The sequence below is a fragment of the Saccharopolyspora tripterygii genome (assembly GCF_054778355.1).
This window is the reverse complement of sequence record NZ_BAAGZP010000008.1, coordinates 220,220-276,569: the sequence shown is the minus strand read 5'-3', so window position 1 is coordinate 276,569 and position 56,350 is coordinate 220,220. Positions and strand designations below refer to the sequence as shown.

General features: G+C 68.5%; 55 protein-coding genes and 1 tRNA gene (2 of these 56 cut by a window edge). 20 read left to right on the top strand and 36 right to left on the bottom strand.

The features are described from left to right. A protein-coding gene (locus ACYVF3_RS06700) for a DedA family protein (RefSeq protein ID WP_461153314.1) crosses the window boundary here: on the top strand, positions 1-269 show its 3' portion. Its footprint begins 403 nt before the window's first position; only the last 269 of its 672 coding nucleotides appear in the window; its start codon lies beyond the left edge, outside the window; it ends in the stop codon at positions 267-269. A 180-nt stretch (positions 270-449) separates the two neighbouring features. On the opposite strand, the gene ACYVF3_RS06695 is transcribed toward ACYVF3_RS06700, so the two are convergent. From ACYVF3_RS06695 to ACYVF3_RS06675, 5 genes are all read right to left on the bottom strand, one after another. Continuing rightward, entirely contained in the window at positions 450-1,094 is a 645-nt protein-coding gene (locus ACYVF3_RS06695; protein WP_461153313.1) for a TrmH family RNA methyltransferase, read from the bottom strand. Continuing rightward, a complete protein-coding gene (gene pyrE / locus ACYVF3_RS06690) occupies positions 1,091-1,633 on the bottom strand; it encodes an orotate phosphoribosyltransferase (protein WP_461153312.1) in 543 nt (180 codons plus the stop codon). Before pyrE ends, ACYVF3_RS06695 begins: the two co-directional genes overlap by 4 nt. Positions 1,634-1,651: 18 nt before the next feature. Then, complete coding sequence (locus ACYVF3_RS06685) at positions 1,652-2,425, bottom strand: SDR family NAD(P)-dependent oxidoreductase (RefSeq protein ID WP_461153311.1); 774 nt, start codon at positions 2,423-2,425, stop codon at positions 1,652-1,654. A gap of 33 nt (positions 2,426-2,458) precedes the next feature. Beyond that, entirely contained in the window at positions 2,459-3,157 is a 699-nt protein-coding gene (locus ACYVF3_RS06680; protein WP_461153310.1) for a type III secretion system chaperone family protein, read from the bottom strand. Between the two features lie 109 nt (positions 3,158-3,266). Next, positions 3,267-3,887: a TetR/AcrR family transcriptional regulator gene (locus ACYVF3_RS06675; RefSeq protein ID WP_461153309.1), complete on the bottom strand. Its 621-nt coding sequence runs from the start codon at positions 3,885-3,887 to the stop codon at positions 3,267-3,269. Between the two features lie 94 nt (positions 3,888-3,981). Between ACYVF3_RS06675 and ACYVF3_RS06670 the strand changes: the two genes are divergently transcribed. Next, a complete protein-coding gene (locus tag ACYVF3_RS06670) occupies positions 3,982-5,187 on the top strand; it encodes an MFS transporter (protein ID WP_461153308.1) in 1,206 nt (401 codons plus the stop codon). 93 nt (positions 5,188-5,280) lie between these two features. Here the strand turns inward: ACYVF3_RS06670 and clpB are convergent, their stop codons facing one another. Next, positions 5,281-7,866, bottom strand: coding sequence for an ATP-dependent chaperone ClpB (gene clpB / locus ACYVF3_RS06665; RefSeq protein WP_461153307.1), 2,586 nt, complete (start codon positions 7,864-7,866; stop codon positions 5,281-5,283). 225 nt (positions 7,867-8,091) lie between these two features. Here clpB and ACYVF3_RS06660 point away from each other — a divergent pair, with 225 nt between their 5' ends. Next, the gene (locus ACYVF3_RS06660) at positions 8,092-9,669 is read left to right on the top strand and encodes an alanine/glycine:cation symporter family protein (RefSeq protein ID WP_461153306.1); all 1,578 of its coding nucleotides are present in this window, start codon (positions 8,092-8,094) and stop codon (positions 9,667-9,669) included. 100 nt (positions 9,670-9,769) lie between these two features. Here the strand turns inward: ACYVF3_RS06660 and ACYVF3_RS06655 are convergent, their stop codons facing one another. The 5 genes from ACYVF3_RS06655 to ACYVF3_RS06635 form a co-directional block, all read right to left on the bottom strand. Further along, positions 9,770-10,636 carry a YceI family protein gene (locus tag ACYVF3_RS06655; protein WP_461153305.1) on the bottom strand — a complete coding sequence of 289 codons (867 nt, stop codon included), beginning with the start codon at positions 10,634-10,636 and terminating at the stop codon, positions 9,770-9,772. 116 nt (positions 10,637-10,752) lie between these two features. Continuing rightward, positions 10,753-13,269, bottom strand: coding sequence for an MFS transporter (locus tag ACYVF3_RS06650; RefSeq protein ID WP_461153304.1), 2,517 nt, complete (start codon positions 13,267-13,269; stop codon positions 10,753-10,755). Then, positions 13,266-13,757, bottom strand: coding sequence for a MarR family winged helix-turn-helix transcriptional regulator (locus ACYVF3_RS06645; protein WP_461153303.1), 492 nt, complete (start codon positions 13,755-13,757; stop codon positions 13,266-13,268). The genes ACYVF3_RS06650 and ACYVF3_RS06645 overlap by 4 nt, the downstream gene beginning before the upstream one ends. A gap of 122 nt (positions 13,758-13,879) precedes the next feature. Beyond that, complete coding sequence (locus tag ACYVF3_RS06640) at positions 13,880-14,344, bottom strand: MarR family winged helix-turn-helix transcriptional regulator (protein WP_461153302.1); 465 nt, start codon at positions 14,342-14,344, stop codon at positions 13,880-13,882. A 390-nt stretch (positions 14,345-14,734) separates the two neighbouring features. Then, on the bottom strand, positions 14,735-15,499 hold the full coding sequence (locus ACYVF3_RS06635) for a pyridoxamine 5'-phosphate oxidase family protein (RefSeq protein ID WP_461153301.1): 765 nt from the start codon (positions 15,497-15,499) through the stop codon (positions 14,735-14,737). A 238-nt stretch (positions 15,500-15,737) separates the two neighbouring features. Between ACYVF3_RS06635 and ACYVF3_RS06630 the strand changes: the two genes are divergently transcribed. Next, positions 15,738-16,910, top strand: coding sequence for an FAD-binding oxidoreductase (locus ACYVF3_RS06630; RefSeq protein ID WP_461153300.1), 1,173 nt, complete (start codon positions 15,738-15,740; stop codon positions 16,908-16,910). A 141-nt stretch (positions 16,911-17,051) separates the two neighbouring features. Here ACYVF3_RS06630 and ACYVF3_RS06625 read toward each other — a convergent pair whose 3' ends face one another. The 7 genes from ACYVF3_RS06625 to ACYVF3_RS06595 form a co-directional block, all read right to left on the bottom strand. Next, complete coding sequence (locus ACYVF3_RS06625) at positions 17,052-17,480, bottom strand: heat shock protein transcriptional repressor HspR (protein WP_461153817.1); 429 nt, start codon at positions 17,478-17,480, stop codon at positions 17,052-17,054. A 44-nt stretch (positions 17,481-17,524) separates the two neighbouring features. Next, positions 17,525-18,733: a molecular chaperone DnaJ gene (gene dnaJ / locus ACYVF3_RS06620; RefSeq protein WP_461153299.1), complete on the bottom strand. Its 1,209-nt coding sequence runs from the start codon at positions 18,731-18,733 to the stop codon at positions 17,525-17,527. Positions 18,734-18,758: 25 nt separating this feature from the next. Beyond that, positions 18,759-19,466 carry a nucleotide exchange factor GrpE gene (grpE, locus tag ACYVF3_RS06615; protein WP_461153298.1) on the bottom strand — a complete coding sequence of 236 codons (708 nt, stop codon included), beginning with the start codon at positions 19,464-19,466 and terminating at the stop codon, positions 18,759-18,761. A gap of 17 nt (positions 19,467-19,483) precedes the next feature. Then, complete coding sequence (dnaK, locus tag ACYVF3_RS06610; protein ID WP_461153297.1) at positions 19,484-21,367, bottom strand: molecular chaperone DnaK; 1,884 nt, start codon at positions 21,365-21,367, stop codon at positions 19,484-19,486. A 230-nt stretch (positions 21,368-21,597) separates the two neighbouring features. Continuing rightward, on the bottom strand, positions 21,598-22,182 hold the full coding sequence (locus ACYVF3_RS06605; protein ID WP_461153816.1) for a TetR/AcrR family transcriptional regulator: 585 nt from the start codon (positions 22,180-22,182) through the stop codon (positions 21,598-21,600). A 5-nt stretch (positions 22,183-22,187) separates the two neighbouring features. Next, positions 22,188-22,511, bottom strand: coding sequence for a DMT family transporter (locus ACYVF3_RS06600; protein ID WP_461153296.1), 324 nt, complete (start codon positions 22,509-22,511; stop codon positions 22,188-22,190). Positions 22,512-22,588: 77 nt separating this feature from the next. Further along, positions 22,589-23,005 carry a DUF1707 SHOCT-like domain-containing protein gene (locus tag ACYVF3_RS06595; RefSeq protein ID WP_461153295.1) on the bottom strand — a complete coding sequence of 139 codons (417 nt, stop codon included), beginning with the start codon at positions 23,003-23,005 and terminating at the stop codon, positions 22,589-22,591. A 376-nt stretch (positions 23,006-23,381) separates the two neighbouring features. On the opposite strand from ACYVF3_RS06595, the gene ACYVF3_RS06590 reads away from it, so the two are divergent. Continuing rightward, positions 23,382-25,610 (top strand): (Fe-S)-binding protein, encoded by a 2,229-nt coding sequence (locus ACYVF3_RS06590; RefSeq protein WP_461153294.1) that lies wholly within the window; start codon positions 23,382-23,384, stop codon positions 25,608-25,610. A gap of 55 nt (positions 25,611-25,665) precedes the next feature. Here the strand turns inward: ACYVF3_RS06590 and ACYVF3_RS06585 are convergent, their stop codons facing one another. Then, positions 25,666-25,854, bottom strand: a complete 189-nt coding sequence (locus tag ACYVF3_RS06585) for a DUF397 domain-containing protein (protein WP_461153293.1) — start codon at positions 25,852-25,854, stop codon at positions 25,666-25,668. After that, positions 25,814-26,677, bottom strand: a complete 864-nt coding sequence (locus ACYVF3_RS06580; protein WP_461153292.1) for a helix-turn-helix domain-containing protein — start codon at positions 26,675-26,677, stop codon at positions 25,814-25,816. Before ACYVF3_RS06580 ends, ACYVF3_RS06585 begins: the two co-directional genes overlap by 41 nt. Before the next feature lie 79 nt (positions 26,678-26,756). Here ACYVF3_RS06580 and ACYVF3_RS06575 point away from each other — a divergent pair, with 79 nt between their 5' ends. After that, on the top strand, positions 26,757-26,966 hold the full coding sequence (locus tag ACYVF3_RS06575) for a hypothetical protein (RefSeq protein WP_461153291.1): 210 nt from the start codon (positions 26,757-26,759) through the stop codon (positions 26,964-26,966). A gap of 55 nt (positions 26,967-27,021) precedes the next feature. On the opposite strand, the gene ACYVF3_RS06570 is transcribed toward ACYVF3_RS06575, so the two are convergent. Next, positions 27,022-28,431, bottom strand: a complete 1,410-nt coding sequence (locus tag ACYVF3_RS06570; protein WP_461153290.1) for a sugar porter family MFS transporter — start codon at positions 28,429-28,431, stop codon at positions 27,022-27,024. Positions 28,432-28,756: 325 nt separating this feature from the next. Then, a complete protein-coding gene (gene dcd, locus ACYVF3_RS06565) occupies positions 28,757-29,338 on the bottom strand; it encodes a dCTP deaminase (protein WP_461153289.1) in 582 nt (193 codons plus the stop codon). A gap of 103 nt (positions 29,339-29,441) precedes the next feature. Here dcd and ACYVF3_RS06560 point away from each other — a divergent pair. Beyond that, positions 29,442-29,512, top strand: a tRNA-Gly gene (locus tag ACYVF3_RS06560). A gap of 36 nt (positions 29,513-29,548) precedes the next feature. On the opposite strand, the gene ACYVF3_RS06555 is transcribed toward ACYVF3_RS06560, so the two are convergent. The 3 genes from ACYVF3_RS06555 to ACYVF3_RS06545 form a co-directional block, all read right to left on the bottom strand. Then, positions 29,549-29,788, bottom strand: a complete 240-nt coding sequence (locus tag ACYVF3_RS06555) for an EamA family transporter (protein ID WP_461153288.1) — start codon at positions 29,786-29,788, stop codon at positions 29,549-29,551. A gap of 175 nt (positions 29,789-29,963) precedes the next feature. Further along, positions 29,964-30,614 carry a GNAT family N-acetyltransferase gene (locus ACYVF3_RS06550; RefSeq protein ID WP_461153287.1) on the bottom strand — a complete coding sequence of 217 codons (651 nt, stop codon included), beginning with the start codon at positions 30,612-30,614 and terminating at the stop codon, positions 29,964-29,966. 29 nt (positions 30,615-30,643) lie between these two features. After that, entirely contained in the window at positions 30,644-31,066 is a 423-nt protein-coding gene (locus tag ACYVF3_RS06545; RefSeq protein WP_461153286.1) for a GtrA family protein, read from the bottom strand. Between the two features lie 92 nt (positions 31,067-31,158). Between ACYVF3_RS06545 and ACYVF3_RS06540 the strand changes: the two genes are divergently transcribed. Further along, on the top strand, positions 31,159-31,632 hold the full coding sequence (locus ACYVF3_RS06540) for an OsmC family protein (protein WP_461153285.1): 474 nt from the start codon (positions 31,159-31,161) through the stop codon (positions 31,630-31,632). A gap of 113 nt (positions 31,633-31,745) precedes the next feature. On the opposite strand, the gene ACYVF3_RS06535 is transcribed toward ACYVF3_RS06540, so the two are convergent. After that, positions 31,746-32,126 (bottom strand): hypothetical protein, encoded by a 381-nt coding sequence (locus ACYVF3_RS06535; RefSeq protein WP_461153284.1) that lies wholly within the window; start codon positions 32,124-32,126, stop codon positions 31,746-31,748. A gap of 138 nt (positions 32,127-32,264) precedes the next feature. Further along, entirely contained in the window at positions 32,265-33,008 is a 744-nt protein-coding gene (locus ACYVF3_RS06530; protein WP_461153283.1) for an MBL fold metallo-hydrolase, read from the bottom strand. Between the two features lie 80 nt (positions 33,009-33,088). On the opposite strand from ACYVF3_RS06530, the gene ACYVF3_RS06525 reads away from it, so the two are divergent. Then, positions 33,089-33,742, top strand: a complete 654-nt coding sequence (locus ACYVF3_RS06525; protein ID WP_461153282.1) for a class I SAM-dependent methyltransferase — start codon at positions 33,089-33,091, stop codon at positions 33,740-33,742. Between the two features lie 45 nt (positions 33,743-33,787). On the opposite strand, the gene ACYVF3_RS06520 is transcribed toward ACYVF3_RS06525, so the two are convergent. After that, positions 33,788-34,159: an SSI family serine proteinase inhibitor gene (locus tag ACYVF3_RS06520; protein ID WP_461153281.1), complete on the bottom strand. Its 372-nt coding sequence runs from the start codon at positions 34,157-34,159 to the stop codon at positions 33,788-33,790. Between the two features lie 390 nt (positions 34,160-34,549). Here ACYVF3_RS06520 and ACYVF3_RS06515 point away from each other — a divergent pair, with 390 nt between their 5' ends. Together ACYVF3_RS06515 and ACYVF3_RS06510 are read left to right on the top strand one after the other, a co-directional pair. Next, positions 34,550-35,110 (top strand): DinB family protein, encoded by a 561-nt coding sequence (locus ACYVF3_RS06515; RefSeq protein WP_461153280.1) that lies wholly within the window; start codon positions 34,550-34,552, stop codon positions 35,108-35,110. A gap of 39 nt (positions 35,111-35,149) precedes the next feature. Continuing rightward, a complete protein-coding gene (locus tag ACYVF3_RS06510) occupies positions 35,150-35,590 on the top strand; it encodes an SRPBCC family protein (protein WP_461153279.1) in 441 nt (146 codons plus the stop codon). Positions 35,591-35,628: 38 nt separating this feature from the next. Here ACYVF3_RS06510 and ACYVF3_RS06505 read toward each other — a convergent pair whose 3' ends face one another. From ACYVF3_RS06505 to ACYVF3_RS06475, 7 genes are all read right to left on the bottom strand, one after another. Further along, positions 35,629-36,168: a GNAT family N-acetyltransferase gene (locus ACYVF3_RS06505; RefSeq protein WP_461153278.1), complete on the bottom strand. Its 540-nt coding sequence runs from the start codon at positions 36,166-36,168 to the stop codon at positions 35,629-35,631. A gap of 26 nt (positions 36,169-36,194) precedes the next feature. After that, entirely contained in the window at positions 36,195-37,979 is a 1,785-nt protein-coding gene (dnaB, locus tag ACYVF3_RS06500) for a replicative DNA helicase (protein ID WP_461153277.1), read from the bottom strand. A 494-nt stretch (positions 37,980-38,473) separates the two neighbouring features. Then, a complete protein-coding gene (gene rplI, locus ACYVF3_RS06495) occupies positions 38,474-38,926 on the bottom strand; it encodes a 50S ribosomal protein L9 (RefSeq protein WP_461153276.1) in 453 nt (150 codons plus the stop codon). Between the two features lie 20 nt (positions 38,927-38,946). After that, positions 38,947-39,183 carry a 30S ribosomal protein S18 gene (gene rpsR / locus ACYVF3_RS06490; protein ID WP_093419808.1) on the bottom strand — a complete coding sequence of 79 codons (237 nt, stop codon included), beginning with the start codon at positions 39,181-39,183 and terminating at the stop codon, positions 38,947-38,949. A 51-nt stretch (positions 39,184-39,234) separates the two neighbouring features. Further along, on the bottom strand, positions 39,235-39,726 hold the full coding sequence (locus ACYVF3_RS06485) for a single-stranded DNA-binding protein (protein ID WP_461153275.1): 492 nt from the start codon (positions 39,724-39,726) through the stop codon (positions 39,235-39,237). Positions 39,727-39,770: 44 nt separating this feature from the next. Further along, complete coding sequence (rpsF, locus tag ACYVF3_RS06480; RefSeq protein ID WP_461153274.1) at positions 39,771-40,121, bottom strand: 30S ribosomal protein S6; 351 nt, start codon at positions 40,119-40,121, stop codon at positions 39,771-39,773. Positions 40,122-40,449: 328 nt separating this feature from the next. Beyond that, on the bottom strand, positions 40,450-41,385 hold the full coding sequence (locus tag ACYVF3_RS06475; RefSeq protein ID WP_461153273.1) for a hypothetical protein: 936 nt from the start codon (positions 41,383-41,385) through the stop codon (positions 40,450-40,452). A gap of 178 nt (positions 41,386-41,563) precedes the next feature. Between ACYVF3_RS06475 and ACYVF3_RS06470 the strand changes: the two genes are divergently transcribed. Both ACYVF3_RS06470 and ACYVF3_RS06465 read left to right on the top strand, forming a co-directional pair. After that, on the top strand, positions 41,564-42,331 hold the full coding sequence (locus ACYVF3_RS06470) for a deoxyribonuclease IV (protein ID WP_461153272.1): 768 nt from the start codon (positions 41,564-41,566) through the stop codon (positions 42,329-42,331). A 64-nt stretch (positions 42,332-42,395) separates the two neighbouring features. After that, on the top strand, positions 42,396-43,703 hold the full coding sequence (locus tag ACYVF3_RS06465; protein WP_461153815.1) for a glycosyltransferase family 87 protein: 1,308 nt from the start codon (positions 42,396-42,398) through the stop codon (positions 43,701-43,703). A 138-nt stretch (positions 43,704-43,841) separates the two neighbouring features. Here ACYVF3_RS06465 and ACYVF3_RS06460 read toward each other — a convergent pair whose 3' ends face one another. Continuing rightward, positions 43,842-45,683, bottom strand: coding sequence for an acyl-CoA dehydrogenase (locus ACYVF3_RS06460; protein ID WP_461153271.1), 1,842 nt, complete (start codon positions 45,681-45,683; stop codon positions 43,842-43,844). A gap of 238 nt (positions 45,684-45,921) precedes the next feature. Between ACYVF3_RS06460 and ACYVF3_RS06455 the strand changes: the two genes are divergently transcribed. The 7 genes from ACYVF3_RS06455 to ACYVF3_RS06425 all read left to right on the top strand — a co-directional run. Further along, the gene (locus ACYVF3_RS06455; protein WP_461153270.1) at positions 45,922-46,872 is read left to right on the top strand and encodes an ATP-binding cassette domain-containing protein; all 951 of its coding nucleotides are present in this window, start codon (positions 45,922-45,924) and stop codon (positions 46,870-46,872) included. Beyond that, positions 46,869-47,669 carry an ABC transporter permease gene (locus ACYVF3_RS06450; protein ID WP_145740836.1) on the top strand — a complete coding sequence of 267 codons (801 nt, stop codon included), beginning with the start codon at positions 46,869-46,871 and terminating at the stop codon, positions 47,667-47,669. The genes ACYVF3_RS06455 and ACYVF3_RS06450 overlap by 4 nt, the downstream gene beginning before the upstream one ends. 288 nt (positions 47,670-47,957) lie before the next feature. Next, positions 47,958-48,476 carry an OmpA family protein gene (locus ACYVF3_RS06445; RefSeq protein ID WP_461153269.1) on the top strand — a complete coding sequence of 173 codons (519 nt, stop codon included), beginning with the start codon at positions 47,958-47,960 and terminating at the stop codon, positions 48,474-48,476. A gap of 364 nt (positions 48,477-48,840) precedes the next feature. Beyond that, positions 48,841-50,592: a HEAT repeat domain-containing protein gene (locus ACYVF3_RS06440; RefSeq protein ID WP_461153268.1), complete on the top strand. Its 1,752-nt coding sequence runs from the start codon at positions 48,841-48,843 to the stop codon at positions 50,590-50,592. A 124-nt stretch (positions 50,593-50,716) separates the two neighbouring features. Next, entirely contained in the window at positions 50,717-51,940 is a 1,224-nt protein-coding gene (locus ACYVF3_RS06435) for an MFS transporter (protein WP_461153267.1), read from the top strand. Between the two features lie 192 nt (positions 51,941-52,132). Beyond that, the gene (locus ACYVF3_RS06430) at positions 52,133-54,091 is read left to right on the top strand and encodes a PhoX family protein (protein WP_461153266.1); all 1,959 of its coding nucleotides are present in this window, start codon (positions 52,133-52,135) and stop codon (positions 54,089-54,091) included. Positions 54,092-55,046: 955 nt separating this feature from the next. Continuing rightward, on the top strand, positions 55,047-56,350 hold the 5' portion of the coding sequence (locus ACYVF3_RS06425; protein WP_461153265.1) for a PhoX family protein. The gene runs 754 nt beyond the window's last position; the window shows 1,304 of its 2,058 coding nt (coding positions 1-1,304); it begins with the start codon at positions 55,047-55,049; the stop codon falls past the right edge of the window.

The following is a 56,350-nucleotide window of genomic DNA, read 5'->3' as shown; positions in this document are numbered from 1 at the left end:
TGGCCCGCTTCGTGCCGATCGTCCGCACGTTCATCACGGCCGTGGCCGGCATCGGCCAGATGGATCAGAAGAAGTTCTTCAGCTACTCGGCCATCGGCGGTGTGGCCTGGACCCTGAGCATGACGCTGCTCGGGTTCTTCCTGGGCAACATCCCGTGGATCCGCAACAACATCGAGTCGATGGCGATCATCATCGTGGTGATCTCGATCGTGCCGATCATCATCGAGTACATCAAGGGACGCCGCGAGAAGGCCCGAGAAGCAGCCTGACGCAGCGCACCCAGACGCGAGACGCGCCCCTGAGGAACCTCAGACGCACCTCTCGAACAGAGCCGGGCATCCCCACCGCGGGTGCCCGGCTCCTTCGCGTGAAATCCCAGTTTTAGTCCAAACCGAGCCATGATCATGCCCGAAATGTCCGCTCAGTTTGGACTAAAGCTGGGAACGGTCTCACCAGGCTTGGGTGAGGTCGGCGTGTTGCTGGACCCAGGTGTGCATGACGACGCCTGCGGCGACGCCGGCGTTGATGGAGCGGGTCGAGCCGAACTGGGCGATGGACACCACCAGGTCCGCCTCCCGGCGGGACTCCTCGTGCAGGCCCGGGCCCTCCTGGCCGAACAGCAGCACGCAGCGGCGCGGCAGCTCGGCGCGCTCGACCGGGACCGCGCCCGGCGCGTTGTCCACCGCCACCACGGACAGCCCCTCGTCCCGCGCCCACGCGCTCAGCGACTCGGCGTCCGGGTGGTGGTGGACGTGCTGGTACCGGTCGGTGACCATCGCGCCGCGCCGGTTCCACCGGCGACGGCCCACGATGTGCACGGCCCTGGCCAGGAACGCGTTGGCGGTGCGCACCACGGTGCCGATGTTGTGGTCGTGCTGGAAGTTCTCGATGGCCACGTGGAACTCGTGCCGCCTGCGGTCGAGGTCGGCCACGACCGCCTCCCGCTTCCAGTAGCGGTAGTGGTCGACGACGTTGCGCCGGTCGCCGTGCTCCAGCAGCTCCGGGTCGTAGCGCTCATCGTCGGGCCAGGTTCCCTCCCACGGCCCGACGCCGACGCTGGTGCCCCACTCGGTGGGCCCGACGTCCTCGCTCACGCCAGTCCGAGGTCGGACAGCCCCAGCAGCGTGCGGTAGGGCAGACCGGCTTCCTCGATCGCTTCGCGCGCACCGGTGTCCCGGTCGACGACGGTCGCGACTCCGATCACCTCGGCGCCGCCTTCGCGCAGCGCCTCGACGGCGGTGAGCACGCTGCCCCCGGTGGTCGAGGTGTCCTCCACCGCCAGCACCCGCCTGCCGACGACGTCCGCCCCCTCGATCTGGCGTTGCATCCCGTGGGCCTTCGCGGCCTTGCGCACGACGAAGCAGTCCAGGCCGGGACCGTCGGCGTGCATCATGGCGGCGGCGACCGGGTCGGCGCCCAGGGTGAGTCCGCCGACGGCGGTGTAGTCCCAGTCAGCGGTGATCTGCCGCAGCAGACTCCCGATCAGCGGGGCCGCCTGGTGCTGCAGGGTCGCCCGGCGCAGGTCCACGTAGTAGTCGGCCTCCTTGCCGGAGGACAACGTCACCTTGCCGTGCACCACCGCGAGCTCCTTGACCAGACGGGCCAGTTCGGAGCGCTGCTTCTCGTTCACCACGAGGCTCGAGGATAGTTCTCAGGTCCGGCCGGGGACGGTGCGGGTGACCACCATGCGCTGCAGCTTCTTCGGGATGAGCCGTCCGACCGCGACGAGCGCCTTGTACTGGGCTCCCGGGATCGACACCGGCTTGCCCGCGCGCAGGTCGGCCAGCGACTCGTGCACCACCTGGTCGGCCTGCAGCCAGAAAGCGCGCGGCAGCTTGCCCATCTCCAGGCCCGCGCGCTCGTGGAACTCGGTCTGGGTGAAGCCGGGGCACAGCGCCATGATCCGCACGCCGGTACCCGCCAGCGACGTGGCGAGCCCCTCGGAGAAGGCGATCACGTACGCCTTGCTGGCGGCGTAGGTGGAGCCGGAGACGGTGAAGAACCCGGCGACGCTGCCCACGTTGACCACGTCACCGCGCCCGCGCTCGCGCATCCCGCGCACCGCCGCGTGGGTCAGCTCCAGCACGGCGGCGACGTTGACGTCCAGCTGCCGCTGCAGCACCTCGGGCGTCATGTCCCAGAAGGCGCCGCCGGTGCCGAACCCGGCGTTGTTGATCAGCACGTCGACCGGCTTTGCCGGGTCCGCGAGGCGCTCGGCGACCCGGGCGCGCTGCTGCGCGTCGGACAGGTCGGCGCGCAGGACGTCGACCCGCACGTTGTGCCTGGTCTGCAGCCGGTCGGCGAGCTCTTCGAGCCGTTCGGCATCGCGCGCGACCAGGACCATGTCGTGGCCCTCGGCGGCCAGGCGACGTGCGTAGGCGCGGCCGATGCCCGCGGTGGCGCCGGTAACGAGTGCGGTAGGCATGGGCCGAACCTACCCGGTCTCGTAAGTGGACCCCTACTGGATGTGCTCGGAGGGCTCCTCGGCCTCGTCCTGCGCCTTCGCCTCGTTGGGATCGCTGTCGAACGGGTCGACGAGGTCGGCGAGATCGCCGAGGTCGCGCAGCAGGCGCTCCAGGCGCGCCGGGTCGGCGTCGGCGGGGTGCAGGGCGGCCAGCACCCAGTCGTTCTCCAGCCACACCACGGTGACGTCCTGGCCGATCTCCTCGGTGGCGTCGACCAGGTCGGCGGTGACCAGCGGGCGGGCGGCGGCGACCTCGGTGACGAAGGCGTAGCGCGAACCGACCGGGCCCAGCAGGTCCAGCCCGGTGTCCTGGGGGACCGGCACGTCCGGGAGCCACAGCTCGATGGTCGCCGGGGTGGTGCGGCGGCAGCGCACGCCCACCAGGACGGCGACGTTCTTGCCGCCGGCCTCGAGGTCCAGCACGTAGACCTGGCGGCGTCCGTCAGCGGTGAACGTCGAGCCGGCGACGACGTCGGTCGCGCTGCTCGTCCCGTACTGGGCGAGCACGCCGCGCTCCCACCGCGTCGGCAGGACGCGGTCGACTTCCGCGAACTGCCAACCGCGCAGCGCCGCCCAGCGGCGCCGCTCCCGGTTGTTCGACGTGCGCTGCGACCGGTCGGAGATCAGCAGCGCGACGCCGGCGACGATCGCGACGACGGCGACTAGGAACCAGAGCCACGCAGGTATGCCCACACCGGGCAGGGTAGTCCGAACATCGCGGAACTCGAAGATCACCTGGGCATCCGAATCCGAACCGCTCGTTCGGTTGACCTTGACGTGCGAAAACCGGATCGCGGCGAGATCACTCGGCGCGGTTGTCGCACAGCGCGCGCCACTCGGCCGCGTCGGGAGCGGGACCGCGGAGCGCCGCCCCTTCCGATCGCAGCCCCTCCAGGACCAGGCCCAGGTAGCGGGTGCGCAGTTCGGCCCGGCGGGGCTCGCTGGTCGGCAACGACGGGTTGAGGTGCTTGAACAGCAGCAGGACGTCGGTCCAGTCGACGTCGGAGCGCAGCTGCCCGGCGCGCTGGGCGTCCTCGACGAGGGCTTCGATCACCTCCGCGACCCGCTGCTGCAGGTCGCGGAACTCAGCCGAGAAGGTGTGCCGCTTCTCCAGCTGCGGCAGCACGGTGCCGATGCCCGAGCCCTCCCGCAAGCAGCGGTGCATGAACCGGCTCAGCGCCCGCCACGGGTCGCCCTCCTCGGCGCTGGCCGCTTCGGCTTCGGCGATCACCAGGCGGAACGCGGCGATGCGCACCTGCTCGACGAGTGCGTCCTTGCTCGGGTAGCGGCGGTAGATGCTGGCCACGCCGACTCCGGCGCGCTGAGCGACCTCGGTCATCGGAGCGGCCATCCCGTGCTCGGCGAACACCTCTCGGGCGGCTCGGATGACAGCGTCGTCGCGCTCGATCGCTGCTGTGGCCATAGCCACAAGGCTACGCCGCGCGGAATGGTTCGTTCCGCTAAGAGGTTGTCGTTCACCGGACCCCACCGGCCCCGATCGAGCGCAGAGGAACCCCATGACGACCGAACTGGTTCGCCCCCGCCCGCAGCGCGAGCGAGGACTGTCACGTTCCGGCTCGTTCTGGCTCATCGGCGCCGTCTACGCCCTGTTCCTGATGGCCTCCACCGCGCCGTCCCCGATGTACTCGCTCTACCAGCAGCGATGGGGCTTCACCAACACCGTGCTGACGGAGGTCTTCGCCTCCTACTCGGTGGCGATCCTGGTGGCGCTGCTGCTGTGCGGATCGCTGTCCGACCACGTCGGGCGGCGCCCGGTGCTGGTGGGCGCGCTGGTCGTGGAGATCGCCGCGGTCCTGGTGCTGGCGCTGGCGCCCGGGGTCGGCTGGCTGTTCGCCGGTCGCGTCCTGCAGGGCCTGGCGACCGGTGCGGCGACGAGCGCGATCAGCGGCGCGCTGCTGGACTTCCAGCGGCCGGGGACCAGCAGGGGTTCGCTGCTCAACGGTGTCGCCGCCGCGCTCGGCATGGCCGGAGGGTCGTTGCTGTCCGGCGTCCTGGTGCAGTTCGCCCCGGGGCCGATGCTGACCACCTACCTGCTGCTCGCGGTCGGTTTCGCGGTGGCGGTCCCGCTCGTGCTGGCGATGCCGGAACCGGTGCTGGAGGTCAGCTCGCTGCGCGTGGCGCTGCGGCCGCGCAGGCCGGTCGTGCCCGCCGGGCAGGGCGGCCGGTTCGCGCTGATGTCGACCATGGTGCTGGCCTCGTGGACCGTCGGCGGGATGTTCATGTCGCTGGCCCCCTCGGTGGCCAAGGGCATGGTGCACGACGACCCGAGCCTGATCAGCGGTCTGCCGGTGGCGGTGCTGGCAGGCGTCGGTGGGCTCACCCAGCTGCTGCTGGCGCGCTGGCCCGCCGCGCGGGCGGTGCGCGTCGGCGCGGCGCTGATGATCATCGCGCTCGCCGGTGTCGCGGGCGCGGTCGTCTCCAGCCACGCCGACCTGTTCTTCGCGTCCGCGGCGGTGCTCGGCATCGGCTGGGGGCTGATGTTCATGGGCGCCTTCCGGATGCTCACCGGGCTGGCCGCGCCGCACCAGCGGGCGGGCACCGCGGCGATGATCTACGTCGTCGCCTACCTCTCGGCCACGGTCCCCGCGGTCGTGCTCGGCTACATCAGCACGGTCACGGACCTGACCACGGCCACCCTGGTCTTCACGGCGGCGGCTTCGCTCTTCGCCGCGACCGCGGCCCTGTCCACCTACCGCCGGTGAGGGGTGGGGAAGTTTTCATGAAAACTTCCCCACCCCCCCGAACGAGAAGCCCGACCCGAAACCTCCCGTGACCACGAGACCGCGTCTGCGGGGTCAGGTGGTGGTGTCGACCGTGAGGGCGCCGTTGTCGTCGGTGACGTCGATGCGGACCTTGTCGCCCTCGCGGATGTCGCCCGCCAGGAGCTTGCGGGCGAGCTGGTCGCCGATCGCCGACTGCACCAGGCGGCGCAGCGGGCGGGCACCGTAGACCGGGTCGAAACCGTTGAGCGCGAGCCAGTCCCGGGCCGCCGGCTGGACGTCGAGGGTCAGCCGCCGCTGCGCGAGCCGCTTGGCCAGCCGGTCCACCTGGATGTCCACGATGGACGTGAGCTCCTCGGTGTTGAGCTGGTGGAACACCACGACGTCGTCGAGCCGGTTGAGGAACTCGGGCTTGAAGTGCCCGCGCACCACCGACATCACGGCGTCGTCGCGGTCCCGCTCGCTCAGGTTGGGGTCGGCGATGGCCTGCGAGCCGAGGTTGGAGGTCAGCACCAGGATCGTGTTGCGGAAGTCGACCGTGCGCCCTTGGCCGTCGGTGAGCCGCCCGTCGTCGAGGACCTGCAGCAGCACGTCGAAGACGTCGGAGTGGGCCTTCTCCACCTCGTCGAACAGCACCACCGAGTAGGGCCTGCGGCGGATCGACTCGGTGAGCTGACCGCCCTGGTCGTGACCGACGTAGCCGGGCGGGGCGCCGACCAGGCGCGACACCGAGTGCTTCTCGGAGTACTCGCTCATGTCGATGCGGATCATCGACCGCTCGTCGTCGAACAGGAACCCGGCCAGCGCCTTGGCCAGCTCGGTCTTGCCGACGCCGGTCGGACCCAGGAACAGGAACGATCCGGTCGGCCGGTCGGGGTCGGCGACACCGGCGCGGGTGCGCCGGACCGCGTCGGAGACCGCGCGCACCGCCTCGTCCTGACCGACGACGTGGGCGCCGAGGGCGTCCTCCATGCGCAGCAGCTTGGTGGTCTCGCCCTCCATCAGGCGCCCGGCGGGGATGCCGGTCCAGGCGCTGACCACGTCGGCGACGTCGTCGGCGGTGACCTCCTCCTGCAGCATCGCCTTGCGCTCGGTCTGCGCGCGGGTGGCCGATTCCAGGTCCTTCTCCAGCGCCGGGATGCGCCCGTAGCGGAGTTCGGCGGCCTTGCCGAGGTCGCCGTCGCGCTCGGCGCGCTCGGACTCGCCGCGCAGCTGCTCCAGCTGGGTCTTGAGGTCCCGGACCTTGTCGATGGACTCCTTCTCCTGCTGCCAGCGCGCGGTGAGCCCGGAGAGCTTCTCGCGCCGGTCGGCGAGTTCGGCGCGCAGCGAGGCGAGCCGCTCGACCGAGGCCGGGTCGGACTCCTTGGCCAGCGCCATCTCCTCGATCTCCAGCCGTCGCACGGCGCGCTCGACCTCGTCGATCTCCACCGGCCGCGAGTCGATCTCCATCCGCAGCCGGGACGCGGCCTCGTCGACCAGGTCGATGGCCTTGTCCGGCAGGAACCGCGCGGTGATGTAGCGGTCGGACAGGGTCGCGGCGGCCACCAGCGCGCCATCGGTGATCCGGACGCCGTGGTGGACCTCGTAGCGCTCCTTGAGCCCGCGCAGGATCGCGACGGCGTCCTCCGGGCTGGGCTCGCCGACCAGCACCTGCTGGAAGCGCCGCTCCAGCGCGGCATCGGTCTCGATGTGCTCGCGGTACTCGTCGAGCGTGGTCGCGCCGACCATGCGCAGCTCGCCTCGGGCCAGCATCGGCTTGATCATGTTGCCCGCGTCCATCGCGCCCTCGCCGGAGGCACCGGCGCCGACGATGGTGTGCAGCTCGTCGATGAAGGTGATCACCTGGCCCGCGGAGTCGGTGATCTCCTTGAGCACCGCCTTGAGCCGCTCCTCGAACTCACCGCGGTACTTGGCACCCGCCACCATGGAGCCGAGGTCGAGGGAGATGACCCGCTTGCCGCGCAGCGATTCGGGCACGTCGCCTGCGACGACCCGCTGCGCGAGCCCTTCGACGATGGCCGTCTTGCCGACTCCGGGTTCGCCGATGAGCACCGGGTTGTTCTTGGTCCGGCGGGACAGCACCTGCACGACCCGGCGGATCTCGGCGTCCCGGCCGATCACCGGGTCGAGCTCGCCGGCGCGGGCCCGCTCGGTGAGGTCCTGGCCGTACTTCGCCAGCGCCTGGTAGGTGCCCTCCGGGTCCGGGCTGGTCACGCGTGCGGAGCCGCGCACCTCGGTGAAGGCCTCGCGCAGGGCGTCGGGGGTGGCGCCGTGCTTGCGCAGCAGGTCGGCGACGCGGCCGCCCTCGGCGGCGAGCCCGACCAGCAGGTGCTCGGTGGAGACGTACTCGTCGCCCATCTCGGTGGCGAGGCGCTGCGCGTGGGAGAGCGCTTTGACCGACTCGCCGGACAGCTGCGGGGCGCCGACCGTGCTGCCGGTCGCGGCGGGCAGCGAGTTCGTCAGCGATTCGAGCTCGCGCCGCACATCACCGACCTCGGCCCCGACTGCGCTGAGCAGGGGCGCGGTCAACCCGTCGCCCTGGGCGAGCAGGGAGCCGAGCAGGTGGGCGGGGCCGACGTCCGGGTTGCCCGCCACCGTGGCGGCCTGGACCGCGGAGGAGATCGCCTGCTGGGTCTTCGTCGTGGGGTTGAACGCGTCCATTCCTCACCTCGTGCCGGTTTTGCGCCTGGCCATCCCGCTTGTCGGCGCCAGACTCCACACGTCCAACGTAACAAAAGTTGAGCCGGTTCCGCTCAAGGGAGATTCACACCTTTTCTCGCTTTTCACGACGCGTCAACGAGAGGTGCGACCAATCGGGCGAAAAGTCGACATATTGTTACGCTACGTACTTGCTTTGGATCACGTCACTCGCTTGGCTGATGCGCCATGACCTACACCTTGGCGCCACCGCCACCGGATGGCGAACTCATCCTCGCGGCCGACGCCGGCCCGCTCGCCCGCATCGAGGACACCATCAACAACGTCTTCACGCCGATCTCGGAGGGCTTCTCCGGGTTCGTGTTCGGTGAGATCACCGTCTTAGGCGTGACCTTCCCGTGGATCGTGGCCTGGCTGGTGATCGCCGCGACGGTGTTCACCCTGGTCTTCGGCTTCGTGCAGATCCGGAACTTCAAGCTCGCGGTCGACCTGGTCCGCGGCAAGTACACCAGCAAGGACGAACCGGGCGAGATCAACCACTTCCAAGCGCTCGCCTCAGCCCTGTCAGGAACCGTCGGTCTGGGCAACATCGCCGGTGTCGGTGTCGCGGTCACCGTCGGCGGCGCCGGTGCGACCTTCTGGATGATCCTCTGCGGCCTGCTCGGTATGGCGACCAAGTTCGTCGAGTGCACCCTCGGTGTGAAGTACCGCGAGATCGACGCCAACGGCAACGTCCACGGCGGTCCGATGCACTACCTGCGCAAGGGCCTCGCCGAGCAGATCCCCAACGCCTTCGGCCGCGGTCTGGGCAAGGTGCTCGCCGTGCTGGCGGCGATCATGATCCTGCTGTTCGGCGTCGGCGGCGGCAACATGTTCCAGGCGAACCAGACCTTCGCCCAGGTGCGCGACGTCACCGGCGGCGATCAGGGCCTGCTCGGCTCGGACGGCGCCGCGCTGATCTTCGGCATCATCCTGGCGATCATCGTCGGCTCGGTCGTGGTCGGCGGCATCAAGTCCATCGGCTCGGTGACCAGCAAGCTGGTCCCGGCGATGGCGATCATCTACGTCCTGGCCTCGCTGACGGTCATCGGCGTCAACATCACCGCGGTGCCGGATGCGGTCGTGGCCATCGTCCAGGGCGCGTTCACCCCGGAGGCCGGTTTCGGCGGTCTCATCGGTGTGCTGATCGTCGGCTTCCAGCGCGCCGCGTTCTCCAACGAGGCCGGTATCGGCTCGGCGCCGATCGCGCACTCCGCGGTCCGCACCCAGCACCCCGCCACCGAGGGCCTGGTCGCGCTGCTGGAGCCCTTCATCGACACCGTCATCATCTGCACGATGACCGCGCTGACCATCGTCATCGCGCAGCCGCAGCTGTGGGTCGAAGGCCAGAAGGCGGTGCTGGCGGGCGGTGAGGAGCCGGACGGCGTCACCGTGACCTCCGAGGCCTTCGCCAGCGTCCTGCCCTGGTTCCCCTACGTGCTGACCGTGGCGGTCGTGCTCTTCGCCGTGTCCACGATCATCACCTGGGGCTACTACGGCCAGCGCGCGTGGCTGTTCCTGTTCGGCAACACCTCGGCGAGCCGGAACATCTACAACGTGGTGTTCTGCCTGTTCGTGATCGTCGGTTCGGTGCTGAGCCTGAGCAGCGTCATGGACTTCACCGACGCCGTGCTGTTCCTGCTCGCCCTGTTCAACATCATCGGGCTCTACATCATGATCCCGGTGGTCAAGAAGGAGCTGGCCGCCTACAAGGCCAAGATCCGCTCCGGCGAGGTCCGCAAGGTCGACGAGAAGTCCGGGGTCTGATCCCGGACTTCAACGCGAAGAAGCCGTGCGCACCCCCGACGTGCGCACGGCTTCTTCTTTCGCGGAGCGGTCGAGCCAGCCACAGCAGACCGCTCCTCGCTCACCCCTCCTCGTGCACCGCCTGGATGTCGATCTGCACGCGGAGGGTCGTTCCGACGGCCGCGATGCCGCTCTTGAGCGACTGGCTGAAGCGGACCGCGAAGTCGTCGCGGCGCAGCTGCGCGACCGCCGACGCCGAAGCGCGGGTACCGCCCCACATGTCGGCGCCGACGCCGTCGAACCGGGTGTCCAGCATGACCGGCTTGCTGACGCCGAGCATGGTGAGCTCACCCGCCAGGTCCCACTTGTCACCCCCGCGGGGGCGCATCCCCGTGGAGCGGAAGCTGATCTCCGGGTGCTCGGCGACGTTGAGGAAGTCCTCGGAGCGCAGGTGGTCGTCGCGCATGGTGTTGCCGGTGTCGATCGTGTCGGCGGTGATGCGGGCCTCGACCAGCGAATTCTCGATCGGGTTGCCGATCCGCACCTCGCCGGAGAACTCGTTGAAGCGACCGTGGATGCTGCTCAGCCCCAGGTGCTTGGCGGTGACCTGGATCGAGGAGTGGATCGGGTCGATCCGCCACAGCCCGGGTGCGGGCAGGTCCGCGCCGCCGACGCGGCGGACCTCCACGTCGCCGAGACCGGCCGTGGCGCCCTCGTGCACCAGGGTGGTGCGGGCGACGGGCTCGTGACCGATGGCGGTGACGATCGCCGTGTAGGCGCCGGCCGGGAGGCCGGAGACCATCACCGATCCCTGCGCATCACCCTGCGCCCGCGCGACCTGCGCGCCGCCACCGTCGATGACGGTGAGCACCGCCTCCGGCACCGGCCATCCGTCACTGCCGCGCACCGACGCGGTCACCGCTCCAGAACCCCGAGCTGACCCGGTCTGGCCGTTGTCAGCCGCGGCCTGCGGTTGGCCGAGATCCATCTGAAAACACTCCTTTGAAGCAGAGCTGATCATGATCTTGCTCGGCGGGCGGGCCGACGTCCAGTCGTTCCCGCCCGCCGCAGCGCGACCGTGACCTACGGGTGGTGCGAGCGCGATCAGCCTTCGGGGTAGCCCAGGTCGACGTCGTGCGACGTCTCCTGGCCCGTCAGCCGCAGCGAACCCGCGACCGGCGGGTAGCCGCTGGCGATCACCGTGTACTCGCCGTCGGGCAGGTCGGTGAAGTGGTAGTTGCCGTCGATGTCGGTGGTGCCCGCGGCCACCACCGCGCCCGAACCGTCCAGCAACGTCACCCGAGCGTCCGGGACCGGCACGCCGAGGTTGGCCGACCGAATCACGCCGCTGAGCTGCGCACCGGTCTGCAGCGCGACGTCGAGCCGCACCCGCTCCCCGTCGGTGACCACGATCGGGTGGGCCATCGGGCGGTATCCGTCGGCGGTGACCGTCAGCGCGTAGGAGCCGCCGACCAAGTCGGAGAAGCCGTACCCGCCGTCGGCGTCGGTGGCGTCGGTGGCCACCACCTCACCGCGCACGTCGGTGAGCACCGCCATCGCGCCGGGAACGCCGACCCCGCCGACGTGCACCAGGCCGCTGAGCTCACCGGCGCCCAGCAGCTGCACGTCGTGCCGCACCGGGCGGTCGGAGACGACCACCATCGAGGCCGTCGGCTGGTAGCTGCCACCGGAGGCGATCAGCACGTAGGTCCCGCCGTTGTCGACGGCGAAGTGGAACTCGCCGTCGTTGTCGGTGCGGGCCCGCTCCACCTGGCGCCCGTTGGCGTCGGTGAGGGTCAGCACCACGCCCGAGACCGGCGTGCCGATCGAGTCGTGGACGACGCCGTGCACGACGCGCTGAGCCGGCTCGTGACCGTCGGCGAACCGGCCGGTCAGCGCTGCGCCGTTGGAGGCGAACGACGGGATCGACGGCTCGGTCCACGGGCTGGTCTGCGCGGAGTTCAGGTGGGCACCGTTGTGCCTGCCGTTCTCCCGGCCCTCTTCTTGTGCGGCCACTGAAGCCGTCTCCATTTCCTCGTTGCTCTCGATCGTCGTCCGCAAAGGCTTCTCGCGGATGAACAGCACCGCGACGAAGGTGACCACGGAGATGCACGCCGAGATGAGGAAGATGTCGCCGATGGCATCCCCGTACGCCGCGCGGACGATGGTCTGGATCGGCCCGGGGAGGTGTCCCACGTCCAGCGATCCGGTGCCGCCACCTGCGGCAGCGGCCTGCGCCGCGCCGGGGATCTTCGCCAGGCCTTCCATGATGTAGTCCTGGACGCGGGTGGCCAGCACAGCGCCTAGCACCGACACACCAGCCGAACCTCCCAAGGTGCGGAAGAAGGTGACGACGGACGTCGTCGAGCCCATGTCCTTGGCGCTGGTGGCGTTCTGCACCGCCAGCACCAGGTTCTGCATGAGCATGCCCACTCCGGTGCCCATCAGGAAGAGGAAGACCCCCATGAGCACCAGGTTCGTTTCGTGATTGACGGTGCTCAGTAGCCCCATCGCAATGATCATCACGATCGAGCCGCCCACGAGGAACGGCTTCGTCCTGCCGGTGTAGCGGGAGATGACCTGGCCGCTGACCGTGGACGAGATGAACAAACCGCCGACCATCGGCAGCGTCATCAGACCCGCGGTGGTGGGGCTGAAGCTGCGCGCGATCTGGAAGTACTGCCCCAGGAACACCGCGCCGCCGAACATGGCCGTGCCGACCGCGACGGTGCCGAGCGTGGCCATCGTGACCGTGGGGTTGCGGAACATCTTCAGCGGCACGATCGGCTCGCTGTGCTTGGACTCGATGATCACCGCGATGATCAGCGCCAGAACACCGCCGCCGACGATGTAGCCGGTCTCGGGCGAGAGCCAGTCGAAGTTCTTGCCGGCCAGCGAGACCCAGATCAGCAGCAGCGAGACACCGCCGACCAGGAACAGCGCGCCGAACCAGTCGATCTTCACGTCGCGCTTGATCACCGGCAGCTTGAGCACCCGGCCCAGCACGATGAAGGCGATGACGGCGATCGGCACGGTGACCCAGAAGCACCAGCGCCATCCCAGCCACGGGGTGTCGACGATGACGCCGCCGACCAGCGGGCCGCTGACGGTGGCCACCGCGAAGGTGGCGCCGATGTAGCCGCTGTAGCGACCGCGGTCGCGCGGCGGGACCATCGCCGCGATCACGACCTGGATCAGCGCCTGCAGACCGCCCATGCCGATGCCCTGCAGGGCGCGGAAACCGATCAGGGTCTCCATCGACTGCGCGAACCCGCCGGCCACCGAGCCGACGGTGAAGATGGTGATCGCGATCTGGTACAGCAGCTTCTTGCTGAACAGGTCGGAGAGCTTGCCCCACAGCGGGGTGGAGGCCGTGGAGGTCAGCAGCATCGCCGTGACGACCCAGGTGTACTGGCCCTGGGTTCCGTGCAGGTCGGCGATGATCCGCGGCAGCGCATTGGACACGATGGTCGAGCTGAGGATGGCGACCAACAGCGCCAACATCAGGCCTGACATGGCCTCCAGGATCTGGCGGTGCGACATCGCCTGGTCCTGGGCCGACTCGTGCGGCGCGCTCGGTTGAGTCGACACCCTGGGCGCCGTCTCCGTCGAGCTGGTCATCGGGTTCCTTCCCTCATCCCGGAGTCTGCGTGATCTCCGTCTTCGATCGTGTGGCGGCGGATGTCCGACATCGCGTCGCCGAGCAACCTGGCCAGTTCGCGGACCTTGGTGTCCTCCCAGCCGACCAGCGCTTCACCGATCCACTCCGCCTTCTTCTGCTCGAGGTCGGCGACGACCTGATCGCCGACCTCGGTGGTCCGCAGCAGCGAGACGCGGCGGTCGGCGGGGTCTGGCCGCCGCGTGATCAGTCCGGCTTGTTCGAGCTGGTTCACCTGCCGGCTCACCACCGATGCGTCGACGATGCGGTGGTGGGCGAGGTCGGAGACCCGGCATTCGCCGCGGTGCACGAGCTCGGTGAGCAGTCCGGCCGCCGCGTAGGGCACTTGATCGGAGAGCTGCAACCCCCGTTGCAGCGCGACCTGCTTGAGGCCCATCAAGGCGCGGAGTGGGCGGAGCAGCTCACCACAGGTCTCTGGTGTCGGTCCCATGCGAGCCCATCCTTTTAGTTGCTGAAGACAACCATAGGACCACTTGGTTGCAGCACGCAACTGATATCCGGGTGACTCGCACCACCGGCCGATTTTGGCCGTTTTGCCTGATCAGTGATGTTTCATCCGGTCTGGTTGAGCTTGCCCAGCAAGCGCGCGAGATCCGCGAGGTCCTGGGTTTTCCAGCTGGCGAACTGGCCGTGGAGGTGCTTGCGCCGCTCGGCGCGCACCCGCTCCAAGCGCTCCTGCCCCAGGTCTGAGAGCTGGATGCGGCGTGCGCGACCGTCGTCGGGGTCCGGCGCGCGCTCCAGCAGCCCCAGGTCGACGAGGGTGGCGATCTGCCGGGAGACCGTCGACTTGTCCAGACCGGTGCGTCCGGCCAGGTCCATGCCCCGCAGCGGGCCTTCGTTGGCGACCATCAGCAGCATCGTGTACGACGCCGGGTCGAGGTCGGGGTGCACCAGCGCGGCGACGTGGGTGGAGAGGTTCCGCGCGTTGCGGAACATCATCACCAGCTCGCGTTCGATCCCCTCGGCCGCTTCGCGGCGCGCGGGATCCTCGGCGATCTCGTCGTCCTGCTCGCTCACGTCACTCTCCGCACCTTGCGACCGTTTCGCCCCACTCTAGGGAGCGCGACGAGCCCCGAGAGCACCAGCCCGCACATCAGTCAACCCAACACGAGGTCAACACCGAGAAGACGAATGCCAACCCACGTCAGGCAAGCACCGAAGGTGCTTCCTCAGTGCCCCACGCAAGCAACCGGCACCGCCGCGGGTTCTCAGACGCCTTCTGGGGAGGACAGCCGTAGCGCCGCGTATCTGTTCCATACTCAAGTCTCGGATCCCGGACCCAGAAGGCGTCTGAGGTTCCGCTTCCGGCACCGCCACGCAGCAAGACCACTGAGTCTTGTCAGTACGACGAGACCAAAGACGGCACCCGCAGCCGATCCCCCTGCAATCAAGCAGGCAGGATCAAGATCAACGAGCGGAGACCTCGTGCCAGGGACGCGGCATGCCCTTGGCTCCGAAGTAGTCCCCACCCTTGCGCTTCACATCATCGGTACCCCAGGTCCGCTCCCGCAGGACCGGCATCATCCGGGGTATGTGCTTGCGGCAGTGGATGTAGGCCTCCTCGACCTGCACCACCACCCACCGCTCGGGCGTGCGGCCGCGGTCGAACTCGGACGGCAGCGCGGGGTAGATGCCGCGCAGGTCAGCGTCCTCGACGATGCGGGCCTTGCCGTTGACGTGCAGACCGATCAGGTCGGTGACGAAGTCCACCAGCAGGATGCCGACGTGCGGGTTCTCGCTGATGTTGCCGAGGCTGGCGAGCACTCCGTTGCCCCGGTACTCGGGGTAGCAGACGTGCTGGTCGTCGAGGACTTCGATGAAGCCGGGCGGCCCGGCCCGCAGGCTGGAGTCGCACTCGCCGCGGGCGTCGGAGGTGGCGACGAACGCCAGCTCCATGCGGCCGATGAACTGCTTCATCTCGTCGTTGAGCCGGTCGAGCACCTGGTCGTCGTAGAAGCGGCGGGCCCGCTTCTGACTGCCGTAGGCGCTCTGGAGCAGGTGCTCACCTGCGGATCCGGGCAGGGTCGGGGTTTCCTGCTCGAACGGGTCGGTGAGCTGCGGCTCGGGGTAGCGGGCGGGCATCGGGACGGGGGTCGGGACGGTGTCGGATAACTCGAGGTCCAGCATGGCCGCGGAGGCCATGCCTGCTGGAGTGCTGTGATCGGGGGTCACGGCGGACCACAGTGTCACGTCACCCCGTCCGGTAACAGCTTGCCCACTAGCTTTCCCCCGACCGATTGATGGATTATCTACGCGAAGTAGTTACAAAGCACTCGAAAGTGCCATCAAGGCAGACGTGCTTCCGATCAGGAGTTAGGGTCGCTCCTGATGTCGGGGGACGTTTGCAGGTAGCGGTTGCGCCTCACCCCAGGTGCTTGCCGCCAACGTGGAGAAGACTGCGCGCGAAACGATGACGAACGCCGTACTGAGCCCCGGTCCACCCCCGAACAACGAGCCGTCCAACTCCGGCGTGAGCAAGATGGTTCGACTCATCCGCGAGAGCTACGCGGTGGTCGAACCGCACGCTGACGAGGTGGCGAAGTTCTTCTACGGAACCCTGTTCAGCATCGCGCCGCACACCCGCGAGCTGTTCGCCGCCAACATGGAGGTGCAGCGCAGCCGCCTGCTTCGGGCGCTCGTGCACTTCATCCAGATGGTCGACAAGCCCGACGAGCTGCTGCCGTTCCTGCAGCAGCTCGGGCGCGACCACCGGAAGTTCGGTGTCATCACCCAGCACTACGAGGCGGTCGGCACCGCGCTGCTCGCGGCCATCAAGCGCTACGCCGGTGACACCTGGACCGACCAGGTCGAACGCGCCTGGGCTGAGGCCTACACGGTCATGGCCTCGGCGATGACCGAAGCGGCGGCCGCGGACGACGGACCCGCCTGGTACACCGGCCAGGTCATGCACCACGAGCGGCTGAGCTGGGAGCTCGCCGTGATCCGCGTGCAGACCGACCACCCGGTGCCGTACCTGCCCGGCCAGTACGTCAGCGTCGAGGCCCCGCAGCGGCCCCGGATGTGGCGCTACCTGTCGCCGGCGAACGCGCCCGGCGAGGACGGCGTGATGGAGTTCCACGTCCGCGCCGTCGACAGCGGCTGGGTGAGCCGTGCGCTGGTCGGCCACGCCAAGCCGGGTGACCAGTGGCGGATCGGTTCGCCGATGGGCCGGTTGACCGTCGACCGGGAGAACTCGCCGGACATCCTGATGATCGCCGGCGGTACCGGCATCGCGCCGCTGCGCGCGATCATCGACGACCTCGCCCAGTACGGCGAGAACCCGCGCGTGCAGGTCTTCTACGGCGGTCGCACCCAGGAGGACCTCTACGACCTGGAGAACCTCCAGCGCATCGCCATGCACAACCCGTGGCTGACGATCACGGCCGTGCTGGAGAACGATCCGGACGTCGACGGCGTCGAGCACGGCACCATCGCCGACGTCGTCTCCCGCTACGGCGCCTGGGAGGACTGGGACGTCCTCGTCTCCGGCTCACCGGCCATGATCCGCGCCACGGTCTCCAAGATGCTCGTAGCGGGCACGGCCCTAGACCGCATCCGCTACGACCCGTTCACCCTGGACTGAGCCAGTTTTAGTCCAAACTGAGCCGACATAACGGACATGATCATGGCTCGGTTTGGACTAAAACTGGGCCTCGCGCGAGAAGGGCGCCTCCCACCAGGGGAGACGCCCTTCGTCAGTTCCGACGGCTGCTCGTTCAGCCGGTTACCGCTTGCGGTTGGGCTTCCAGACGACCAGCGCGGTCTCCTGGCGCACCGGGACCAGGTCCCTGCGGTAGGAGGCGTGGATCTGGGCCGCCGCTGAATCGGCCGCCGCGTAGGCCGCGGCGATCTCCTCGGAGAGCTCCTGGACCTTGGCCTGCAACGCGTCGACCTGGTTCTCCAGGTCGATGATGCGCTTGATCCCGGCGAGGTTGACGCCCTCCTCCTGGGAGAGACGCTGGACCTCGCGCAGCAGCGCGATGTCGCGCAGCGAGTAGCGCCGGCCGCCGGCCGCGGTGCGCCCGGGTGAGACCAGTCCGAGTCGGTCGTAGCTGCGCAGCGTCTGCGCGTGCAGACCGGACAGCTGCGCGGCCACCGAGATCACGAACATCGGGGTGTCCTCGTTGGAACCGGGTGGGAACGCGAATCCCATCTCCGGTCCGATCCCACCAGGACCCGTCATGCGGCCGGCCATGCTTACCTCCCGAGCAACTCGTTCAGCTCGCTGCGCGGGTCGTGGTCAGCGGTGGCCTCGGCGTACTCGGCGAGCGCCTCGGCCGCTTTGTCGTCGAGCTTCGACGGCACCGCGACCTGCAGCGTCACCAGGAGATCCCCGTTGCCACCGGCCTTCCTGCCCACGCCCTTGCCACGCACCCGGAAGGTCCGTCCGCTGCTGGTTCCGGCGGGAACCTTCAGCGAGACCTTCCCGTCCAGGGTCGGCACGGTCAACGTAGTGCCCAGCGCGAGCTCCGGGAAGGTGACCGGCACGGTGATCGTCAGATCATCACCGGATCGTCCGAACACCTTGTTGCCGCCGACGTGCACCACGACGAACAGATCACCCGCGGTGGCGCCCTGCCGTCCCGGTTCGCCCTGCCCGGCCAGCCGGATCCGCTGACCGTCCTCCACCCCTGGCGGGATGCGCACGGTCAGCGTCCGGGTGCGGCTGCTGATCCCCTCGCCCGAGCAGTCCTCGCACGGGGTGTCGATGACCTGGCCGCGTCCCCGGCAGTCCGGGCACGGCTCGCTGAACGCGAACGCGCCCTGGTTGCGGGTGACCAGGCCGGATCCGCCGCAGGTCGAGCAGCCGCGCGGCCGCGTGCCGGGCTTGGCGCCCGAACCGCGGCAGGTCTGGCAGGTCGCCGGGCTGGACAGCCGCAGCGGGACCGTTGCTCCGCGCACCGCTTCGTAGAAGTCGATGCGCACCTCGGTCTCGACGTCGGCTCCGCGCCGCGGCCTGCTGGCCGTGCTCGGGCCGGCGCCGGCACCAGCGCCGCCGCCGGGTCGCCGGTTGCCGAACAACCCGCCGAACAGGTCGCCCAGGCCACCGGCCCCCTGCTGCCCGCCGAAGAGATCGCCGAGGTCGAAGCCACCACCGGCCCCACCGGGACCGCCGAAGCCGCCGCCCGGACCACCGAAGCCACCGCCCGCACCGCCGAGGCCGCCGGCTCCGAAGAGCCGCCGGGCTTCGTCGTACTGCTTGCGCTTGTCGGGGTCGGACAGCACTCCGTAGGCCTCGGAGACCGCCTTGAACTTCGACTCGGCCTGGGCGTTGCCGGGGTTGGCGTCGGGGTGGTTCTCCCGCGCCAGCTTCCGGTACGCCTTCTTGATGTCCTCGGACGAAGCATCGGAGGAGACGCCCAGCTCAGCGTAGAAATCCTTGTCGAGCCATTCCCTGGCACTCACCGGACGCTCCTCCTCCCGCTCCTGATCACTCTTGTTCGGTGGACTCGGTGGACTCCGGCCCGGCTGCGGGCGCAGCACCCGCAGCCGTGTCGTCGGCCTCGTAGTCGGTCACCGCGACCATGGCCGGGCGCAGCACCCGCTCGCCGAACCGGTAGCCGCGACGCATCACGGTGGTGACCGTGGGCCCCGAGACCTCCGGCGAGGTGGTGTGCTGGACGGCTTCGTGGACCGAGGGGTCGAACTCGTCGCCCTCGGCACCGAAGCCCTCCAGGCCCGCGGAGTTCAGCGTGCCGACGAGCTTGTCGGCCACGGCCTTGAACGCCCCGTTGAGGTCGCCGTGCGCTTCGGCCCGTTCCAGGTCGTCGAGCACGGTCAGCAGGTCACCGGCGACGGACGCCTTCGCCGCGGCGATCACCGACTCGCGGTCGCGTTCGACGCGCTTGCGGTAGTTCGCGTACTCCGCGGTGACCCGCTTGAGGTCGGCGGTGAGCTCGTCGACCTGCTTCTCCAGGCCGGTGGGCTCGCCCCCCTCGGCGGCACTGTCCGCAGCGGGCTGATCCGCCGACTCGTCGGCCTGGACGACCTCGTCGTCGAGAGTTCCGGAAATGCTTTCGGACACCTGAGCCTCGTCTCCGCTCGGAGCAGGTGTCCGGCGCTCGCCGGTCTCGGGGTCGATGCGACGCCGATCCCGGACGACCACCGGCTCCTGCTCCTCGCCTTCGTTGCGCGACATTTCGGGCCTGTCCGAAGTCACTTCTTCTTCTCGTCCTCGTCGTCGACGATCTCGGCGTCGACCACGTCGTCGTCCTTGGCCGACGAGCTGGACGAACCGGCACCGGCCTCGCCGGCCGCGTCACCAGCACCAGCACCGGCGGCACCCGCGGCGTCGGCACCGGCGTCGGCGTAGAGGGCCTGGCCCAGCGCCTGCGACTCGGTGGCGAGCTTCTCCACGGCGCCGGAGATGGCGTCGACGTCCTCGCCCTTGAGCGCCTCGTTGACCTCGTCGATCGCGCCCTGGACCTTGGTCTTGGTCTCCTCGGGCAGCTTCTCGTCGTTCTCCTTGAGGACCTTCTCGGTCTGGTAGACGAGCGTCTCGGCCTGGTTGCGGGCCTCGGCCTCCTCGCGACGCTTCTTGTCCTCCTCGGCGTGGGCCTCGGCGTCGGAGACCATGCGCTCGATGTCGTCCTTCGGCAGCGCGGAGCCGCCGGTGATCGTCATCGACTGCTCCTTGCCCGTTCCGTGGTCCTTGGCGGACACGTGCACGATGCCGTTGGCGTCGATGTCGAAGGCGACCTCGATCTGCGGCACACCGCGCGGCGCCGGCGGGAGACCGGTCAGCTCGAACATGCCGAGCTTCTTGTTGTGCGCGGCGATCTCGCGCTCGCCCTGGAAGACCTGGATCTGCACCGACGGCTGGTTGTCATCAGCGGTCGTGAAGGTCTCGGAGCGCTTGGTCGGGATCGTGGTGTTGCGCTCGATCAGCTTGGTCATGATGCCGCCCTTGGTCTCGATGCCCAGGGACAGCGGGGTGACGTCGAGCAGCAGGACGTCCTTGACCTCACCGCGCAGCACACCGGCCTGCAGCGAAGCACCGACGGCCACGACCTCGTCCGGGTTGACGCCCTTGTTCGCCTCGCGGCCGCCGGTCAGGTCCTTGACCAGCTCGGACACGGCGGGCATGCGGGTGGAACCGCCGACGAGCACGACGTGGTCCATCTCGGAGAGCTTGATGCCCGCGTCGCGGATGACGGCCTCGAACGGCTTGCGGCAGCGCTCGAGCAGGTCGGAGGTGATGCGCTGGAACTCGGCGCGGGACAGCGTCTCGTCCAGGAACAGCGGATTCTTGTCGCCGTCGACGGTGATGTAGGGCAGGTTGATGCTCGCGGTCGACGAGGAGGACAGCTCGATCTTGGCCTTCTCCGCGGCTTCCTTGATCCGCTGCATGGCCATGCGGTCCTTGGTCAGGTCGATCCCGTTGGACGACTTGAACTTCTCGACCAGCCACTCGACGATGCGCTCGTCCCAGTCGTCACCACCGAGGTGGTTGTCACCGGAGGTGGCGCGGACCTCGACGACGCCCTCGCCGATCTCCAGCAGCGACACGTCGAAGGTGCCGCCACCGAGGTCGAAGACCAGGATCGTCTGGTCGGACTCGCCCTTGTCCAGGCCGTAGGCCAGCGCGGCGGCGGTCGGCTCGTTGACGATGCGCAGCACGTCGAGCCCGGCGATCTGGCCGGCTTCCTTGGTGGCCTGCCGCTGCGCGTCCTCGAAGTAGGCGGGGACGGTGATGACCGCGTCCGTCACTTCCTCGCCCAGGTAGGCCTCGGCATCGCGCTTGAGCTTCATCAGGACCCGCGCGGAGATCTCCTGCGGCGTGTAGTCCTTCTCGTCGATGCCGACCTTCCAGTCGGTGCCCATGTGGCGCTTGACCGACCGGATGGTGCGGTCAACGTTGGTGACCGCCTGGTTCTTCGCGGGCTGACCGGTGAGGATCTCGCCGTTCTTCGCGAAGGCCACGATGGACGGCGTGGTCCGCGAGCCCTCGGAGTTGGCGATCACCGTCGCTTCACCGCCCTCCAGGACGGAAACGACGGAGTTGGTCGTCCCCAGGTCGATACCGACCGCTCGCGCCATGGGTGGTTCCTCCAGTACTTAGTCAGTGCGCTCAAGAGCCGCTTCGATCTCTTGAGCCTTGCTCGCTCAAGTTTTACCCAGAACACTTGCGCACCGTCAAACGGGGTTGAGCAAGTGCCACTCAAGCTTTCTGCCAGGACAACGCCTGACCAGCGGGATCAGTTCCCGAAGCACCTGTCGCGTGACCCAGCCGACACGCCGGAAGATCCCCCGGCCAGCTCGGGCGGACCTCAGGCCGAGGGCTGGACGCCGAGGTAGTCGTAGGGGTGCATGAGGAAGCGCAGGACCGGTTCGAGGTCATCGACCTCGGGGGACTCGTCGGCGATGAGGGCCTGGAGCAGGAGTCCGTCCATGCCGGCGATGAAGGCGGTGATGACCGGGTCGTCGCCGCCCTGACCGTTGTTGATGCTGCCCCGGATGAGCTCGATCCAGCGGCGGGCGGCGGGGCGCAGCGCGGGCCTGCGGGCGGCGAGCAGGTAGAGCTCGTACTCGCCGAGCGTGCGTTCGCGGTGATCCCTGATCATGCGGACGAGCAGTTCGGCCACGGCGCGCGGCCACTGGGCGTTGTCGGTGACCTCCTCGCGCACGGCCACGATCTGCTCGACGAGCCCTTCGCAGCCGTCGAGCAGGCTGGCGACGAGCAGGTCGTCGATGCCGTTGAAGTAGTACGCGATCGACGCGGGTGGGACGCTCGCCTCACGTGCGACGTTGCGGTGCGTGACCGCGCCGACGCCCTCGCGGGCCACGAGCCGCAGGGCCGCGTCCACGATCGCGCGGCGACGGCGTTCGCCCTTGAGCCGCCGCCCGTCGGTCACCTCCGTCAATGCGCGCCTCCCAGTTCCAGTGCGATGACCCCGCCGATGATCAGCGCGATGCCGCCGACCTGCACCGCGGTGATGGACTCGCCCAAGAACACCACGCCGATGATGGCCACCAGCGCGACCCCCGCTCCCGCCCAGATCGCGTAGACGACGCCGACGGGCAATCCGAGCTTGAGCACTGCGCTCATGGCGGTGAACGCGACCGCGTAGCCGATCACGACCGCCACCGACGGGACGAGCTTGCTGAAGCCTTCGGACAGCTTCAGCGACACCGTCCCCACGACTTCGCTGCAAATGGCCAGCACCAGCAGCAGGTACGCCACGGACCCTCCTCCGAGAAATGTGGGCGATCGCCCAACTTCATGAACGCACGGGTGCCCCGCCCCGGGAAGAGCGGGGGTCAGTCGTCGTCGTGCTTCTTGCGCGGACCCTCGATGGTCATGGCCACGGCGATGGCCGCCCAGATGGCGAGCGGGAACACCGGCCAGAAGAACTTGAGGTCACCGGAGACGACTGAGGTCACGCCCCAGATCGCGATCATGATGACCGCTCCGCCTGCCCAGTCCCGCCACTCCTTGGACACCTTCGCCTTGTGCTCGTCGCGGGCGACGACCTCGGCGGACGGCTGGGGAACGGGGAGATCGCCGGTCAGCGGGCGCAACTCGCCGAGCGTGGCCGCCCCGTAGGCGCGCTGGAGCCGCTCGTCGTACTCGGTGACGGTCAGCCGCCCCTCGTCGAGCGCGGTCCGCAGCCGTCCGGCGACCTCCTCGCGGTCGGAGTCGGACGCCCGCATGCCTCCGTCGTTCGGGACAACCATGTCCTCACCCCCAGGTGCCGAGTGACCGGCCATCACGTTCACTCGATCAATGACGTGGCGAAAATCGCACATCTTCCCATCAGTTTGCCTTGATCGGCACCGCCGCGGTGGTGGAACCGCGATCCGCGCCCCAGGCACCCCGGCGTTCAACAGCGACAACTCCGGAAACACCCGGCGTCCCGCACGTCCGCGCCGAGGTCGTCGCCGCAGCGAAAATAGCAGAAACCTGAACGATTGCCCAAGTAGTTTTTCAACCCGGGGTCTCGCAGAATCACCGTCTGTTCCCGAATTTCGCGCCCGGGCCCCCGTGGTTACCAGCGGGTAACAGGGCGTACGCTCCCCAAACGGACAACCCCCGAAACAGGAGGCCACGAGCATGGGTGCTGTGCAGATCACGCTTGGCGCGATCTCAGTCGCGCTCGGCGTCGTCGCGTGGAGCATGTTCGCCATGACCATCGCCCGATTCGTGCGGATCATCCGCCTCGGGCAACCCGACGGCACCCGGAACGCTCCGGCTCTCGCGCGTCTGGCCACGCTGGTCAAGGAGTTCGCCGCGCACACCCGGATGAACAAGTTCCGCAACGTCGGTGTGTGGCACTGGCTGGTCATGTGGGGCTTCCTGCTCGGCTCCCTTGCCCTGTTCGAGGCCTACGGCGAAGTCTTCGTCCCCACCTGGGGCTGGCCGATCCTCGACGACCTGGCGATCTTCCACTTCGTGATGGAGTTCCTGGGCGTCGGCACGATCGTCGGCATCCTGGTGCTGATGGCGATCCGCCAGGCGAACCACCCGCGCAAGGCCGGGCGCGTCTCGCGCTTCCAGGGCTCCAACTTCAAGTGGGCCTACTTCATCGAGGCCGTGGTGCTCGTCGAGGGCATCGGCATCATCGGTGTCCGCGCCGCCAAGGCCGCGCTGGGCGTGCACGAGATGCCGCTGTGGGCCGAGTTCGCCTCGGGCCCGATCGGGCAGCTGCTGCCCGCCAGCGAGAACCTCGTCTCGGTCTTCGCCTTCATCAAGCTGATGAGCGCCACCGTCTGGCTGATCGTCGTCGCCCGCACCATGACGATGGGTGTGGCCTGGCACCGCTTCTCCGCGTTCTTCAACATCTACTTCAAGCGCGAGGACGACGGCGACGTCGCCCTGGGCGCGGTCAAGCCGATGATGTCGGGCGGCAAGCCGCTGGACTTCGAGGAAGCCGACCCGGACACCGACGTGTTCGGCGCGGGCAAGATCGAGGACTTCTCCTGGAAGGGCTGGCTGGACTTCACGACCTGCACCGAGTGCGGTCGTTGCCAGTCGCAGTGCCCGGCCTGGAACACCGGCAAGCCGCTGTCGCCGAAGATGATGATCACCCAGTTGCGGGACCACGCCTACGCCAAGGCCCCGTACCTGCTGGCCGGTGGCAGCAAGGACATGGCCGGCGACGAGGTCGGCATCACCGGTGACGGCGCCGAGGAGAAGCTGGGCAAGATCGACGCGCTGGCGCTGGCCGAGGCCGAGCGCCCGCTGGTCGGCGGCCCGGAGGAGATGGGCGTCATCGACCCCGAGGTGCTGTGGTCCTGCACCTCCTGCGGTGCCTGCGTCGAGCAGTGCCCGGTCGACATCGAGCACGTCGACCACATCGTCGACATGCGCCGCTACCAGGTCATGATCGAGTCGAACTTCCCGACCGAGCTCGGCGGGATGTTCAAGAACCTGGAGAACAAGGGCAACCCGTGGGGCCAGAACGCCAAGGACCGCCTTGCGTGGACCGAGGACCTGGACTTCGAGGTGCCGGTCTTCGACGGTGAGCTCGCCGACGACGACGAGTACCTGTTCTGGGTCGGCTGCGCCGGCGCCTTCGAGGACCGCGCGAAGAAGACCACCCAGGCCGTCGCCGAGCTGCTGCACATGGCGGGCGTGAAGTACAAGGTGCTGGGCCCGGAGGAGACCTGCACCGGTGACCCCGCTCGCCGCGCGGGCAACGAGTTCATCTTCCAGATGATGGCCCAGCAGAACGTCGAGGTCCTCAACGGAGTGTTCGAGGGCCGCGAGCCGGGCAAGCGCAAGATCGTCGCGACCTGCGCGCACTGCTTCAACAGCCTCGCCAACGAGTACTCCGAGCTCGGCGGCGACTACGAGGTCGTGCACCACACGCAGCTGCTGAACAAGCTGGTCCGCGAGAAGCGCCTGACCCCGGTCGCCCCGGTCGCCGAGGACGTGACCTACCACGACCCCTGCTTCCTGGGACGGCACAACAAGGTCTACACGCCGCCGCGCGACCTGGTCGGCGCCGCGGGCGCGACCTTCCGCGAGATGCCGCGCCACCAGGAGCGCTCCATGTGCTGCGGTGCCGGTGGTGCCCGCATGTGGATGGAGGAGCGCATCGGCAAGCGGATCAACCTGGAGCGCGTCGACGAGGCCCTGGGCACTGCCCCCTCGAAGATCGCCACGGGCTGCCCGTTCTGCAAGGTGATGCTCTCCGACGGTGTCACGACCCGGAAGAGCGAGCAGGCCGCCGACGAGTCCGTCGAGGTCCTCGACGTCGCCCAGCTCCTGCTCAACGCCGTCAAGCGCGGCGATGACAAGAAGGACGGCGCCGAAGAACCGGAACCGGCCAGCAGCTGACCGGTCTGACGTGAAGAAGGGCACCTCCCGCGCGGGAGGTGCCCTTCTTCGCGTTTCAGCGCTCGGTGAGGGAGCTCAGGAACCGCCGCCAGGAATCCGCGGGGAACGCTAGTGCTCCGGAGTCCGGGCTCTTGGAATCTCTGACCGCGACTTCTTCTTCGACGAACGCGACTTCGACGCAGGCAGCGCCGTTGCCGCCAACGCTACGACTGCTCTTGCGCCACTGGGCTCTCGTGAGATCCATGCTCAGCCTCCGCTAGCTCTCGGATCTTTGCGACCGAGTCCGCGCAGCTCAACGCCTCGGCTCGCAATCGCTCGAACGTCAGCGTAGCCCGCTGGACGCTTACCGGATTTTCTATGTGCGTCGAGCCGCTTGCGTGTTCAAGGTAGAGAACGTCGGGATCTTCCGGGTCTGGATAACCGAGCAACACGAAGGACCCCTCCAGACCGAAAGGCACCCCGGAGCTGATCGGCAGCACCCGGATCGTGACCGTCTCCAATTCAGCGAGTTCGACCAGCTGCCGAAGCTGTCGTCGCATGACGCCCGCTCCACCGATCGGCCTCCGCAGCGCGGATTCCTCGATGATCGCTTCGTACGTCATGTCACCGAGACGGTCTTTCCGCCGCATGCGTGCCGCTGTGACCTTCGAAATCCGTTCGCTCGTCACCGAGCCTCCACCGACGAACAACTCTCTTGCGTACTCGTCGGTCTGGAACATGCCCGGTACGACCCCGAGTTGCCACTCGCGAACCGAAACGGCTTCTTCTTCCAAGTTGTAATAGCCACGATCACCAATGCCGTACGCGTGCCACCACGGCTTCGCCTTCGCTGACCTGGCCAGATCGACCAGGCCCGGGTCGTAGGCGTCGTAGAGGTCCATCATCGAACGCACCTCGTGCACGGACGTGCCGACCTCGCCGGTCTCCTTGCGGCTGAGGGCACTTGTCGACATGTCGAGCGAGGCGGCGGCCTGCTCCTGCGTGATCCCCGCGCTCTCGCGCAACCGCCGGATCCGCCGCGCGAGCCGACGTCGCCGGAACGTGGGGCTGGTGCGCACGAATTCCATGATCGCAGCGGGATCCCGGGACCGGGATTCCCGATTGCGGTGATCCCGGTGGGGTGATCCCGCCCGGATGCTCCGGACCATGACACCGAGGCTCTTCGGCTTGGCCGAGAAGAACATCGACGGAACACCCGACCCGGACAACGTCCAGATCTGGGGGATGGAGCTGGACGGCAGAGCGGTCCTCTACTGGCTGGAGAACGGCATCAGCCAGTTCGCGGTCTTCGACAACGCCGAGAGCGCCGACGAGCGCTTCGGCCGGATCTTCGACCTCGCCCTCTACTTCCCCTAGACGCGATCGAGGGCGTCCCCCTGCGCCGGGGACGCCCTCGATCCGGGGAAGGAGATCAGCTGCCCATCTCCTCCAGGGAGCGGCCGTTGGTCTCCTTGAGGTACTTGACCACGAACACCACCGACAGCGCCGCGAACGCCGCGTAGATGAAGTACGTGACCGGCAGGTTCCAGTCCCGCATGCTCGGGAAGCTCACCGTCACCAGCCAGTTCGCGATCCAGTTCGTCGCCGTGCCCAGAGCCAGAGCGGCGGCGCGGATGCGCGCCGGGAACATCTCGCCCAGCAGCACCCACATCACGACGCCCCAGGACGCGGCGAAGAACAGCACGAACGCGCTCGCCGAGATCAGCGCGACGACGCCCCACTGGGGCGGCAGCACCGCGTCCTCACCGACGACCTTCGCGAAGCTGAACGCCCAGCCGGTCACCGCCAGCGACACGGTCATGCCGACCGAGCCGATCACCAGCAGCGGCTTGCGGCCGATCTTGTCGACCAGCGCGATGGCCACGAGGGTGCCGATGATGTTCACGATCGAGGTGAACAGGCTCAGCAGCAGCGAGCTCTCCTCGTCGATGCCGACGGAGTGCCACAGCGACGACGAGTAGTAGAAGATCACGTTGATGCCGACGAACTGCTGCAGCGCGGCGATGGCCATGCCGACCCACACGATCGGCAGCAGGCCGACCTTGCCGCGCAGGTCGCTGAGCCGCGGCTTGCGCTCGCCGCCCAGGGCTTCCTGGATCTCGGCGATCTTGGCGTCGGCGTCACCCGACTCGATCCTGGCCAGCACGTCCCGCGCCTGGTCGATCTTGCCTGCCGACACCAGGTAGCGCGGCGATTCGGGAATCAGCGAGGACACCACGAGGTAGACCACGGCCGGAATCGCGGCGACGCCGAGCATCCACTGCCAGGCCTGGATCGGCCCGAGCATCCCGGACGCGCTGCCGCCCGCGAACGCCGCGAGGGCGTAGTTGACCAGCTGCGAGAGGGCGATGCCCAGCACGATCGCCAGCTGCTGCAACGAGGCGAGCCTGCCCCGGTACTCCGCTGGTGCCACCTCGGCGATGTAGGCCGGGGCGATCACCGAGGCGATGCCGATGGCGATACCGCCGACGACGCGCCAGATCGCCAGGTCCCAGATCGCGAAGGGAACGGCCGAGCCGATGGCGCTGATGATGAACAGCACCGCGGCCAGCTGCATGACCCGGATCCGGCCGATCCGGTCGGCCAGGCCACCGGCGATACCGGCACCGACGGCCGAACCCAGCAGCGCCGAGGACACGGTCAGACCGGTCAGCGCCGAACCGACGCCGAAGTGCTCCTGGATCGCGTCGACACCACCGTTGATCACCGAGGTGTCGTAGCCGAACAAGAAGCCGCCGAGAGCCGCAGCCCCGGCGATCATCACCACGTGCCCGAGGTGCTTGGCGCCTCCGCTCTGGGCACGCGACTGCAATGCGGACATCGAATCTCCCGCTTGCCCACACGCCGATCCGCCCCGTTGCGGGATCGTTCCAGAGCGCCGGGCGCAGGGGATCGTAAGTTCTGAACCCCGTACTTGCCTTGTTCGATTCAGGGTGATTTGTTTCACCCCGGCTCAAAGCCCCTGGCAACGACCCTTACCTGGCAAAACGTCACATTCCCTGGGAACGCACCCAGTCACCACCCAACCCCGCACCGCACCCGCTCCCAGTTTTAGTCATAACTGAGCAGACATTTCGGACATGATCATGGCTCGGTTTGGACTAAAACTGGGACCGGGCGACCGAACCACCCGATCGGGCCACGGCTCAGCGGCGGGTGTCGGTGACCTGGAAGTTGAGGTGGGCGCGGGAAGGCGTCGGGCCGCGCTGACCCTGGTAGCGGGAGCCCGCCTGCTTCGAGCCGTACGGGAAGTCCGCCGGGCTCGACAGGCGCAGCAGGCACAGCTGCCCGATCTTCATGCCCGGCCAGAGCGTGATCGGCAGGTTCGCCACGTTGGACAGCTCCAGCGTGATGTGACCGCTGAACCCGGGGTCGATGAACCCTGCGGTGGAGTGCGTCAGCAGGCCCAGCCGGCCCAGCGACGACTTGCCCTCCAGCCGGCTCGCCAGATCGTCGGGCAGCTTCACCGACTCGTAGGTCGACCCCAGCACGAACTCGCCCGGGTGCAGCACGAACGGCTCGTCCTCGGCGGCCTCGACGAGCGAGGTCAGCTCGTCCTGCTGCTTCGACGGGTCGATGTGGGTGTACCGGGTGTTGTCGAAGACCCGGAAGTAGCGGTCCAGCCGCACGTCGATGCTCGACGGCTGGATCATCGACGAGTCGAACGGATCCAGTTCGAGACGTCCCTCGTCCAGCTCTTTACGCAGGTCCCGATCACTAAGCAGCACAGCACAAGGGTATCGGGAGCCTGAGTCGATCTTGTTCACCCACCGTGCTAATCTACGCAACGTCGAACGGCAACCGGCATCGAACGATGACCGTTGCGGCGATGCGGATGTAGTTCAATGGTAGAACATCAGCTTCCCAAGCTGAGAACGCGGGTTCGATTCCCGTCATCCGCTCAGAACGGCAAAGACCCAGGTCAGAAGCATTGCGCTTCACCTGGGTTTTTCCTTTTCCGCACGCCGCCGGGTCACGACGACGCTCGCGCAGAGGAGAGCGCTGCCGAGCAGTTGCAGCGCCCCGGGACGTTCGCCGAGCACGACACCGCCGAGGATCAGAGCACCGACCGGCGTCAGGAGCAGCAGCACAGCACCCACGTGGCTGGGGATCTGCGCCAGGCACAGCGCGACCAGCAGCCATCCCAGGACCTGCCCGCACACCGCCGCCAGCAGCAACCTTGGCCACGAACAGCGCGCCCAACCCCGTGCCCGCCCAGGACTGCGCTGCACTCGGCCAGACATCACGACTCGGCACGGCGCTCCTAGCGATGCGGAAGCTTCACCCCGGATCGGGAAACGGTAGAACCGGCCGTTCTGCCCCGCCAGCGAATTTCACGGCGCCGCCGAGCTTTCACCCGGAGCCGAGTCCCATCAGCGGGAGGCAGGGGGTGAGTCCTTCGATCTCGACCTGGACGGTGCGGTGGCGCTCCCACCGCGCGCGATCCAGGCGCAGCCGCCGTTCGATGGTCAGCCGGCCCCGGATGGCCCGGCGCTGGTAGCCGTCGGGCTGGTAGCCGAGCTTGGTGGACACGGCGTGGGACGCGACGTTGTCGTCGAAGGCGCTGGAGACCGCCTCCTCCGCGCCGAGGTGGGCGAAGGCGAGGTCCAGCACCGCGGCCCGCATCTCCGTGCCGAACCCCAGTCCCTGGTGCCCCCGCCCGAGCCACGAGCCCGTGCGCACTTCGCCGGTGGTGGCGAGGTCACGCGCCCCGATGCTCTGCTCCCCGACGACGGCTCCGCCTTGGAACACCGCCAACTTCAGCGCCCAGTCCTGCGGGGTCCAGCCGCCCAGGTTCTGCCAGTGGTTCTGGAGGACGCTCAGCGCCACCGCGTCCGGAGCCTGGTCCGTCCACGCCCTGCTGAACGGCATCACGTCCGGCTCGTGAACACCGCCGGCGGCCAGCTCGGCCATCTCGGCGAGTTCCTCCGGCGAGGGCAACCGCAGCTCCAGCCGAGAAGTCCTCAGCCGCAGCCCGAACAGGGGGAAGTGATCGACCAGCACGCCCCCATCCTGACAGCAGATCGCTCAGCTCATCCGCGGAAGACGAAGGTTCGCTGGGCCAGGAAGTTGAACGCCGTCCCCACGGCTTGAGAAATGGCCCATGCCAACGTGATCCGCCATACCGACTCCGGGAGCAGGTGCAGTGACAGCGCGTTGACGACGCCGACCAGCGCGAACGTCACCGCCAGCACGATCGCCAGGGTGATCACCTCGCGCGAGTTGCGGCGCGAGGTGAATGTCCAGCGGCGGTTCACCAGGTAGACGGCGGTGCTGCCGATGATGAAGCTCAGCACGCGCGCCAGCTCCGGCACGACGCCGAGCACCAGGATCAGCTGAAGGCTGCTGTAGTCGACGACCGCCCCGCCGACGCCGACGATCCCGAACCGCAATGCCTGCGAGAAGAACCCCGCGTGGTTCGTCTCCCGAGGCGCGTCCGCTGCGTTGGAAACCACTCATCCCCCAGGTCAGAGCATCGAACGAGGGTGACCGTAGCAGCCTGCGTCGGCGCCTTCTCGCCCCTCCGAGCGCTGCCTAGACTTGCCGCATGGCGGAATCGCACGGGTACGACGTTTCGATCGAGTGGACCGGCAACCTCGGGACCGGGACCGACACCTACCGGAGCTTCAGCCGGGCGCACGAGGTCCTGGCCGGCGGGAAGCCACCGATCGCCGCCTCCGCCGACCCCGCGTTCCGGGGAGACCCGGCCCGCTGGAACCCGGAGGAGCTGCTGGTCGCGACGGTCGCGCAGTGCCACATGCTCTGGTTCCTGCACCTGTCCGCGAACGCCGGGGTCATCGTCGTCGACTACTCCGACGACGCCCACGGCGTCATGACCATGGACGAGCGCGGAGGCGGGGGCCAGCTCACCGAGGTCACGCTCCGCCCCCAGGTGACCGTCACCGACAACTCGATGATCGAGACCGCCAACGCGCTGCACGGAAAGATCCACGAGGTCTGCTTCATCGCCCGATCGGTGAACTTCCCCATCCACCACGAGCCTCACGCCCAGGTGCTCTGACCACCTTCACCCGGCTCCGGGCAACAACCCGGGAACTGCGAGCACGGCGCTTCCAGCAGCCGGCGAACGAGCGGTGGCGCGTACCGTGCCGAGCCACCGCTCGTCGCGTCAGATCACGGCCGGAGGTTGTGACTGCACTCCCGCGCAACCCACGCGAACGCCGTCGGGTGATCCGCGCTGTCGTACACGTGCACCCACCGAGAACCGACAACGCCATCGCCGCAGTCGTACGTGCCGCCGACAACGACCTCGTTCGTCGCGTAGATCGTGATCTCGGGGTTGGAAGCGAGCTTGCAATCGAGGTTCACGGCGCCGAGCGCGGCGCTCCCCGTCGTCGGCTCGGCACGAATGGTGGCGGTCCCGTATTGACCGTTCGCGCAGATGGGGTTGTTCCGCTTCGGCTGGACGCCTTCGGCCGTCCCAACCGCTTGCGCCGAGCCGGAAAGCGCGAGAAGGGCGCCGGCGGCGAGAAGGGCAGCCAGACTGGAACGCATCGTCACTCCACAAAGGATGTCGTCGGGCAACACGTGACTCAACTCGTGTTGGTGTTCAAGCCTCAGAGGATCACACAACGTATCGATCTTGGCGGAAACCTTGGATTCGGCGTCACTCGGAAAGAGCAGCGCTCGTGCCTACTGATCGACACCGACCGGGATCACGAGTCCTTCATCTGCCGCGAGCACGTCTCCGCCGAACTGCGATCGCGCTGCGGCCACTGCTGTTCCGCGGTCGTTGCCCGGCCAGAAGTGGGTGAGCATCAGCCTCTTCGCGCGCGAGAGCCGGGCCCACCTCCCGGCTTCCGCCGCCGTCAGCAGATTGCGTTGCGGAAGATCTGTCTCACCTGGACGTTCGGTGGCCTCGACGATGAACAGGTCGGCGTCACGACCCAGTTCGGCGAGGCTCGGGTCCGGCCCGGTGTCACCGGTGTAAGCCACCGCGAAGTCGCCGTCCTGCAACCGGATTCCCGCGTTGAGCACGAAGTGCGGCAGGTCGAGACCGGTCAGCTCGAACGGCCCGACCCGGTAGGCCCCCGGCAGAGGGTGCGCGTCGAAGACCGCCCGCAGGTCGACGTCGGGTTCCAGCCCAGCGAGCCGGTCGAGCACTCCGGGCGGGCAGTACAACGGCAGCTTCGCCCCGCCGCCGTAGAACCTCGCCCGGAACAGCCCGTGCAGGTCGATGCAGTGATCCGGGTGCTCGTGGGTGATCACCACGGCGTCGACGCGACCGTCCGGCCAGTGGTCGAGGAGCCTCGGCAGCGTCGCGTAGCCCAGGTCGAGGACCAGCCGGAAGCCGTTCCAGTCCACCGCGAACCCGCTGCATGACCGGCCCGGCTCCGGGAAGGCCGCGCAGCTGCCGAGCACCGTGACGGTCCGCATGTCCTCCAGCATGCCCGGAAATCGGTGGACGTGGCTGAGAGGATGTTGCGGTTCTGATGTTCGCGGAGTGTGGGGGAACGATGGATCCGAAGGACGCCGACGCCAGCAGGTTCGCCGGGGAAGCGCTGTCCCGCGGTGAGCCCACGGGCTGGTTCGAGCCGCTCTACGCGGCCGCTTCCGGCGGAAATGCCGTGGTGCCCTGGGATCTGGAGGCGCCGCACGGGCTGCTGCCCGCATGGGGGCGAGGCGTGGACGGCTCCGGGCGCTCAGCGCTGGTGGTCGGGTGCGGGTACGGGCGGGACGCGGAATTCCTCGCGTCCCTGGGATTCCGGACCACGGCGTTCGACCTCTCCGAGACAGCGATCCGCGACGCTCGCGCGCGGCACGCCGGTTCGACGGTCGACTACGTGACGGCTGATCTGCTCGATCCGCCCGCGGAGTGGATCGGCGGTTTCGACCTGGTGCTGGAGTCGATCACCGTGCAGTCGATGCCGCTGTCGTTGCGCGCGGAGGCGACCGAGCAGGTCTCGGCGATGGTCGCGCCGGGCGGGGAGTTGCTGGTGATCTCGGGAATCCGCGCCGACGGCGACGAAGTGGACGGCCCGCCGTGGCCGCTGACCCGCGGCGAGATCGACGCCTTCGCCACCGGCGGCCTGCAGCCGAAGCGGATCGAGCAGGAACCGCTCCCGGCGAACCCGGACGTGCGCTCCTGGCTGGCGATCTTCACCCGTTAGAGCAATGCTCGGCGGGCTCTCACGCGAGCCCGCCGAGCAGGGACTTCAGAGCTCGAAGACGACGCCGGTCTTGACCTGCATCGTGCAGCTGTTGGAGAACGTCTGGCTGTAGCTGACCTCCTTGCCGCGCCACTTGCCCTCGATCTTCGCCGTGACCGGCTGGTACTGCATGGTGCAGACCTTCGAGACGTTCGCCTGCATGGCGGTGAAGTCGCCGTTGACCTTCTCCAGCTCGTCGCAGGCCTTCGCGGCGTGCTGGTGCGTGCCCCCGGCCGGGTGACACTTGAGCTCGCCGAACTTGGTGGCGGTGATGTCCTGGCTCTGGACGGTCAGGCGCATCGTGCTCTCGGCGGGCGCCGCGTTGGCGACCCCGGGGACGATGGCGGTTCCGGCGATGATGGCCGATGCGAGAAGCACTCGGCGAGTCAGTTTCGCAAACACCGTTCCTCAACTCTCCTGTTGGGATGTCGGTTCAGCTGGGATGGAGCACGAGAAACCCTCTGCGCGCCAACGGCTTCCCGCGAGTTCTGGACCCGATCGGCGTACCCGCCACACCGGTGCGACACACGCTACTGCACTACCCGGGGTGAGCCCTGTGTCACCCAAACCGGCGATGCCCCAAGGAACTTCACGCACGAGTAGTAATCACGTCTACTGAGGATCCGTCACTTCTGCAGCCGATCACCGTTGCCGCGGTTCCATGATTCCCATTGAAATCCGCGTGCTCGGCACCGGCAACTCCGACGACCGCGGTCGGTCACCGCCCGAACGGCTGCCGCTGTCGGACGTCGGTGCCACGCTGACGACATGGACGCGAAGGAATTCAACTGGCCCCAGGCTCTGCGCGAGCAGTGGGAGTGGCACTGGACCAACCTGATCCGGCCGCGCATCGAAGGCCTCACCGATGCGGAGTACTTCTGGTCGCCCGTCCCGGACAGCTGGAGCGTCCGGCCACGCGGCACCTCGAACGCGCCGATCCAGGCAGGCGCCGGCGACCTCACCATCGACTACGGCTTCCCGGCACCGGACCCGGCACCGTTCACCACCATCGCCTGGCGACTCGGACACGTCATCGTCGGCGTGCTCGCCATGCGCAACGCCGCGCACTTCGGCGCCCCGGAAACCGACTACGACTCCTGGGAGTACGCAGGCGACGCCGCCACCGCGCTCGACCAGCTCGAATCCCAGCTCGACGTCTGGCTCACCGGGGTCAGCGGCCTCAGCGAAGCCCAGCTCCGCGAACCGGTCGGCGACAAGGAGCCCTACCCCGAACGTCCCTTGGCCGAACTCGTCCTGCACATCCACCGCGAGCTGATCCACCACATGTCGGAGGTCTGCCTCATGCGCGACCTCTACGCGCACAGCTGACGGCTTCCCGCGACGCGGATCGGCTGCTTGAATCAGCTCGTGACCGACTACACCGTGAGCAGTCAGCGCGAGATCGCGACCGACGCCGAGCGGATCTTCGACCTGATCGCCGATCCGTCGCAGCAGCCGCGCTGGGACGGCAACGACAACCTCTCCCAGGCACCGGCGGGCCAACGCGTCCACGCCACCGGCGAGGTGTTCACGATGACGCTCACCAACGGAGGCGTCCGGGAGAACCACGTCGTGGAGTTCGACGAAGGACGCCTGATCGCCTGGCTCCCGTCCGACCCGGGCCGGCAGCCGGCCGGCCACCTCTGGCGCTGGGAGCTGGAACCGGTCGGCGAGGGGCGGACGAAGGTCACCCACACCTACGACTGGTCCCGGCTGAAGGACGAGAAGCGCCTGGTCCGCGCCCGCGCCACCACGTCCGAGAACCTCCGGTCCTCACTGGACGGCCTCGCCGAACTCGCCGAATCCTGATCTCGGGCACCATCGGTGAGCTGCGTGAACAAGAGCGGTCAGAGTTCGAGGAACATCAGGATCTCGTCGCGGTCGTCATCGGGGGAAAGCCGGAGAGCGCCCGGCCACCGGCCGATCTCCTTCCACCCGAGGCGTTCGTAGAAGGTCTCCAGGCCCATCCCGGCGCGGGCCGTCAGGCGCAGCTGCTCCAGGCCCATCTCGTCCCGGGCCACGCGACGAGCTTCGCCCATCAGCGCACGACCGATGCCTTCGCCTCGCCGTTCGGGACGGCTCTGCACTCGGTACAACATCCCCCAGTGGGAGATGAGCGCGAAACGGTCTCGGCGGATGACGAGCCAGCCCACCAGCTCCTCGCCGTCCAGCGCCATCACCAGCCTGCCCGTCTCCGGGTCCAGCCCGGCGACCACCGCGTCCAGCGCAGGAGCCACCTCATCCGCTCTCACCGGAGGGAAGGGAAAGCCCACCGCACCACCGGCGTTGGAGACGTCGACCCAGCACCCGATCAACGCGTCCCGCAGCGCGGGACCGACGTCGTCCGGCGCCATCGCCTGCGAGAACCGCAACGAATCCGAACCCATGCGCACACCTCCGCTGACAGCGGTGGCTACTCCTGGGCCATGTCGACGAAGCGGCTGTAATGGAGCTGGTGGGCGACGGTGATGGTCGCGGTGGGACCGGCACGGTGCTTGGCGACCATCAGGTCCGCCTCGCCCATGCGCGGGTCGTCGCGCTCGAACGCGTCGGGGCGGTGAATCAGGATGACCATGTCCGCATCTTGCTCTAGCGAACCCGATTCGCGCAGGTCAGAGAGCTGCGGCTTCTTGTCCGTCCGCTGCTCGGGACCGCGGTTGAGCTGGGAGATCGCGACCAGCGGCACTTCGAGCTCCTTGGCCAGCAGCTTGAGGTTTCGGGAGAACTCCGAGACCTCCTGCTGACGGGACTCGACGCGCTTGCCCGAGGTCATCAGCTGCATGTAGTCCACGACGATGAGCTGGATGTCGTGACGCTGCTTGAGACGCCGGGCCTTCGCGCGGATCTCCATCATCGTCAGGTTCGGCGAGTCGTCGACGTAGATCGGCGCTTCGCTGATCTCGCTCATCCGCCGGGCCAGCCGCGTCCAGTCGTCGTCGGTCATGCGACCACCGCGCATGTCGCCCAGGCGGATGCGCGCCTCGGCGGAGAGCATGCGCATCACGATCTCCGTGCGCCCCATCTCCAGCGAGAAGATGACGCTGGCCATGCCGTGCTTCACCGACGCCGACCTGGCGAAGTCCAGTCCGAGTGTGGAGTTGTGCGTCGGGATCATCGACCTCGTCGCGAGGTAGAGGTGATCGACGGCGTCCACCTCGACGCAACGGACCGGCACGCTCTCCACCGGTCGCAGACCGGTGACCTTCGCGACGCCGCCGACGAGCGCGACCGGAACGGATTCGGCCAGATCACCGGTCGTACGGACCTCCCCGTCCTGGAGCTTCCACTGGTGTTGGGCGTCGGCGACGACGGTGGTTCCGTCGGAGAACTCGACCTCGTAGCACCGGCGGTCGTGCATGACTTCAGTAGCCGCGACGACCTTGGTGGGCTTGCCGTCGGAACCGATGAGGCGATCACCGACCTCGACCTGGCCCATCGTGGTCCAGCCGTCGGGCGTCGGCAGCGGAGTGTCCAAGGCCAACGCCTTGCCCACACCTGGCCTCGCCGCGACGATGATCATCTGGCCTGCGTGGAGACCGTTGGTCAAGGCGTCGAGGTCGGCGAAGCCGGTGGGGATGCCCTGGGACTCGCCGCCCCGGGACGCGATCGCGTCGATCTCGTCCATCGTGGGCTGGAGGAGCTCCTCCAGGGCGTGGTAGTCCTCGCTGGCCTTGCGCTCGGTGACGTCGTAGATCGACGCCTGGGCGCGGTCCACGACCTCTTCGATCGCCGCGCCCTCCGAGCCGTGGTAGCCCAGCTGCACGATGCGGGTGCCCGCCTCCACGAGGCGGCGCAGGATCGCCTTCTCCGAGACGATCTCCGCGTAGTAGCCGGCGTTCGCGGCCGTGGGGACCGTGGAGATCAGCGTGTGCAGGTACGGAGCACCGCCGACCTTGACCAGCTCCTGGCGGCGCTCCAGCTCGGCCGAGACCGTGATCGCGTCCGCCGGTTCACCCCGGCCGTAGAGGTCCAGGACGCAGTCGTAGATCGCCTGGTGCGCGGGCCGGTAGAAGTCGGTCGGGCTCAGCGCCTCGACCACGTCGGCGATCGCGTCCTTGCTCAGCATCATGCCGCCGAGCACGGACTGCTCGGCAGCGAGATCCTGCGGGGGCTGGCGCTCGAACGTGCTCGCAGCACCAGGGGCTCCACCGCTGTCGGTGAAGTACGGGTCGTCCTCCCGGTCGTCGGGAACCGTCACCGGACCCCGTCACCTCCTCCGCCAGCAGCCTTCTCGCCCGTGCAACCCACGGGGCCGAACCTCGTAGTCCTCCCGCGTCCACGCCACGTGCGTACTGAGACTCACCGTAGGCATGGGCGTCCGCGCGCGAAGTTAGATCGCCCGCATAGAGCAGGCAACTCAAGTTGTGGATAAACCTCGGGACAACCTGTGGATAGCTTGATCCGAGGTGGGGATAACTCCGGACAGCGTTTCGGGCCACTGGGGACAACTTGGGGACAAGTAGCCTTGATCGACTAAAAACCCCAGTTCAGAGCCTGCGGATGAGCTGTGGAAGAAATCCGTGGAAAACTCCCGGCGTGTCGCCCTCATCGGCGTGTCGCAATCAACAGCGGTGCGTGATCACTGAGAGATCATCGTGACCGCCAGTGCGCGGCCGGGACACGGCATCGCCCACCCCGTCACACGAATGCCGGAGCGGGCGATGCCGTTGTAAGGATTCCGGTACTACCGGGTCACTTGTCGCCGGTGACCTGGACGTTGACGTTGGCCGTCACGTCGGGGTGCAGCTGCACGTCGACGATGTGCTTGCCCAGCGACTTGATGTGGCCGCGCAGCGAGACCGAACGCTTGTCGATGTTCGGGCCGCCGGCCTTGCGGACAGCCGCGACGACGTCGCCGGTGGTGATCGAGCCGAACAGCTTGCCCTGCGGGGAGACCTTGGCGGTCAGCGTGACCGCGTCCAGGTTCTGCAGCTGCTGCTTGAGCTCGTGGGCGTGCTCCAGGTTCCGCACGCGGCGGTTCTCCTGGACGCGGCGGATGGTCTCCACCTGCTTCTGAGCACCCTTGGTGGCCACGATGGCCACGTTGCGGGGCAGCAGGTAGTTCCGCGCGTAACCGTCCTTGACCTCGACGATGTCGCCGGACTCGCCGAGGCCGGACACGTCAGCAGTGAGGATGATCTTCACGACGTGATTCCTTTCTCTGATCAGCGAGCGGTCGAGGTGTAGGGCAGCAGAGCCATCTCACGCGCGTTCTTCACCGCGATGGCAACGTCGCGCTGGTGCTGGCTGCAGTTGCCGGTGACTCGGCGGGCACGGATCTTGCCGCGGTCGGAGATGTACTTCCGCAGCAGCGTCGTGTCCTTGTAGTCGATCAGCGTGGCCTTGTCCTTGCAGAACACGCAGACCTTCTTCTTCGGCTTGCGCACAGGCGCCTTGGCCATGGGTCTTCCTCCTGAACGAAAAACTTCCTAAGCGTTAGCTGCGACGAAGCGTCAGAACGGCGGTTCGTCGCTGAAGCCGCCACCGGATCCCGCCGGCGGGGCTGAACCCCACGGGTCGTCGGCAGGCGGACCGGCCGGGGCGCTGCTGCCGCCACCGAAACCGCCGCCACCGCCACCGCGGCTGACCTTGTTGACCTTGGCAGTGGCGTATTTCAGCGCCGGGCCGATGTCATCGACCTCGAGCTCGACGACCGTGCGCTTCTCGCCTTCCTTGGTCTCGAAGGACCGCTGGCGCAACCGACCCTGTGCGATCACCCGCATGCCCCGGGTCAGCGTCTCGGCCACGTTCTCCGCGGCCTGCCGCCAGATGTTGCAGCGCAGGAACAGCGCCTCGCCGTCCTTCCACTCACCGCTCTGGCGGTCGAAGGTCCGCGGCGTGGACGCGATCGTGAAGTTCGCGACCGCAGCACCGGACGGGGTGAAGCGCAGCTCCGGATCGGCGGTCAGGTTGCCGACCACCGTGATTACCGTTTCACCAGCCATGACCTGGGGACTCCAGTCTGGTCGTTAGCGGGTACGGACCTGGATCAGGCAGACGCCTTGGCGGCACGGGCCTTGGCGGCACGCGCGACCTTGCGGGGCTCAACGATCTTCCGCTGGACCTTGGTCCGCAGGATCGACTCGTTGAGGTTCAGCTGACGGTCCATCTCCTTGACGGTGGCCGGCTCAGCGTTGATGTCCAGGACGACGTAGATGCCCTCGGAGTTCTTGTTGATCTCGAAGGACAGCCGACGACGGCCCCAGACGTCGACCTTCTCGACGGTGCCACCGTCGTTGCGGACGACGTTGAGGAAGTTCTCCAAGGACGGAGCGACGGTGCGCTCGTCCTGGCTCGGGTCCAGGATGACCATGAGCTCATAGTGACGCATGAAGACCATTCACCTCCTGTGGACTCACGGCCACGGACTTTCCGTGGCAGGAGGGTCGTTCGCGTCAACGAACCCAGCAAGGCTAGCAAGCGGGTCCGACACCCCGACGATTGCCCCACTCAGCGGTACAAGAGGTCACAAGACTGTCCGTCAGGCAACCGGCGAAGCCGGTTCAGCGGCCCCAGCAACCATCCCACGTCAGGCAAGCACCGGAGGTGCTTTCTCAGTACCCCGAAGCGAGCAACCGGCACCGCTGCGGGTTCCGCTGTGTTGGGTGGGGAAGTTCTCATGAAAACTTCCCCACCCGACACACGGACCAAAGAGCAGTAAACCCAGGTCAGTGGCGACGCAGAACCCAGGTGCGGACCAGGGCGGCTGTGACCACCGCCAGCGAAACAGCGGCGATGAGGACCGGCAGAGCCACTCGCTCGGAGACCTCGGTGGGCAGCGCTTCCGCCTGGCCGGCGGCGCGGATCTCGTCCTGCTCGTCCTGCACGCGCTGGCGTTCCTGGGCCTGACGAGCCAGGTCACCGACGTTGGGCGCCATGCCGGGCACCTGGCCGTAGCGGGCCTGGGCCCACGGCAGCGAGGCACCGCGCAGGCTCGGCGGCAGCATGCTGACGGCGGCGGGGGCGCCGCTGGCGGTGGGCATGGTGGGCACCGGGCTGGTCGCGGGCGCGGACGGCGGCGGCTCGACCGGCGCGGGGGCCGGCTGCGGCTGCGGGGTCTCCGAGGGCTGCTCCGGCGGCGGCTGCTCCTGGGACGGCGGCGGAGCGGGCTCCTCCTCGTCCGGCTCGGGGGCGTTGACCGTGAGCGAGTTGCCGAGGCTGACCAGGTTGGTGAAGTGGAAGCGGACCGATTCCACCTTGTCCTCGGGCAGGCCGAGGGAGCTCAGGCGCGACGTGGCGGCCTTGGCGATCTCGCGGCCGGAGAAGGAGTTGGCTCCGGGCTCGGCGGTGCCCAGCCCGACGGGGCCGCTGGCGGCGAACTGCTCGGCGGCGTCGGAAGCGGGCCCGAACGCGAGCGGCATCGCCAGCAGGACGGCCTGGTTGACCTTGAAGTCGAGCGTGCTGGGCAGCACGGAGATCGGCTGGCCGACCTCGCCGGAGACGATGGCGATGGGGTGGTCGACGACCAGCGGCTCGGCCGCGACGGCCGTTCCCATTCCCAGGCAGCTTCCCGCGAGGATCGCCAGACCCGCGGCACCCGCCGAAACGGTGCGACGGAGCCCGCTCGGTTTGATCAGTGGGTTGGGGTTTCCCCTGGCACCCATGGTTCGCCCTCCCGCGATCGGCTCCGAATCGAGAGACACTGTCTCAAAGCTCCTAACGCGTGAATACCGCCTTTGGTTGCGGCCATCCGGCAAATCCGTTGATGTTCCACAGTGTGGAACATCCAAGTCCGGGCCCGGATCCCGGGCCCGGACGACTCGGACGAATAGACTGCGTGCCATGCGTATCGGCGCCCACGTCCGCGATGACGACCCGCTGACCGCTGCCGCTGAGCGCGGCGCGGAGGTGGTGCAGTTCTTCCTGTCCGACCCGCAGGGGTGGAAGGCGCCGAAGCCGCATCCGCAGGCTGAGCAGCTGCGGGACAGCGACGTCTCGGTCTTCATCCACGCGCCGTACGTGATCAACGTGGCGTCGTTGAACAACCGGATCCGCATCCCGTCGCGGAAGTCCGTCGCGCAGCAGGCGAAGGCCGCGGCGGCGGTCGGCGCGCAGGGGCTGATCGTGCACGGCGGCCACGTCACCAAGGACGACGATCCGGCCGAGGGCATCGCGAACTGGCGCAAGCTGTTCGAGCGGCAGGCCGCCGAGGGCGGTTTCGAGGTGCCGATCCTGATCGAGAACACCGCTGGCGGCGCGAACGCGATGGCCCGGCGGTTCGACGTCCTCGACCGGTTGTGGGAGGCGGTGGGGGAGTTCGGCGCGGGGTTCTGCCTGGACACCTGCCACGCGCACGCCGCGGGCGAGGACCTGCTGGACGTGGTCGACCGGGTGAAGGCGATCACCGGCAGGATCGACCTGGTGCACCTCAACGACTCGCGCGACGCGTTCGGTTCGTCGAGGGACCGGCACGCGAACATCGGTTCGGGCAACATCGATCCTGAGCTCCTGGTGGGCGTGGTGGCGAAGGCGGGTGCGCCGGTGGTGGTCGAGACCCCGGGCGAGGGGCAGGCCGCCGACATCGAATTCCTCCGCTCGAAGGCGAGCTGAACGGCGGTTTCCCGGCAGGACCGGGTGAGAGGAGCCCGGTATCAAGGTCGCGCGGGGCTTGACTGTGTCGGCGTTGGCGGTGCTGTGCCTGCTGACGGCGGCGACTCTGGCGTTGGGGTACGCGAACAAGGCGCGGTGCACCGGGCCGGAGTTCAACGAGTGGGGCCGGTCCGGCCCGGACTACCAGTCGCGGTCGTACGGCGACGTCTGCTATTCCGACGTGCAGAACCTGTGGCTCGGCCGGGACATCGATCGTCACGTCTTCCCCTACGTGCACGGGGGCATCGACTCCGACGGCTCGTTGTGGGGCGGTGTCGTGGAGTACCCGGTGCTGACCGGCGTGCTGATCTGGGCGGGCGCGCTGCTGGTGAGCACCGACGCCGGGTTCTTGCTCTCGTCGGCGCTGCTGATGGCGCCGTTCGGGTTGGCGGTGGCCTGGTGGCTGGGGCGGTTGAGCCGCTGGCGGGCGTTGCTGTGGGCGATCGGCCCGCCGGTGGTCCTCTACGCGTTCCACAACTGGGACCTGCCGGTGGTGGCGAGCGCGGTGGCGGCGGTGTTCGTGATGCATCGCTGGCGGGAGTCGCTGACGCGTCGGTCGACGGTGGCCGCGGTGCTGCTGGGGCTCGGTTTCGCGTTGAAGCTGTATCCGGCGATCTTCGTGCTGCCGCTGATGTTGTACGTCTTCACCGAGGGCGGCAAGGACTGGCGGGGCGCCTTGCGGGTGGCCGGTGCGGCCGCGGGAACGGGCCTGCTGGTGAACGTGCCGTTCGCGCTGGCGGGTTTCCAGGGCTGGGCGGCGTCGTTCGAGTTCCAGTCGCGGCGTCAGGTCGACATCAGCACGAATTCGGTGTGGTACTGGGGTTTCCGGCACTGGACGGGTGACGACGGCTTCCAGGACGCGATGGACGTCGTGTCGCCGGGGCTGATGCTGGTGTCGTTCGCGCTGGCGTGCTGGATCGGCTGGTTGCGCTACGAGCGGACCGGGACCTACCCGTGGGTGCAGGTTTCGGCGGCGATGCTGTGCGGGTTCCTGCTGCTGCACAAGGTTCACTCGCCGCAGTACACGTTGTGGTTGTTGCCGTTCTTCGTGCTGGTGCAGGTGCGCTGGGGCTGGATCGCGGCGTACTTGCTGGCGGACTTCGCGATGTGCACCGGGGTCTTCCGCTGGCTGTACCTGAACAACGAGGGCATACCCAGCGGTATCCACGACGGCTTCACGGCGCAGGCGCTGATGATCGGCGTCTGGGGCCGGGCAGCCCTGCTGGTAGGCCTGTTCGTGGCCTTCCTCTCAGCCCGCACGACCATCCAGCCCAAGCAGACGACCACCAACACCCCCAACCTCCCGCAACCAGACAGGCTCCCAATTTCTTAAGTATTTGCATGTCACTCGGGTGAGGCTCAAATACTTAAGAATTTGGGGTCACCGGCACCGCTGCGAAGGTGAGGCCCGGGAACGAGAGAGGGCCCCGCGGCTGCGCGCCGCGGGGCCCTCTCCTTTGAGGGGTCCGGATCAGAAGACGTTCTCGTCGAGCTCCATGAGGGAGTTGTCGGCGTTCTCGATGATCTTGCGACGGCCGGTGAGCTCCGGCAGGACGTTCTTGGCGAAGAAGCGGGTGACCGCGACCTTGCCCTGGTAGAACGCCTCGTCCTTGCCGGCGCCGGCGTCGAGGGCCGCGAGCGCGATCTCGGCCTGCTGCAGCAGCTTCCAGCCGATGAGCAGGTCGCCGACCGACATCAGGAACGACACGGCGTGCTGGCCGACCTTGTAGATGTTCTTGATGTCCTCCTGGGCGGAGGTCAGGAACTCGAACAGGGTGCCCAACTGGCCCTGGACGTCACCGAGGGCGCGGGTGAGCAGCTCGCGCTCTTCCTTGAGGCGCTCGTCGGCGTCGGTGGCCTCGAGCGTCTTCTGGATCTCGGCCGCGACGTGGCCGATGGCCGCGCCCTGGTTGCGGACGATCTTGCGGAAGAAGAAGTCCTGCGCCTGGATCGCGGTGGTGCCCTCGTAGAGGCTGTCGATCTTGGCGTCGCGGATGTACTGCTCGATCGGGTAATCCTGCAGGTAGCCGGAGCCACCGAGGGTCTGCAGCGAGTGCGTGAGCATCTCGTAGGCCCGCTCGGACCCGACGCCCTTGACGATGGGCAGCAGCAGGTCGTTGACGGCCTCGGCGAGGGTGACGTCGGTGCCGTCCTGCTTGCCCTGGGCGATCTGGTCCTGGTAGTCGGCCGTGTAGAGGTACACGGCGCGCAGGCCCTCGGCGTAGGCCTTCTGCAGCATCAGCGCGCGGCGCACGTCGGGGTGGTTGGTGACGGTGACGCGCGGGGCGGTCTTGTCGGTGCTGCGGGTCAGGTCCGCGCCCTGCACGCGCTCCTTGGCGTAGTCGAGGGCGTTGAGGTAACCGGTCGAGAGGGTGGCGATGGCCTTGGTGCCGACCATCATCCGCGCGTACTCGATGACCTGGAACATCTGCGCGATGCCGTCGTGGACCTCGCCGAGCAGCCAGCCCTTGGCGGGGGTCCCGTGCTGGCCGAAGGTGACCTCGCAGGTGGCGGAGGCGTTGAGGCCCATCTTGTGCTCGACGTTGGTGACGTAGACGCCGTTGCGCTCGCCGGGCTCACCGGTCTCGCCGTCGAAGTGGTACTTCGGCAGCAGGAAGAGGCTCAGGCCCTTGGTGCCGGGCTTGGACTCGATGCCGGGTCCCTCGGGACGGGCGAGCACCAGGTGCATGATGTTCTCGGTCATGTCCTGGTCGGCGGAGGTGATGAAGCGCTTCACGCCGTCCAGGTGCCAGGTGCCGTCCTCCTGCTGCACGGCCTTGGTGCGGCCGGCGCCGACGTCGGAGCCCGCGTCGGGCTCGGTGAGGACCATGGTGGCGCCCCAGCCGCGGTCGATCATGAGCTCGGCCCACTTCTGCTGCTCAGGGGTGCCGTTCTTCCAGAGGATCGTCGCGAAGTTCGGGCCCGCCATGTACATGTACACGGCCGGGTTGGCGCCGAGGATCAGCTCACCGGCGGCCCAGTTGACGGTCGGCGGGATGCCGTAGCCACCGAGCTCGTCCGGCAGACCGAGGCGGTACCACTCACCGTCCATGACCTGCTGGTACGACTTCTTGAAGGCCTCGGGCAAGGTTACCGAGTGGGTCGCCGGGTCGAAGTGCGCGGGGTTGCGGTCACCTTCGACGAAGGACTCGCCGAGCGGGCCGGTGGCCAGGTCGTTGAGTTCGGAAAGCACGCCGCGGACGGTGTCCTGGTCGGACTGCTCGAAAGCGCCCTTGCCCAGTCGTTCTTGCACCTTGAGGACCTCAAAGAGGTTGAACTCGAGGTCTCGGACGTTGCTCTTGTAGTGGCCCATCGAAGGCTCCCTCTTGCGCGCTGCTGCGGGTGGGCCCGGCTGCGAGCCCTTACTCGTCGGTAACAAGAGGGTATTACCTGGCGGTAACTTCTGTCGAGGCGACCCGTACCACCCTCCCCTCGCACCCCCTCCGACCTGCGTTCCCGTCCGCAAAAATCCCCCTGTCGGAAAATCGGGAGCGCTGCGTCACCCCACCGACCTACAGTGGCGCGAACCGGACATCACGCTGGGGGTTGAGATGACGGCAGTCCGTGCGGAGTCACTGGTCAAGAGCTTCGGCCGCACCCGCGCCCTCAACGGCATCGACCTGGAGGTCCCCAGCGGTGAGGTCCTCGGCCTGCTCGGCCCCAATGGCGCGGGCAAGACGACCACCGTCCGCATCCTGACCACGCTGCTGCGACCCGATTCCGGCCGCGCGTTCGTCGCCGGGCACGACGTGCTCGCCGAGCCGCACGCCGTCCGCCGCTCGATCGGGCTCTCCGGGCAGTACGCGGCCGTCGACGAGAACCTCACCGGCTACGAGAACCTCCACATGGTCGGCCGCCTCTACGGCATGTCCCGCTCGAACGCCTCCGCCCGGGCCCGGCAGCTCATCGACCGGTTCAACCTCGCCGACGCGGCCGACAGGCCCTCGAAGGGCTACTCCGGCGGCATGCGCCGTCGGCTCGACCTGGCGGGCGCACTGGTCGCCTCGCCCGCCGTGGTCGTCCTCGACGAGCCGACCACCGGGCTCGACCCGCGCGGCCGGCTCGACACCTGGGAGGTCATCGGCGAGCTCGTCGCCGACGGCACCACCGTGCTGCTGACCACCCAGTACCTGGAGGAGGCCGACCAGCTCGCCGACTCCATCGCCGTCATCGACCAGGGCCAGGTCATCGCCAGCGGCACCGCCGACCAGCTCAAGTCCCGCGTCGGCGGCGAACGCCTGCAACTGGTCGTGCAGGACGCGGCCGACCTGCCCGCGGTGGCCCGGGTGCTGAGCGAGGTCGGCGTGGCCGAACCGCAGGTCGAGGAGTCCCTGCGGCGGGTCACGGTGGCCGTCGAGGCCGGGTCGAAGGCGCTGATCGAAGCGCTGCGGCGGCTCGACCTCGACAACGTCGCGGTCAACGACGTCGGCCTGCACCGGCCGACGCTGGACGACGTGTTCCTCGGCCTGACCGGCCGGCACGCCGAGGAGGAGCAGGGATGAACGCGCTGGCGGTGAGCATCCGCGACAGCAACGTCGTGGCCTGGCGGAACCTGATGAACATCAAGCGCAACCCCGATCTGCTGCTGGCGGGCACCGCGCAGCCGATCATGTTCGTGCTGATGTTCGCCTACGTCTTCGGCGGCAGCCTCGGCGGCGAGGCCTACCGGGAGTTCCTGATCGCCGGGATCTTCGTCCAGACCGTGGCGTTCAACAGCGCCTTCACCGTGATCGGCCTGGCCAACGACCTGCAGAAGGGGATGATGGACCGCTTCCGCTCGCTGCCGATGTCGCGGGTGGCGGTGCTGCTCGGACGCACCACATCGGACTTGCTGGTCAGCGTGCTGACCGTGGTCATCATGTCGCTGTGCGGGCTGATCGTCGGCTGGCGGATCCGGGGCAGCGCGCTCGACGCGATGCTGGCCTTCGGCCTCCTGCTGCTGTTCTCGTTCGCGATGTCGTGGGTCGGGGCCTACATCGGACTGGTGGCGCGCAGCGTCGAGGTCGCGCAGAGCGCCGGTCTGCTGTGGATGTTCCCGGTGACGTTCGTGTCCTCGGCGTTCGTGCCCGCCGAGTCGATGCCCGGTCCACTGCGGACGTTCGCCGAGTGGAACCCGATCACCGTGTACTCGGACGCGTTGCGGCAGCTCTACGGCAACCCTGTCCGGGTGACGGGCCCTCCCCCGGACAGCTGGCCCGCTCAGCACGCGGTGCTGTACTCGATCCTCTCGGCGCTGGTGATCCTGGCGGTGTTCATCCCGCTCGCGGTGGCGCGGTACCGCCGCGTGGCGAGTCGGTGACCGGTCCGTCAAGCTGTCCACTGGGGACGGCCGGAAGGGCGGAGAATTACCGCTTTTTCCCTGATGGAACACACCACGGTGGTAACTCCGTGGTGTGAAAACCGCTCGGACTCGCCGTTGGTTGAGCGAACCCGGGCCGATCGACCCGCACTATCTGGCCCGTCTCCGAGAAACGCACCACGGACCGCGAGGTGGGTAATGCGCCGAACCAACGTCAAATACGCAGCAGCAGTGATCGCTTGCACGTCGGCATTGCTCGCCGGGTGCGGTGGCGGTCCAGAAGGCGGGATGCCCGCTCCGCCGGCACCTCCGGGTGGCGAGCAGCAGCCCGGTGGTGGCGAGCAGCCCCCGCCCGGTGGTGGCGAGCAGCCCCCGCCCGGTGGTGGCGAGCAGCCCCCGCCCGGTGGTGGCGAGCAGCCCCCCGGCGGGATGGGCGAAGGCGAGCAGGGCGGCGACCAGGCCAAGGCGCAGCTGCAGGGGCAGCTCGACCAGCTCAACCAGGGCTCGCCGATCACGTTCGACCCGGACAGCAGCGAGCTCAACGAGCAGGGCAAGCAGGCGGTGACCAAGGTCGCCGAGATGCTCAAGACCGCTCCGCAGGAGCTGAAGTTCCAGGTCTCGGGCTTCACCGCCTCCGGCACGACCTCCGACAAGGACAGCAAGGAGCTCTCGCAGGCGCGCGCCCAGGCGGTCGCCGACCAGCTCGCGCAGGCCGGGATTCCCGCCGAGCGCCTACAGGTCAACGGCGAGGGCGACGCCGGCGGCGACCCGGCCGCCTCCCGGAAGGTCGAGGTCAAGGTTCAGTAGCACCTCCAGGAGCGGGGCGGCCGGAGCACGATCGGCCGCCCCGCTCCTCGTGCGCGGTCTCTGCGACGTCGGTCGCGATCGCACCTGGTCAGGACTGCCGCTCCGGCGCTCCTGGCGAGGGCACTCACGGAACTGGGCGGTGACGACCGGCTGCTCGGCCTGCTCAACGTGGTCGGATCGGTGCCGGCCGGACTGGGGTGGGGAGTGCTCGGGGTCGTGCCGGCAGCGGCGATCTGGCACTGACCTCACCCGATCAAGCGATCACGACACGAGTGCACGACCCCGCCCTCGCTCCGCGGACGCGCTTCGGGTTGTCTCTAACCTTGAGCAACGAGATCCGCACACGTGAGCGAATGGGGTCGCCATGCGCACCGTCTTCATCCACGGCGAGCAGGAACGCTTCGACGAGGCCTCCGCCGAACTGATCAACCGCTTCACCCGCCGCCACCCCGAGCTCGGCTCGGCGGAGCTGCTCGAGCTGCTGCTCGACGACAAGGTCCTCGCTGACGGGATGCTCGCGCACTGGTGCGAGGACGACCTGCAGCGAGTGCTGACCGAGGTGGTGCCACGGCGCGCGGTTCTGACCGACGACTGGTCGGCGGCACCGGAACTGCTGCACCGCTGGCTCGACTTCCTCGCCGATGAGCGCCTGCTGACCTCGAACGATGCGGTGTCGGCGTTGCACGAGGCGGTCGACGTGGCCACTCCCGCCTACCTGCGGGCGATGGCCGATCCGAGCGAGTGGGGTTCGGAGAAGTTCTGGACGATCACCATGCGAGAGCTGGGGGTCGACGACTCCGACGACGCCGCGGTGGAGGCGTTCCACGACGCCGTCGACGCCGGTGAGCTCGACGTCGACCAGGACACCGCCGACGAGATCGCCTCGCGCGAGGCCGCCGAGCCGACCCCGGAGCCGAAGGTGTGGCTGAGCCCGGTGGAGCTGGCCGAGGACGAGCCGCACCGCGAGATCGCGGCGAGCGCTCCGATCATCGACCGCATCCGCTCGGTGGTGGAGCACGCGGGTGAGGGCGATGTCGAGAAGCTCGCCGCGACCCTGGGCAGCGACGCAGGCACGGCCGGGCTGCTGCTGGAGTGGGCGCAGCGCGCCGGTCTGCTGCGGACCCACGGCGACCAGCTGGCCCCGACGCTGATCGCGGCGCCGCTGTTGGCCCAGCCGGAGCTGGTGTGGACGAAGCTGTGGCAGAGCTTCGTGCTGCTCGACGACGCCTTCCGCGACGGGCTCGACGCGATCGCCGGTGACGAGGACGACGACGAGGACAAGCTGCCGGACCTGGTCCAGTCGGTGCTCAGCGTGCTCTACGGGGCCGGCGAGCCGATCCCGCTGGAGATCGTGGCGTTCACGGCCGCCGACGTGCTGGACGCCGACGACCAGAACCCGGTGACGGAGCTGGTGACGCGGATCGTCGAGCAGTGGGAGTCGATGAACGCGCTGCGCACCAGGCCCGCGACCGAGCAGGAGAGCGCCGAGCTCCCGTTCACGACCTACGTGGAGCTGCTGCCCGCGGGAGTGTGGGCGGCGCGGGAGTCGTTGCGGGCGTTCGGCTTCCACGTTCCCACGATGGAGTCGCTGCGCCTGGCCCCGGCGGAGCTGGCGGTGCTCCTGTTCGCCGCGTCCCCACCTCCGGCCCAGCAGGCGCTGGCGGCGAGCTGGATCGAGGACCGGGGTGCGCAGCAGGCGGCCGAGGAGCTGACCGCGCTGCTGGAGCTGGTGGACGACCCGGTGGTCCGGCTTCCCGCGCTGGCGCTGCTGGAGCAGACCGGCGAGGAGGGCGTCACGGCTGCGCGCGCGGTCGTCGACGACGCGGTGTGCGGTCCGGCGGTCCGGATGTGGCTGGAGTCGGCCACCGGCGAGCAGGTGTCGCGCGAGGGCGACCAGCTGCTGGTCGGCGTGGACGCGATGGCCGTGGTCCTGGAGACGGACGTGGGGCTGTTCATCGGCGACTTCGCGGCTCAGCCGGAGGACGAGCAGCTACGCATGGTCGGCGACCTGGCCTCCAGCGAGCACGCGTACGCCAACGCGCTGCTGTCGGCGATCGCGGAGAACCACGAGGTCGAGGAGGTCTCGGCGGCGGCGAGGAACGCGCTGGACGCCTGACGCGCGGTGACGCTGCTCATGTCCGTTTGTTCTGCTAAAGAGAATTGTTTAGCATTGCGAACGAATTGACTGGGAGCAGCCGCGACCGCAGCTGCCGACGCCGTTGATGAGGGGTGGCGTGGCGATGAGCGCCGGGCACGAAGTTCGGTTACTCGACGTCTTCAAGGGACAACCGAAGGCGGTGTGGATCACCGCGTTCGCGGCGGTCATCGCCTTCATGGGCATCGGCTTGGTCGACCCGATCCTGCTGTCCATCGCCCAGGCGATGAACGCCGGACCGGAGCAGGTCACCCTGCTGTTCTCGTCCTACCTGGGCGTTCAGGTCGTGGCCATGCTGGTCACCGGCGCCTTCAGCGCCCGCTACGGGCCCAAGCGCACGGTGATCACCGGCCTCGTGCTGATCGTGCTGGCAACCATCGCGTGCGCGCTGGCGAGCTCCATCGGCCAGCTCGTCGCGCTGCGCGCGGTGTGGGGCCTGGGCAACGCGTTCTTCATCGCCACCGCGCTGTCGGTGATCGTCGGCGCCGCCTCGGGCGGTCAGCAGGCCGCGGTCCTGCTGTACGAGGCGGCGCTCGGCATCGGCCTGTCGACCGGTCCGCTGCTCGGGGCGCTGCTCGGCGACATCTCCTGGCGCGGCCCGTTCGCGGGCACCGCCGCGCTGATGGCCGTCGCGCTGATCCTCTCCGCCGGCTTCCTGCCCTCCGACGGCGACCGCTCGACCCGCGCCAAGATCGGCATCCTCGATCCGATCAAGGCGCTCAAGCACGGCGGACTGCTGCGCACCTCACTGGGATCGGCGTTCTACACCGCCAGCTTCTTCATCGTGCTGGCCTGGTCTCCTTTCGTCCTGGAATTCGGCGCGATCGCCGTCGGACTGGTGTTCTTCGGCTGGGGCCTGTGCGTCGCGGTCGCGGGCGTGACGCTCGCGCCTAAGCTCGCGGCCCGCTTCGGCGAGGTCGGCGGCACGATCATCGCCGTGCTGCTCTACGCGGTGATCCTCGGCGTCATGGCGTTCGGCACGAAGCCCGTCGTGGTCGTCGGCGTGATCCTCAGCGGCCTGGCCTCCGGCCTGCTCAACACGCTGTTCACCGGTTCGGCGATGAGCGTCAGCAACGCGCCGCGGCCGGTCGCCAGCGCCGGGTACAACTTCTGCCGCTGGCTCGGCGGCGCCGCGGCCGCCACCCTGGTCGGCCACGTCGCCACCTGGTTCGGGTCCGACCACGCGCCGTTCGGCGTCGGCGCGGCCCTGTGCGTGATCGCCGCGCTGCTGCTGGTCACCGACCTGCGCACCAAGGCCGACCGGCACCAGGTCCCGGCCGAGGCCGCCGCGGTGGGCGAAGAGGTCTGATCAGGCGACGACCTGGAGGACGTCGTGGGGGTGGGGAAGTTTTCATGAAAACTTCCCCACCCCATCCGCACACCGGCACACCAACGCCCGCACAACGTCCTTTCGCGTTGTCGCCCAATGTTCGCCAATAGGTTGCGCGCTGGTCACCTTCGCTTACGCTCCAAGCCGTTCTCGAACAGCCTGGAGGTCCCAGTGGCTCCCGAACGTCGACTCCTACCGCTGCTCAACACCGGCGGACGTGCCCGCGTCACCTGCCGGTACCGGTGCGGTGACCAATGCGCCGAACATCCACCGAACACGTCGGACAACACCTACTTCGGGCAGGTCTTGGGGCAGGTCCTGAGCCGCCGCGGCCTGCTCAAGGCAGGCGCGGTGGCCTCCGCCGCGCTCGCCGTCCCCGCGCTCGCCTCCCGTGAAGCCGCCGCCGCGACGGGTCTGGACTTCGTCCCGATCCGGCCCAACACCGAGGACGCCGTGGTGATCCCGGAGGGGTTCCAGCAGGAGATCGTGATCCGCTGGGGCGACCCGATCCTGCCCGGTGCCCCCGAGTTCGACTTCGACGCCCAGACCCCGGAAGCGCAAGAGCGCCAGTTCGGCTACAACAACGACTTCTGCGCGCTGCTGCCGTTGCCCGACGGGCGCAGGCTGATGGTCAACAACCACGAGTACGTGACCGAGGAGTTCGTCTTCCGCGGATACGACCCGGAGAACCCGACCGAGCAGCAGGCGAAGATCTCCTGGGCCGCGCACGGGCTTTCGGTGGTCGTGCTGGAGGACCGGAAACCCGTGATCGACCCGCTGAACCGGCGGATCACCCTCAACACCCCGTTCGAGCTGCGCGGACCCGCCGCCGGGAGCGACCTGCTGAAAACCCCCGCGGACGCCACCGGCACGCGGTCGCTGGGCACCATGAACAACTGCTCCGGTGGTGTCACCCCGTGGGGCACGATCCTGTCCGGCGAGGAGAACTTCCACCAGTACTTCGCCCACGCCGACGGCGTCACCGACCCCGTCACCCGGGAACGCCTGGCGCGCTACGGGATCACCGGCGACGCGACCGACCGCAAGTGGGAGCGGTTCGACCCGCGCTGGGACCTGTCTCAGCAGGTCAACGAGCCCAACCGGTTCGGCTGGATCATCGAGCTCGACCCGCACGACCCGACCTCCACCCCGGTCAAGCACACCGCGCTCGGCCGCTTCAAGCACGAGGGCGCCAACATCCGCCTCCTCGACGACGGCCGCGTCGCGGCGTACATGGGCGACGACGAGAAGTTCGAGTACATGTACCGGTTCGTCTCCGACGAGAAGATGAAGCCCGGCAGCAGCGGACTCGCTCGCCGGCACAACACCTCGCTGCTGGACTCCGGAACCCTGTCCGTCGCGAAGTTCACCGGCGACAACCCGACCGAGATCGACGGGACCGGGAAGCTGCCCTCCGACGGCGAGTTCGACGGCGTCGGCGAGTGGATCCCGCTGGCCCACAACGACACCAGCTTCGTCGACGGGATGAGCGCCGAAGAGGTCTACGTCTTCGCCCGCCTGGCCGCCGACAGGGCAGGCGCCACCAAGATGGATCGGCCCGAGGACGTGCAGCCGCACCCCACGACCGGGCGCGTCTACGCGGCGCTGACCAACAACTCCGATCGCGGCACCGAAGGCGAGGCGCCCGCCGACGAGCCGAACCCGCGCAACACCAACAAGCACGGCCAGGTCATGGAGCTCGACGACGACCCGGCCGGCGTGCGGTTCAGCTGGCGGCTGCTGCTGGTCTGCGGCGACCCCGCCGACCCGTCGACCTACTTCGGCGGGTACGACAAGTCGCAGGTCAGCCCGATCACCTGCCCGGACAACGTCGCCTTCGACAGCCAGGGCAACCTCTGGATCACCACAGACTCCAGCGCCGCTCTCGGCTTCAACGACGGTCTCTACGCCGTCCCGCTGGAAGGCCCGGAACGCGGTCACGTCAAGCAGTTCCTGAGCGTCCCCCGAGGCGCCGAGGCCTGCGGCCCGGTGATCAAGGACGACCTGGTCCTGGTGTCCGCGCAACACCCGGGCGAGTTGGACGGCGCCAACGCCGACAACCCCGTCAGCCACTGGCCCGACGGAGGAACAACCCAACCCCGCCCCTCGGTGGTCGCGGTCTGGCGCTGATCGCAGAGCCCCGCCACGAATCCGGGAGCCGCGAGACCGTGAGGGTCTCGCGGCTCTCGGCCCGCGAAACCCCGCGTCTCAGCGGCCGATCCGCTCGTAGAGCCGCACCCAGGCCTGGGGTTCCAGGTCTTTCGGCAGAGGTGGCAGGTCGCGGAGGTGGTGGCCGGTGGCGTTGCGGATCATCTCGGTGAGCGATCGGCCCTTCGCCTGGTAGACGCCACGGCGAACGATTGGTAGTCGGTTCTGCGCTCCGCAGGGAGGAGCCGACGCCGGGAGATGCGCCGAGTTCGACGACGGGTTCCCGCGAGGGCGTCAACGCGCGCGTCATGCGACGAGCCGCGTCGAGGTTGATCAGGAAGTTCTGGCCGAGTTTGCGGCGCGCGCGATCGCGCGCCGACCTGCGGCGTGAAGACATGGGACTGCTCCTGCATCGCGAGCCGGACGGGAATCCGGGTCTCGCGCGCGCAGGTCGGCGGTGAACTTCCGCAGCATCAACCGCGCGCCGGTGTCGAGACCCGGACGCGAACGGCGACGCGATCTGATCGGCCGTTCCGCCTAGGCGGAACGAGGCCGGATGAAGAAGGCAGCGGAACAAAGCCCCATGTCGACAAAGCTACCGGCGGCCGCCGAACCCCGAAACCGAATTTCCCCGCCCCACCCGGCCCGCAGGGCCCCGGGCAGTTTTGGTCCGAACTGACCGGGCAAAACGGTCTTCGATCATGGACGGTTCGGACCAAAACTGCCCGGGGGTGAGGAGCTCCAGCGCCACGGGCACTCGGCGCCGTTCCGTGCGGTGGTGCTCGGTTCGGCTTGGTGATGCCGGGGGTGCGGTGGTGTCGGGGCGACGTAGACGACTCTGCGTTGCTTGTTCGGTTCTTGTTCACCCGGACGTACCGGGGACATCGCCCGATCTGACTAGCGTTCGAGTGTTCCGACCAATCCCATGGAGGTCCGCTTGTCTTCCCGACCGGACAGCGGGCGGGTCATCCCGCTCCCTCTCGCATCCCACCACAGCGCCAGCCGTTCCTCGATCACCTGCAAGTACCGCTGCGGCAACGCCTGCCAGCACGAGGCGCCGAACACCTCCGGCAACGCCTACTTCGGTGACATCGTCGAGTCCGTGCTCAGCCGCCGGAGCGCGCTCAAGGCCACCGGCGCGCTCGCGCTGACCGTCGGCGGCGTCGCCGCGCTCCAGGGCACCGCAGCCGCCGCGCCCCGACCGGTTCCCACCCGCGGCGCCGTGCCCGGCACCGACTTCGCGCCGGTGTCGCCGAACACCGAAGACGCCGTCGTCATCGCCGACGGCTACCGGCAGGGCGTGGTGATCCGCTGGGGCGATCCGGTCGTCGAGGGCGCCCCCGAGTTCGACTTCGCCAACCAGAGCTCGGCCGCGCAGGAGAAGCAGTTCGGCTACAACAACGACTTCGCCGAGCTCATCGCCCTCGACCGCACCGGCTCCGAGCACCTGCTGGTGTGCAACCACGAGTACACCACCGAGGAGCACATGTTCCTCGGCTACGACGAGAACAACCCCACCGAGGAGCAGGCCCGCATCGCCTGGGCCGCGCACGGTCTTTCGGTGGTGCTCGTCAAGCGCCAGGACGACGGCAGCCTCACCCCGGCATCCAGCCGCTACAACCGGCGCATCACCCTCAACACCCCGTTCGAACTGCGCGGGCCCGCCGCCGGCAGCGACCTGCTGAAGACCTCGGTCGACCCGACCGGCACGACCGTCTTCGGCACCCAGAACAACTGCGCGGGCAGCCTCACGCCGTGGGGCACGATCCTGTCCGGCGAGGAGAACTTCAACCAGTACTTCGCCAACGCCGACGCGGTCACCGACCCGGTCGCCAAGGAGCGCCTCGGCCGCTACGGCATCGAGGGGATGGCCAGCACCCGCAAGTGGGAGCGCTTCGACAAGCGCTGGGACATCGCGCAGGAACCCAACGAGGTCAACCGGTTCGGCTGGATCGTCGAGATCGACCCGCACGACCCGTCCTCCACCCCGATCAAGCACACCGGCCTCGGCCGCTTCAAGCACGAGGGCGCGGCGATCCAGATCGCCGACGACGGCCGCGCGGTGGCCTACACCGGTGATGACGAGCGCTTCGACTACATCTACAAGTTCGTCTCCCACGGCAAGGTCAAGCAGGGCACCAGCGCGTTGGCGCGCAGGCACAACATGACCCTGCTCGACGACGGCACGCTCTACGTCGCGAAGTTCACCGGCAACAGCCCGGCGGGCGAGATCGACGGCAC

What these genes read in the sequence shown, in the direction of transcription:
- clpB (WP_461153307.1), bottom strand. Translation starts at nt 7,866, where the DNA reads ATGGACGCGTTCAACCCCACGACGAAGACCCAGCAGGCGATCTCCTCC.
- ACYVF3_RS06455 (WP_461153270.1), top strand. Translation starts at nt 45,922, where the DNA reads ATGACGGCAGTCCGTGCGGAGTCACTGGTCAAGAGCTTCGGCCGCACC.
- ACYVF3_RS06625 (WP_461153817.1), bottom strand. Translation starts at nt 17,480, where the DNA reads ATGGGATTCGCGTTCCCACCCGGTTCCAACGAGGACACCCCGATGTTC.
- ACYVF3_RS06655 (WP_461153305.1), bottom strand. Translation starts at nt 10,636, where the DNA reads ATGGATCTCGGCCAACCGCAGGCCGCGGCTGACAACGGCCAGACCGGG.
- grpE (WP_461153298.1), bottom strand. Translation starts at nt 19,466, where the DNA reads ATGTCGCGCAACGAAGGCGAGGAGCAGGAGCCGGTGGTCGTCCGGGAT.
- ACYVF3_RS06435 (WP_461153267.1), top strand. Translation starts at nt 50,717, where the DNA reads ATGAGCGCCGGGCACGAAGTTCGGTTACTCGACGTCTTCAAGGGACAA.
- ACYVF3_RS06445 (WP_461153269.1), top strand. Translation starts at nt 47,958, where the DNA reads ATGCCCGCTCCGCCGGCACCTCCGGGTGGCGAGCAGCAGCCCGGTGGT.
- ACYVF3_RS06660 (WP_461153306.1), top strand. Translation starts at nt 8,092, where the DNA reads ATGACCTACACCTTGGCGCCACCGCCACCGGATGGCGAACTCATCCTC.
- ACYVF3_RS06475 (WP_461153273.1), bottom strand. Translation starts at nt 41,385, where the DNA reads ATGGGTGCCAGGGGAAACCCCAACCCACTGATCAAACCGAGCGGGCTC.
- ACYVF3_RS06580 (WP_461153292.1), bottom strand. Translation starts at nt 26,677, where the DNA reads ATGGAATTCGTGCGCACCAGCCCCACGTTCCGGCGACGTCGGCTCGCG.
- ACYVF3_RS06440 (WP_461153268.1), top strand. Translation starts at nt 48,841, where the DNA reads ATGCGCACCGTCTTCATCCACGGCGAGCAGGAACGCTTCGACGAGGCC.
- ACYVF3_RS06535 (WP_461153284.1), bottom strand. Translation starts at nt 32,126, where the DNA reads ATGCGTTCCAGTCTGGCTGCCCTTCTCGCCGCCGGCGCCCTTCTCGCG.
- ACYVF3_RS06540 (WP_461153285.1), top strand. Translation starts at nt 31,159, where the DNA reads ATGGCGGAATCGCACGGGTACGACGTTTCGATCGAGTGGACCGGCAAC.
- ACYVF3_RS06585 (WP_461153293.1), bottom strand. Translation starts at nt 25,854, where the DNA reads ATGGATCTCACGAGAGCCCAGTGGCGCAAGAGCAGTCGTAGCGTTGGC.
- ACYVF3_RS06515 (WP_461153280.1), top strand. Translation starts at nt 34,550, where the DNA reads ATGGACGCGAAGGAATTCAACTGGCCCCAGGCTCTGCGCGAGCAGTGG.
- ACYVF3_RS06525 (WP_461153282.1), top strand. Translation starts at nt 33,089, where the DNA reads ATGGATCCGAAGGACGCCGACGCCAGCAGGTTCGCCGGGGAAGCGCTG.
- rpsF (WP_461153274.1), bottom strand. Translation starts at nt 40,121, where the DNA reads ATGGTCTTCATGCGTCACTATGAGCTCATGGTCATCCTGGACCCGAGC.
- ACYVF3_RS06505 (WP_461153278.1), bottom strand. Translation starts at nt 36,168, where the DNA reads ATGGGTTCGGATTCGTTGCGGTTCTCGCAGGCGATGGCGCCGGACGAC.
- ACYVF3_RS06670 (WP_461153308.1), top strand. Translation starts at nt 3,982, where the DNA reads ATGACGACCGAACTGGTTCGCCCCCGCCCGCAGCGCGAGCGAGGACTG.
- ACYVF3_RS06530 (WP_461153283.1), bottom strand. Translation starts at nt 33,008, where the DNA reads ATGCGGACCGTCACGGTGCTCGGCAGCTGCGCGGCCTTCCCGGAGCCG.
- ACYVF3_RS06575 (WP_461153291.1), top strand. Translation starts at nt 26,757, where the DNA reads ATGACACCGAGGCTCTTCGGCTTGGCCGAGAAGAACATCGACGGAACA.
- ACYVF3_RS06470 (WP_461153272.1), top strand. Translation starts at nt 41,564, where the DNA reads ATGCGTATCGGCGCCCACGTCCGCGATGACGACCCGCTGACCGCTGCC.
- rpsR (WP_093419808.1), bottom strand. Translation starts at nt 39,183, where the DNA reads ATGGCCAAGGCGCCTGTGCGCAAGCCGAAGAAGAAGGTCTGCGTGTTC.
- ACYVF3_RS06460 (WP_461153271.1), bottom strand. Translation starts at nt 45,683, where the DNA reads ATGGGCCACTACAAGAGCAACGTCCGAGACCTCGAGTTCAACCTCTTT.
- ACYVF3_RS06685 (WP_461153311.1), bottom strand. Translation starts at nt 2,425, where the DNA reads ATGCCTACCGCACTCGTTACCGGCGCCACCGCGGGCATCGGCCGCGCC.
- ACYVF3_RS06570 (WP_461153290.1), bottom strand. Translation starts at nt 28,431, where the DNA reads ATGTCCGCATTGCAGTCGCGTGCCCAGAGCGGAGGCGCCAAGCACCTC.
- ACYVF3_RS06485 (WP_461153275.1), bottom strand. Translation starts at nt 39,726, where the DNA reads ATGGCTGGTGAAACGGTAATCACGGTGGTCGGCAACCTGACCGCCGAT.
- ACYVF3_RS06645 (WP_461153303.1), bottom strand. Translation starts at nt 13,757, where the DNA reads ATGGGACCGACACCAGAGACCTGTGGTGAGCTGCTCCGCCCACTCCGC.
- ACYVF3_RS06595 (WP_461153295.1), bottom strand. Translation starts at nt 23,005, where the DNA reads ATGGTTGTCCCGAACGACGGAGGCATGCGGGCGTCCGACTCCGACCGC.
- ACYVF3_RS06675 (WP_461153309.1), bottom strand. Translation starts at nt 3,887, where the DNA reads ATGGCCACAGCAGCGATCGAGCGCGACGACGCTGTCATCCGAGCCGCC.
- ACYVF3_RS06650 (WP_461153304.1), bottom strand. Translation starts at nt 13,269, where the DNA reads ATGACCAGCTCGACGGAGACGGCGCCCAGGGTGTCGACTCAACCGAGC.
- dnaK (WP_461153297.1), bottom strand. Translation starts at nt 21,367, where the DNA reads ATGGCGCGAGCGGTCGGTATCGACCTGGGGACGACCAACTCCGTCGTT.
- ACYVF3_RS06450 (WP_145740836.1), top strand. Translation starts at nt 46,869, where the DNA reads ATGAACGCGCTGGCGGTGAGCATCCGCGACAGCAACGTCGTGGCCTGG.
- ACYVF3_RS06630 (WP_461153300.1), top strand. Translation starts at nt 15,738, where the DNA reads ATGACGAACGCCGTACTGAGCCCCGGTCCACCCCCGAACAACGAGCCG.
- ACYVF3_RS06590 (WP_461153294.1), top strand. Translation starts at nt 23,382, where the DNA reads ATGGGTGCTGTGCAGATCACGCTTGGCGCGATCTCAGTCGCGCTCGGC.